This is a genomic window from Ignavibacteria bacterium (genome assembly GCA_016873845.1).
In the GTDB taxonomy this organism is placed as follows: domain Bacteria; phylum Bacteroidota; class Ignavibacteria; order Ch128b; family Ch128b; genus JAHJVF01.
The window spans coordinates 1-57,671 of record VGVX01000002.1 but is presented as its reverse complement, the minus strand read 5'-3'; the positions used below and the strand labels follow the sequence as shown (position 1 = coordinate 57,671).

Annotated in this window: 53 protein-coding genes (1 of these 53 running past the window's edge); 15 read left to right on the top strand and 38 right to left on the bottom strand. The window is 35.8% G+C overall.

All coding sequences use genetic code 11. The annotated features are described in order from the left end of the window. The 12 genes in view from FJ213_00940 to FJ213_00885 are tightly spaced (at most 27 nt apart) and all read left to right on the top strand, a layout consistent with a single transcriptional unit that may run on beyond the window. Positions 1-406, top strand: the 3' portion of a protein-coding gene (locus FJ213_00940; GenBank protein ID MBM4174731.1) for a hypothetical protein. It extends 332 nt beyond the left edge of the window; the window shows 406 of its 738 coding nt (coding positions 333-738); its start codon lies off the left edge, out of view; the stop codon is at positions 404-406. Positions 407-412: 6 nt separating this feature from the next. Next, entirely contained in the window at positions 413-1,063 is a 651-nt protein-coding gene (locus FJ213_00935) for a phosphatidylserine decarboxylase family protein (protein ID MBM4174730.1), read from the top strand. A gap of 4 nt (positions 1,064-1,067) precedes the next feature. Then, positions 1,068-1,829 (top strand): CDP-diacylglycerol--serine O-phosphatidyltransferase, encoded by a 762-nt coding sequence (gene pssA / locus FJ213_00930; GenBank protein ID MBM4174729.1) that lies wholly within the window; start codon positions 1,068-1,070, stop codon positions 1,827-1,829. A 2-nt stretch (positions 1,830-1,831) separates the two neighbouring features. Further along, a complete protein-coding gene (purS, locus tag FJ213_00925) occupies positions 1,832-2,080 on the top strand; it encodes a phosphoribosylformylglycinamidine synthase subunit PurS (GenBank protein ID MBM4174728.1) in 249 nt (82 codons plus the stop codon). Then, positions 2,077-2,763, top strand: a complete 687-nt coding sequence (gene purQ, locus FJ213_00920; GenBank protein ID MBM4174727.1) for a phosphoribosylformylglycinamidine synthase subunit PurQ — start codon at positions 2,077-2,079, stop codon at positions 2,761-2,763. Before purS ends, purQ begins: the two co-directional genes overlap by 4 nt. 11 nt (positions 2,764-2,774) lie before the next feature. Continuing rightward, complete coding sequence (gene tatA / locus FJ213_00915) at positions 2,775-2,975, top strand: twin-arginine translocase TatA/TatE family subunit (protein MBM4174726.1); 201 nt, start codon at positions 2,775-2,777, stop codon at positions 2,973-2,975. A 24-nt stretch (positions 2,976-2,999) separates the two neighbouring features. Continuing rightward, entirely contained in the window at positions 3,000-4,406 is a 1,407-nt protein-coding gene (gatA, locus tag FJ213_00910; protein MBM4174725.1) for an Asp-tRNA(Asn)/Glu-tRNA(Gln) amidotransferase subunit GatA, read from the top strand. Between the two features lie 17 nt (positions 4,407-4,423). Continuing rightward, positions 4,424-5,377 (top strand): succinate--CoA ligase subunit alpha, encoded by a 954-nt coding sequence (gene sucD, locus FJ213_00905; protein MBM4174724.1) that lies wholly within the window; start codon positions 4,424-4,426, stop codon positions 5,375-5,377. A 9-nt stretch (positions 5,378-5,386) separates the two neighbouring features. After that, a complete protein-coding gene (locus FJ213_00900) occupies positions 5,387-5,803 on the top strand; it encodes a nucleoside-diphosphate kinase (protein ID MBM4174723.1) in 417 nt (138 codons plus the stop codon). A gap of 5 nt (positions 5,804-5,808) precedes the next feature. After that, the gene (locus FJ213_00895; protein MBM4174722.1) at positions 5,809-6,351 is read left to right on the top strand and encodes an NUDIX hydrolase; all 543 of its coding nucleotides are present in this window, start codon (positions 5,809-5,811) and stop codon (positions 6,349-6,351) included. Beyond that, on the top strand, positions 6,348-7,571 hold the full coding sequence (locus FJ213_00890) for a DUF1343 domain-containing protein (GenBank protein ID MBM4174721.1): 1,224 nt from the start codon (positions 6,348-6,350) through the stop codon (positions 7,569-7,571). The genes FJ213_00895 and FJ213_00890 overlap by 4 nt, the downstream gene beginning before the upstream one ends. 27 nt (positions 7,572-7,598) lie before the next feature. Further along, entirely contained in the window at positions 7,599-8,633 is a 1,035-nt protein-coding gene (locus FJ213_00885; protein ID MBM4174720.1) for a hypothetical protein, read from the top strand. Positions 8,634-8,763: 130 nt separating this feature from the next. On the opposite strand, the gene FJ213_00880 is transcribed toward FJ213_00885, so the two are convergent. The 20 genes from FJ213_00880 to FJ213_00785 form a co-directional block, all read right to left on the bottom strand. Continuing rightward, on the bottom strand, positions 8,764-10,095 hold the full coding sequence (locus tag FJ213_00880) for a nodulation protein NfeD (protein ID MBM4174719.1): 1,332 nt from the start codon (positions 10,093-10,095) through the stop codon (positions 8,764-8,766). Between the two features lie 35 nt (positions 10,096-10,130). After that, entirely contained in the window at positions 10,131-11,558 is a 1,428-nt protein-coding gene (locus tag FJ213_00875) for an RtcB family protein (GenBank protein MBM4174718.1), read from the bottom strand. Next, positions 11,555-11,980: an archease gene (locus FJ213_00870; protein MBM4174717.1), complete on the bottom strand. Its 426-nt coding sequence runs from the start codon at positions 11,978-11,980 to the stop codon at positions 11,555-11,557. Before FJ213_00870 ends, FJ213_00875 begins: the two co-directional genes overlap by 4 nt. Positions 11,981-12,071: 91 nt before the next feature. Then, complete coding sequence (yajC, locus tag FJ213_00865; protein MBM4174716.1) at positions 12,072-12,308, bottom strand: preprotein translocase subunit YajC; 237 nt, start codon at positions 12,306-12,308, stop codon at positions 12,072-12,074. Positions 12,309-12,398: 90 nt separating this feature from the next. Then, positions 12,399-13,538 carry a tRNA guanosine(34) transglycosylase Tgt gene (gene tgt / locus FJ213_00860; protein MBM4174715.1) on the bottom strand — a complete coding sequence of 380 codons (1,140 nt, stop codon included), beginning with the start codon at positions 13,536-13,538 and terminating at the stop codon, positions 12,399-12,401. After that, positions 13,539-14,765, bottom strand: coding sequence for an HlyC/CorC family transporter (locus FJ213_00855; protein MBM4174714.1), 1,227 nt, complete (start codon positions 14,763-14,765; stop codon positions 13,539-13,541). Positions 14,766-14,767: 2 nt separating this feature from the next. Beyond that, positions 14,768-15,235: a hypothetical protein gene (locus FJ213_00850; protein MBM4174713.1), complete on the bottom strand. Its 468-nt coding sequence runs from the start codon at positions 15,233-15,235 to the stop codon at positions 14,768-14,770. Next, positions 15,232-16,122, bottom strand: coding sequence for a decaprenyl-phosphate phosphoribosyltransferase (locus FJ213_00845; protein MBM4174712.1), 891 nt, complete (start codon positions 16,120-16,122; stop codon positions 15,232-15,234). Before FJ213_00845 ends, FJ213_00850 begins: the two co-directional genes overlap by 4 nt. A gap of 4 nt (positions 16,123-16,126) precedes the next feature. Further along, positions 16,127-17,785, bottom strand: a complete 1,659-nt coding sequence (locus tag FJ213_00840) for a methylmalonyl-CoA mutase (GenBank protein MBM4174711.1) — start codon at positions 17,783-17,785, stop codon at positions 16,127-16,129. A gap of 9 nt (positions 17,786-17,794) precedes the next feature. Further along, positions 17,795-19,612 (bottom strand): DNA mismatch repair endonuclease MutL, encoded by a 1,818-nt coding sequence (mutL, locus tag FJ213_00835; protein MBM4174710.1) that lies wholly within the window; start codon positions 19,610-19,612, stop codon positions 17,795-17,797. An 85-nt stretch (positions 19,613-19,697) separates the two neighbouring features. Further along, complete coding sequence (locus FJ213_00830; protein MBM4174709.1) at positions 19,698-20,825, bottom strand: glycerate kinase; 1,128 nt, start codon at positions 20,823-20,825, stop codon at positions 19,698-19,700. A 29-nt stretch (positions 20,826-20,854) separates the two neighbouring features. Beyond that, entirely contained in the window at positions 20,855-22,984 is a 2,130-nt protein-coding gene (locus FJ213_00825) for a zinc-binding dehydrogenase (GenBank protein ID MBM4174708.1), read from the bottom strand. Then, positions 22,981-24,324, bottom strand: coding sequence for a UDP-glucose/GDP-mannose dehydrogenase family protein (locus FJ213_00820; protein MBM4174707.1), 1,344 nt, complete (start codon positions 24,322-24,324; stop codon positions 22,981-22,983). Before FJ213_00820 ends, FJ213_00825 begins: the two co-directional genes overlap by 4 nt. Then, complete coding sequence (locus FJ213_00815) at positions 24,321-24,824, bottom strand: HIT domain-containing protein (GenBank protein MBM4174706.1); 504 nt, start codon at positions 24,822-24,824, stop codon at positions 24,321-24,323. Before FJ213_00815 ends, FJ213_00820 begins: the two co-directional genes overlap by 4 nt. A 3-nt stretch (positions 24,825-24,827) precedes the next feature. Next, positions 24,828-26,912 carry an elongation factor G gene (fusA, locus tag FJ213_00810; GenBank protein MBM4174705.1) on the bottom strand — a complete coding sequence of 695 codons (2,085 nt, stop codon included), beginning with the start codon at positions 26,910-26,912 and terminating at the stop codon, positions 24,828-24,830. A 35-nt stretch (positions 26,913-26,947) separates the two neighbouring features. Next, a complete protein-coding gene (locus FJ213_00805) occupies positions 26,948-27,340 on the bottom strand; it encodes a DUF948 domain-containing protein (GenBank protein MBM4174704.1) in 393 nt (130 codons plus the stop codon). Between the two features lie 18 nt (positions 27,341-27,358). Continuing rightward, positions 27,359-27,775: a gas vesicle protein gene (locus FJ213_00800; GenBank protein ID MBM4174703.1), complete on the bottom strand. Its 417-nt coding sequence runs from the start codon at positions 27,773-27,775 to the stop codon at positions 27,359-27,361. Positions 27,776-27,898: 123 nt separating this feature from the next. After that, complete coding sequence (locus FJ213_00795) at positions 27,899-28,858, bottom strand: flippase-like domain-containing protein (protein ID MBM4174702.1); 960 nt, start codon at positions 28,856-28,858, stop codon at positions 27,899-27,901. Between the two features lie 9 nt (positions 28,859-28,867). Continuing rightward, a complete protein-coding gene (gene maf / locus FJ213_00790) occupies positions 28,868-29,458 on the bottom strand; it encodes a septum formation protein Maf (protein MBM4174701.1) in 591 nt (196 codons plus the stop codon). A 59-nt stretch (positions 29,459-29,517) separates the two neighbouring features. After that, positions 29,518-29,913 (bottom strand): hypothetical protein, encoded by a 396-nt coding sequence (locus FJ213_00785; protein ID MBM4174700.1) that lies wholly within the window; start codon positions 29,911-29,913, stop codon positions 29,518-29,520. A 147-nt stretch (positions 29,914-30,060) separates the two neighbouring features. On the opposite strand from FJ213_00785, the gene FJ213_00780 reads away from it, so the two are divergent. Next, on the top strand, positions 30,061-31,242 hold the full coding sequence (locus FJ213_00780; GenBank protein MBM4174699.1) for a multidrug efflux MFS transporter: 1,182 nt from the start codon (positions 30,061-30,063) through the stop codon (positions 31,240-31,242). On the opposite strand, the gene FJ213_00775 is transcribed toward FJ213_00780, so the two are convergent. Genes FJ213_00775 through FJ213_00755 form a run of 5 tightly spaced genes read right to left on the bottom strand, consistent with a single transcriptional unit; the run spans position 31,226 to position 37,159 of the window. Beyond that, positions 31,226-32,938, bottom strand: a complete 1,713-nt coding sequence (locus FJ213_00775) for a hypothetical protein (GenBank protein ID MBM4174698.1) — start codon at positions 32,936-32,938, stop codon at positions 31,226-31,228. The two genes, FJ213_00780 and FJ213_00775, sit on opposite strands and share 17 nt — an antisense overlap. Continuing rightward, entirely contained in the window at positions 32,938-33,381 is a 444-nt protein-coding gene (locus FJ213_00770; protein ID MBM4174697.1) for an ATP-binding protein, read from the bottom strand. The genes FJ213_00775 and FJ213_00770 overlap by 1 nt, the downstream gene beginning before the upstream one ends. A 9-nt stretch (positions 33,382-33,390) precedes the next feature. Then, the gene (locus FJ213_00765; protein ID MBM4174696.1) at positions 33,391-33,741 is read right to left on the bottom strand and encodes an STAS domain-containing protein; all 351 of its coding nucleotides are present in this window, start codon (positions 33,739-33,741) and stop codon (positions 33,391-33,393) included. After that, the gene (locus FJ213_00760) at positions 33,738-35,831 is read right to left on the bottom strand and encodes a hypothetical protein (GenBank protein ID MBM4174695.1); all 2,094 of its coding nucleotides are present in this window, start codon (positions 35,829-35,831) and stop codon (positions 33,738-33,740) included. Before FJ213_00760 ends, FJ213_00765 begins: the two co-directional genes overlap by 4 nt. Next, positions 35,810-37,159, bottom strand: coding sequence for an MATE family efflux transporter (locus tag FJ213_00755; GenBank protein MBM4174694.1), 1,350 nt, complete (start codon positions 37,157-37,159; stop codon positions 35,810-35,812). The genes FJ213_00760 and FJ213_00755 overlap by 22 nt, the downstream gene beginning before the upstream one ends. Positions 37,160-37,375: 216 nt before the next feature. On the opposite strand from FJ213_00755, the gene FJ213_00750 reads away from it, so the two are divergent. Both FJ213_00750 and FJ213_00745 read left to right on the top strand, forming a co-directional pair. After that, positions 37,376-38,833, top strand: coding sequence for a T9SS type A sorting domain-containing protein (locus tag FJ213_00750; protein MBM4174693.1), 1,458 nt, complete (start codon positions 37,376-37,378; stop codon positions 38,831-38,833). A 30-nt stretch (positions 38,834-38,863) separates the two neighbouring features. Beyond that, positions 38,864-42,238 (top strand): T9SS type A sorting domain-containing protein, encoded by a 3,375-nt coding sequence (locus FJ213_00745; protein MBM4174692.1) that lies wholly within the window; start codon positions 38,864-38,866, stop codon positions 42,236-42,238. 619 nt (positions 42,239-42,857) lie between these two features. On the opposite strand, the gene FJ213_00740 is transcribed toward FJ213_00745, so the two are convergent. The 13 genes from FJ213_00740 to FJ213_00680 form a co-directional block, all read right to left on the bottom strand. Further along, complete coding sequence (locus tag FJ213_00740; protein MBM4174691.1) at positions 42,858-43,514, bottom strand: energy transducer TonB; 657 nt, start codon at positions 43,512-43,514, stop codon at positions 42,858-42,860. A 109-nt stretch (positions 43,515-43,623) separates the two neighbouring features. Continuing rightward, positions 43,624-45,186 (bottom strand): NAD(P)H-hydrate dehydratase, encoded by a 1,563-nt coding sequence (locus FJ213_00735; GenBank protein MBM4174690.1) that lies wholly within the window; start codon positions 45,184-45,186, stop codon positions 43,624-43,626. Positions 45,187-45,224: 38 nt separating this feature from the next. Next, entirely contained in the window at positions 45,225-46,649 is a 1,425-nt protein-coding gene (locus tag FJ213_00730; protein MBM4174689.1) for an NADH-quinone oxidoreductase subunit N, read from the bottom strand. A gap of 1 nt (position 46,650) precedes the next feature. Next, on the bottom strand, positions 46,651-47,016 hold the full coding sequence (locus tag FJ213_00725) for a hypothetical protein (protein ID MBM4174688.1): 366 nt from the start codon (positions 47,014-47,016) through the stop codon (positions 46,651-46,653). Between the two features lies 1 nt (position 47,017). After that, positions 47,018-48,457: a citrate transporter gene (locus FJ213_00720; GenBank protein MBM4174687.1), complete on the bottom strand. Its 1,440-nt coding sequence runs from the start codon at positions 48,455-48,457 to the stop codon at positions 47,018-47,020. Then, positions 48,457-49,998, bottom strand: a complete 1,542-nt coding sequence (locus FJ213_00715; GenBank protein ID MBM4174686.1) for an NADH-quinone oxidoreductase subunit M — start codon at positions 49,996-49,998, stop codon at positions 48,457-48,459. The genes FJ213_00720 and FJ213_00715 overlap by 1 nt, the downstream gene beginning before the upstream one ends. Position 49,999: 1 nt before the next feature. Beyond that, on the bottom strand, positions 50,000-51,937 hold the full coding sequence (gene nuoL, locus FJ213_00710; protein ID MBM4174685.1) for an NADH-quinone oxidoreductase subunit L: 1,938 nt from the start codon (positions 51,935-51,937) through the stop codon (positions 50,000-50,002). An 8-nt stretch (positions 51,938-51,945) separates the two neighbouring features. Next, positions 51,946-52,248 (bottom strand): NADH-quinone oxidoreductase subunit NuoK, encoded by a 303-nt coding sequence (gene nuoK / locus FJ213_00705; protein ID MBM4174684.1) that lies wholly within the window; start codon positions 52,246-52,248, stop codon positions 51,946-51,948. After that, positions 52,245-52,757 carry an NADH-quinone oxidoreductase subunit J gene (locus tag FJ213_00700; protein MBM4174683.1) on the bottom strand — a complete coding sequence of 171 codons (513 nt, stop codon included), beginning with the start codon at positions 52,755-52,757 and terminating at the stop codon, positions 52,245-52,247. The genes nuoK and FJ213_00700 overlap by 4 nt, the downstream gene beginning before the upstream one ends. A 97-nt stretch (positions 52,758-52,854) precedes the next feature. Further along, the gene (asnS, locus tag FJ213_00695; protein MBM4174682.1) at positions 52,855-54,150 is read right to left on the bottom strand and encodes an asparagine--tRNA ligase; all 1,296 of its coding nucleotides are present in this window, start codon (positions 54,148-54,150) and stop codon (positions 52,855-52,857) included. 350 nt (positions 54,151-54,500) lie between these two features. Then, complete coding sequence (locus FJ213_00690; protein MBM4174681.1) at positions 54,501-54,920, bottom strand: acyl-CoA thioesterase; 420 nt, start codon at positions 54,918-54,920, stop codon at positions 54,501-54,503. Positions 54,921-54,949: 29 nt separating this feature from the next. Continuing rightward, positions 54,950-56,518, bottom strand: coding sequence for a Ppx/GppA family phosphatase (locus FJ213_00685; protein MBM4174680.1), 1,569 nt, complete (start codon positions 56,516-56,518; stop codon positions 54,950-54,952). Then, positions 56,505-57,449, bottom strand: coding sequence for a glycosyltransferase family 9 protein (locus FJ213_00680; GenBank protein MBM4174679.1), 945 nt, complete (start codon positions 57,447-57,449; stop codon positions 56,505-56,507). The genes FJ213_00685 and FJ213_00680 overlap by 14 nt, the downstream gene beginning before the upstream one ends. Between the last annotated feature and the right edge of the window lie 222 nt (positions 57,450-57,671).

The following is a 57,671-nucleotide window of genomic DNA, read 5'->3' as shown; positions in this document are numbered from 1 at the left end:
TTACCCAGATAAGTCAATTGCCAAAACGTTCAAAGTTAAAATTGGAGAAAGTTTAGCTTTCCCTCTTTTCGAAATTTACTACGATGGATCAGCAAAAAACTTAATTAATGAATCACATTTGCTGGCATTCAAAATTGCAACATTAGACGAATCGAAAGTGATGATGAGAATCGCATCTAAAGTAAATGCAATTTTCAAATCATATTTTGAAAGACGCGACTATTCTCTCGCAGAATTTCACTTAGAATTTGGAAAGTTTCAAGATAGAATTTTTCTAACTTCGACATTTGGGTATGAAAATATTAAATTAGTTCCAAAAGGAGATTTTCCTCCATTGGAAGCCAAAACTAACTCTCCACGTAGGATAAAAGAATCTTTTATTAACTTTCAAAAATTGATATATTAGTAACCAATGATAACAAAATATGGTTACACCACAGTAGGAACAATTGCCCTGATTGTTTTCCTGGTAATAGCTCTTGCTTTTTTTATTTCTAATCCATACATAAAGCAAACTTTAATAGTGCTTTCGGTAATTTTTTTCGCCTTTACACTGAATTTCTTCAGAGATCCAGACAGAACTACTCCAGCAGAAAAAAATCTACTAATTTCGCCCGCAGATGGTGAAATAATCCACATTTCCGTAGTTGAGGAAAAAAACTATTTAAATGGTTTAGCGAAAAAGGTATGCATATTCATGTCACCATTAAATGTCCATGTAAATCGAATACCAGTTGATGGAAAAATCGATTATTTAAAATATCACAAAGGTGAATACCTAGTAGCTTTTGACGACAAAAGTTCTGAAAGAAATGAACGAATGGATATCGGAGTGTTGAGCGATTACGGTAAAATCTTATTCACTCAAATTGCCGGATTTATCGCTCGAAGAATCGTTTGCACACTTTCTATTGGACAAGAAGTTCAAGCAGGAGAAAGATTCGGAATGATAAAATTCGGCAGCCGGGTTGATATCTATATGCCAGCATCTGCTGAAGTGCTTGTGGCGATGAAGCAGAAGGTATATGCAGGCGAAACCATAATTGCTCGATTTAACAAATAACTTTATGCAAATTAAACTCACACGATCTTTGATTCCGAACTTATTCACTTTGATGAATATGTTTTGCGGATTTCTCTCAATTATTAATTCATTTGAGGGAAATTTTGTATATGCTTCGGTTTTAATTGTTGTTGCAGCAATATTTGATCTACTGGATGGATTAGCGGCTCGCATCACAAAATCAGCAAGTGAATTTGGTGTAGAATTGGATTCATTATCCGATGTAATTTCCTTCGGAGCGGCACCGGCATTTTTGATATACAACATTCATTTAAAATCCTTTTATGAAGTCGGAGTTTTAATTAGTGCATTCTATTTAATTTGCGTCGCTCTCAGACTTGCAAGGTTCAATGTCCAATTAATAGGATTTGACAAAGCATTTTTCTATGGACTACCAAGTCCATTATCCGCCATAACTGTAGCTTCATATATCATATCATTTTATGAAGTGAATAGATTTGTATCGAATGCTTCCCTCTATTTTTTACCACTGGTAATTCTTGTCAGTATTCTAATGGTGAGTCAAGTTAAATATGATGCTTTCCCGAAATTCAATTTAGCCGAATTCAAGTCGAAACCATTTTATTTTCTTTTCCTTACTGCTGCATTTATAATTGCAATCTTAACAGAAGGCAAATGGATTATTCTTTTAATCGCAGCATTTATATTATATGGAATTGTTCGAGCGATCATTGCATGGATTTTCAAATCGAGTGAAGAAAAATCCTCGGATGATTTAGATGAATTTGCAAATTTTGATATTTAATTATGTTTTTGGCGAAGATATTTATTACAAGAAGACGTTCGATTCTTGACCCACAAGGTAAAGCGGTTGAATTAGGAATTAAATCCATAGGCTTGGAAAATATTTCGGATGTACGAATTGATAAATACATTGAGCTTAAAATCAATGATTCTGTTTATGCCAGTGCTGTACAATCAATCGAAAAAGTTTGCAATGATCTTCTCGCCAATTCCCACCTCGAAGATTTTACCTACGAGCTTATTGAATTATGAAGTTTGGAGTGGTGATTTTTCCAGGATCTAATTGTGATTATGATTCTTTTCATGTATTAAAAAGAATTCTAAAAGCTGAAACTGTCTTTTTATTTCATAAAGAGGATTCCTTGCAGAATTGCGATGCAATAGTTTTGCCCGGTGGATTTTCTTACGGGGATTATTTACGAACTGGTTCGATTGCACGATTCACTCCTATCATGCAAGAAGTTATTGCATTTGCAATAAACGGCGGCATTGTAATTGGAATTTGTAACGGTTTTCAAATTCTGTGTGAAAGTAATCTTTTGCCCGGAGTTTTAATCAAGAATGAGAACTTAAGATTCAAATGCTTTGATACTTTTTTAAGGGTGGAGAATAATAAAACATCTTTCACTAAAAATTTCCATTCTAATGAGGTAGTCAAGTTCCCTATTGCCCATGGTGATGGATGCTACTTCACCGAAGAAGAGACTTTAGTCTCACTTGAAAAGAATGAACAAATTTTGCTAAAATATTGTGACAGACACGGAAATATTACACCAGATTCAAATCCAAATGGTTCTGTAGCAAATATTGCGGGAATTTGCAATGAAAAGAAAAATGTTTTCGGTCTTATGCCCCATCCGGAAAGATGCAGCGAATCGATTCTCGGCAGTACGGATGGAATAAAAATTTTTGAATCAATTTTTAACAATAATTAAAGGATAAAATAATGTTTGGTAACATTGGCGCCCCTGAAATAATTCTTATACTATTAGTAGTCTTAGTTTTATTCGGAGCAAAAAAAATCCCAGAGCTTGCACAAGGGCTTGGAAAAGGAATCCGCGAATTTAAAAAATCAATGAAAGATATTGAAGAAGATATCAGTGCTGAAGATAAAAAGATTTCTTCAGGGGAAAATAAAAAATCTTAACATTACTGTAATAATAGTTTATAAGTGGTCGGATTACATATTCTCGAAACACAGTCTCTGCCAGAGAGAACAAAAACCTATCTCTCAAAAATTAAATCGAATCAGAATCTTAATGCATTTAATAATCTGCTCGAACATGCCGCATTGCATTCTGCTGAGAGAATTCAAAATAAATTTAATTCTGGTCACGAGGTCGGAAAACTTGCCGGCAAAGTCATAGTAGTGAAAGATTTGATTGCAGCTAAAGATTCTGAACTAACTTGCTCTTCAGCCATATTAAAAGGATTTCATTCACTTTATAATTCTACCGTTGTTGAAAAATTGTTAATGGAAGATGCTGTATTAATCGGTATAACCAATTGCGATGAATTCGCTATGGGCTCATCGAATGAAAATTCTGCGTTCGGTGCTGTATCAAATCCAAAAAACTTGATGCATGTTCCAGGTGGTTCGAGCGGAGGTTCGGCTGCAGCAGTTTCAGCGAATTTATGCGATGCTGCACTAGGAACTGATACTGGCGGGTCTATCAGACAACCAGCTGCATTCTGCGGTGTATATGGTTTAAAGCCGACTTATGGAAGAGTTTCGCGCTACGGATTAGTTGCATTCGCATCGTCGTTCGATTGTATTGGACCGATTGCGAACAGCACTTATGATTGTGCTGATATACTTGAGGTAATATCTGGCAAAGACGAAAAAGACGCTACCTCAGATGAGAAGTCGGTTCCTGAATTTTCAAAATTAATATCGGCAGGAGTTAAGGGAATTAAGATTGGAATACCGAAAGAATATTTTCAATCCGGATTAAATGATGAGATCCGTATTGCAATTCAGAATCAAATCGATCTTTTATCGAAAGATGGATGTGAGATATTGGAAGTATCGCTTCCACACACTGAATACTCGATTGCAGCATATTATATTCTAACCACTGCAGAAGCTTCTGCAAATCTCGCTCGCTACGACGGTGCTCGATATGGAAAGCGGTTTGATTCAAAAGATATCCAGCAAATGTATATCGGTTCGCGAACTAAAGGTTTAGGAAAAGAAGTAAAAAGAAGAATTATGCTTGGTACATATGTACTTTCTTCAGGATATTACGATGCATATTATCTTAAAGGACAGAAAGTAAGAAGATTAATCCAAAATGATTTCAATAACGTATTCAAGAAAGTTGAGTGTCTAATTACTCCAACAACGCCAACTGCCGCATTTAAATTAGGTGAGAAAGTAACTGATCCGCTTGAAATGTATCTAAACGATATCTATACAACTTCTGCGAACTTGGCTGGAATTCCTGGAATGAATATCCCAATTGGAATTAATTCGGACAACCTGCCAATCGGAATGCAAGTAATGTCAAATCATTTTAACGAAGAAATTTTATTAAGAATTAGTTATTTCATCGAACAAAAAATTAAAACGAATTAAAATTATAGGAAATTAGAATGAGTATTTTAGTTAATAAAAAATCCCGTGTTGTTGTTCAAGGAATTACCGGCGGTGAAGGTTCATTTCATACTACTCAAATGATCGAGTATGGAACGAAAGTAGTGGCGGGTGTTGTACCTGGAAAAGGAGGACAAAATTTTCAGAATGTTCCAATTTATAATACCGTTAGTGAAGCTGTGAAAAATCAAAAAGCAGACACTGCAGTAATTTTCGTACCTCCAGCTTTCGCCCCAGATGCAATCCTAGAATCAGCTTATGCCGGAATTAAAGTTATTATTTGTATTACTGAAGGTATTCCTGCAAAGGATATGATTGCTGTTTATAATGTGATAAAGAGATTAGGAGTTCATCTTGTTGGGCCAAACTGTCCGGGAGTTATAACACCAGGTGAATGTAAACTTGGAATAATGCCCGGCTTCATTCACAAAAAAGGAAAAGTTGGATTAGTTTCACGAAGCGGAACTTTAACTTACGAAGCTGTGAAACAGCTGACAGAACTCGGAATTGGACAATCTACATGCGTTGGGATTGGCGGCGATCCAATCATTGGCTCATCATTTCTTGACATAATTAAATTATTCAACGAAGATAAGAACACAGAAGCTATCGTGATGATCGGTGAGATTGGAGGTTCTGCGGAAGAGGAAGCTGCAGCTTACATCAAAAAAAATGTTAAGAAACCGGTGGTTGGATTTATTGCCGGAAGAACTGCCCCTCCCGGAAGAAGAATGGGACATGCCGGTGCAATCATCTCAGGTGGAAAGGGAACTGCTGCAGAAAAAATGGCAGCAATGAAAAAAGCAGGAATTCATGTCGTAGAAAGCCCTGCCGAAATTGGCATTACGATGAAAAAAGTCCTATCGAAAACTAAATCAAAACCAAAGAAGAAAAGTGTTATTAGTAAAAAGAAAGTTCAAACGAAGAAAAAAAAGCAAACAAGAAAGAAATAGGAGAATAATTTGGAACGAACTCTTGCAATCCTAAAACCCGATTGTGTTAAGAAAAATCTTATTGGAAAAGTTATCGATAAAATCGTTGATGCGAATTTCAAAATAGTTGGAATGAAAATGATTCAACTCTCTAAAGAAAGTGCTCAAGAATTTTATGTGGTTCATAAAGAAAGACTGTTTTATAAGGATCTTGTTGAATTCATGACTTCCGGATTCTGCGTTCCCATTGCTCTCGAAAAGGAAAATGCTGTAGCCGATTTCCGAGGATTAATTGGAGCAACTGATCCTGCCGAAGCTAAAGAAGGAACAATCCGAAAACTTTTTGCTTCCAGCAAGCAAGAAAATATTGTGCATGGCTCTGACTCTGTGGAAAATGGGAAAGTTGAGATTAGTCACTTTTTTTCAAGAAACGAGCTTCTAGGATAACTTGGATGCTGACTCGCTGGAAAAAAATTTCTTCTATGATGAAGTATGAGAATAAGTATTGGACTTATTTGATTGATCAATTTACTATCGATGGTTCAAAGGAATTTGAATATCATTATGTCCACACTCTTGGATCAACTATGATCGTTCCGCAGCTTGAGAATGGAAAATTCTTACTTGTTGAACAGTACAGATATTTGAATGACATGTTCAGTCTCGAGTTCCCTTGCGGGTCAATAGAGAAAGAGTTTTCAAAAATTGAAAACGCTAAAAAAGAATTGGTCGAAGAGACGGGTTATTCCACCGAAAGTTTGGTCGAAATTGGATTTTTTTCTCCTTACAATGGTGTCGGAGATGAAATCTGCACTGTTTATTTCGCTAATCAACTGAAAAACTTTGGTTCCTTGCCAGATGAAACAGAGAAATTTATTATTCATGAGCTTACTGAAGATGATATAGATAAAAAAGTACTCACCAATGAAATCTGGGATGGGATGACGATCTCAGCGTGGACGTTTTATAAAACTAAAATCAGAGAACGAAAATGAAAACGTATATTTTTTTATTTCTGCTAATCCCGATTTTTTCCTATTCAAAAGTCTTAATTGGAATTGAAAGCCTTATCTCAGATCAATTTCATCTTATCGAAAATAAAAATATTGGTATCATCACAAATCATACGAGTGTAATTCCAAGTGGAAAACATTTTGTAGATCATCTTTTTGAAATGAAAAAAGTGAATATCGTTGCGCTATTTGGACCCGAACATGGGATCCGTGGAGATATTCCTGATGGAAGTATAATTAATAATTCCATTGATGCGCTAACTGGCATAACAATTTATTCTCTTTACGGTGATATACGAAAACCAACTAAAGACATGTTAAAAGGGATCGATGTTTTGATCTTTGATATTCAAGATGTCGGTGCTCGATTCTATACGTACATTAGCACATTAAACAATTGCATCGAAGCAGCGGCAGAAAATAATATTAAGTTCATTGTATGTGATAGACCGAATCCTATTGGTGGAGTAAAAGTCGCAGGGCCGATCCTCAAACCAAATGTAAAATCATTTGTTGGAATTCAACCAATTCCAGTACAACATGGAATGACTGTTGGAGAATTAGCAATGATGTTCAATGATGAGGGGTGGTTTGAAAATAATGTTAAAGCAGATCTAACTGTAATAAAAGTTAGAAACTGGAGTCGTTCACAATTATTTGACCAAACAGGTATGAATTGGATTAATCCTTCACCAAATATGGTCAGTTCAGAAGCTGCACTGATTTATCCAGGCTTGTGCTTAATTGAAGGAACAAATGTTTCCGAAGGGAGAGGAACATTAAAACCATTTTTAACGATCGGTGCCCCCTACATAGACTCTGATAGATTGATTAAAGAGTTGCAGCAAACTGATTTGAAAGGTGTAAAATTTAACTCAATATCATTTACACCTGTAGCAATAAAAAACATGAATGCAAATCCCAAATACAAAGATAAACCGTGTAAAGGCCTTCAAATTCAGGTAACTGATCCGCAGGAAGTTGAAGCTGTTAAATTGGGAATAACTATTATTTATTTAATTAATTCACTTCATAAAAGTGAGTTCAAATTTGATACCACCCGCTTCAATCGATTGATGGGAGATGACTCAATTATCGATAAAATTCTTGCAGGGAAAACACCAGAAGATATTCTTGGTTCTTGGGAAAGTGAGTTAACTAACTTTATCAAAATTAGAGAGAAATATCTTTTCTACAATTAATTTGAAAAAAAAACGAATAGAGGAAAAATGAAATCATTATTAGCAATTGCAGTATCTACTTTTTTGCTTTTTTTTGGATGCGGAAGTGATACCAAACAAGAAGAACCAAGGAGCGAAGATTCTATATCCACAAGTGAAATATCACTTTCGGCACCAGTACAAATCGAGGATGGTGTTCATCTGCTTTATGATATAAAAAAGGGGACAACTCTTAAATACAAGATGCGGAATTATAACAAATCGATTCAATCTATTATTTCAGATACTACAATGTCGCAATCGATGACCCAAGACATCGAATATTACTTCAATGTGAAAGTCAATGACAAGGATGAATCAGGAAATCTATCACTCGATTTTTTCTGTGAACGAATTAAAGCCAAAGGTGAAAGCAGTCTCGGAGAAAAGTTAACTTATGATTCGAAAACGCCACCGACTGATTCTCTCGAGAAACGAAAGTACATGAATTTTGATGTCTTAGCTGGAGTTGATTTTGCTGCAAGAATATCTTCAACCGGTGAGATTCTCGACATTTTTAAAACCGATAAGATTTTAGAAAAGATAGTAAAAGAGGCACCAAAAGAACCTACAGCAGCTGAAAAAGCTCAGTTAAGAAATGACATTCAGCAAGCTGTAATTCGACCATTAGTTCAGCAAATTTTCAAAAACACAACTGATAAAAAAATGAATATCGACTCAAGCTGGACGCTCAATTATCCATCTCAAATTTCCGTTTTTGAAATGGAAAATGTCGCTCAATACAAGTTGAAAAACTTTTATGAAAAAGATAATTCAAAACTGGCCGAGGTTGATGCACAACTGACCGTCAAATCCAAAGGTAAAAGTGAATTCAGCGAACAAGGCGTGAATTATAATTTCGAAAAACCAAAAACATCCGGCTCAGGAAAATTGTATTTCGATCTTGATCGAAAATGCATTAAGCGTGCGGTATCCGATGTTTCCTTCGAAATGACACTTAAAATGAAAGAAGTGAAAACAGGAAAAGAAGCCAAACGAATCGACAAAATTGAAACAAGAAATTTGACTGAACTTCTAAATTAAAGCTAAATAAATTACGCAGTGACCTGAAGCAAGATTTAACAAACTTGAACTCGATCAATTTTGAATAGACCTTTGCAGAGCTTAATATGCAATTTGTTTCATTAGGACATTATTGTTTGAATAGATTCGATTAGACTTTACTCTCTCTGACTATTACTTTTGAACCTTCGACTTTCATAACAGAGATTTCAGAATTAGCAGCGATAAATTCCCCTTCTGTTACGACGTCAATTCTTTTATTTTCAATCAGTGCAATTCCAGCAGGTCTCAATTGAGTAACAGCTTTTCCCATTTTCCCTAACAAGAAACTGAGGTCAGGATTTGAGGAGAATCCTTCCTGAATTTTTTCTTCCTGAGATAGTATCAAACGATTCCATACAGTTGTCTTCGGTAAGAACTTTGATAAAATTACTATTGAAATAATTCCAAGTACAATTGAAAATGCTAATTGAATTATTGCAGCAGATATATCATCTCCGGTTACAATTGGAAAATCGCTGAGCAGCCCGAAAAAGATTGATCCAATCATCATTAAAATGCCTATGACACCTACAAAGCCGAATCCTGGTATATAAAATATTTCAATAAGCAGAAGTGCAAGTCCAATAATGAAAATTAAAATCTCCCAAATATTAGCCAACTGAAGAATGTAATTTGTTCCAAAAAATAAAACGAGGGCGATAATTCCAGCTGTACCAGGCAATCCCCATCCGGGTGTTTTAACTTCAGTGAAAAGACCGACAATTCCAATCATTATTAAAATTCCGCTGATAATTGGATTGCTTAAAAACCTGACAACCTCTTCAGCCCAATTAGTTGAGGAGTAAATCAACTCAGGATCTTCTATCCCAAAATGTTCAAGCACTTCAACAACATCAGACGAAATAAAATCACAATATCCATATTTATGAGCTTCTTCAGTTGTGAGTGTTAGGAGTTTTGTAGAGTCATCCAATTCTGGTAAATCCTTTAGCACTACTTTTTGATCTACCATTGCTTCAGCAATATCTGGTCTGCGTTTATTCCGTTCGGCAGTCGACCGCATCTCTGATCTCATATAAGATTGATATTTCTCAGAAGCGTATTGCCCGCTTTGATCCACCACAGTTGTTGCACCCATTGAGGAGCCTGGCGCCATAGCAATTTTTTGTGCTGAGATAGTGATCAAAGCTCCCGCTGAGATTGCTCGATTGTTAACAAAAGCAATCGTTAGAACATTCGACTTTAGCAGAGCATCCTTGATCCTAGTTGCGGCATCAACTCTTCCGCCAAAAGTGTTGACTTTCAGTAGGATCGCTTGGAATCCTTCTTCTTCTGCATCATTGATAACTCTTTCTACATAAGGAGCCAATCCGAGATCAATTTCTCCGGAGATTTCTATCACATAAACTTTTTTCGCAGTTTGACTGAAACTTACCGTGTAAAGAGAACTAAACAGTAAAATGAAAATTATTTTTTTCATATAAAATTGAATCATAGTTTATTTTAAAATTTTTGTTAACCTTTTATAACACCAATCGGTTTAAGTTTAGCTACTTTTAATGAGATACCTGCTCTGTGAACGACATCAACCACTGAAGAAATATTTTTATATGCTTCAGGAATTTCCTCGGTTATTCCGCTCCGAGTTGATGCATGAATAGTGATTCCTTTTTCATTCAACTTTTTAACCGCTTCGTCTGCAGTCATGAGCTGTTTAGCTTTATTGCGGGAAAGCGCCCTTCCAGCTCCATGACAAGTTGAACCAAATGTTTCTTCCATAGCTGTCTCGGTTCCAACAAGTACATACGAATAAGTCCCCATGCTACCGGGTATTAGCACAGGCTGCCCATATTCTTTATAAGCTGCCGGTATATCCTTATGCTTTTTGGGGAAAGCTCTCGTTGCACCTTTTCTATGGACAAGAACTTTCTTCTTTTCGGAGTTGACGTTGTGTTCTTCAATTTTGGCGATGTTATGACAAACATCATAAACAATTTTTACTTGTTCGGTTTTAAATAGTCTTTTAAAAACTTCTCTTACATTAAATGTAATCAATTGTCGATTGTTGAATGCAAAGTTTGCCGCAGAAGCCATAGCTGCTAAATAATTTTTTCCTTCTTTAGAATCGATTGGCACACATGCTAATTCTCTATCAGGCATAGAAATACCATACGATTTCATAGCAGCATCCATTTCGCGTAAATAATCAGTGCAGACCTGATGACCCAAACCTCGTGAACCTGTATGAACCAGAATTACGATCTGTTCCTTATGGAGATTAAATGCCTTTGCTGTCTCATCATCAAATATTTCTTGTACAACTTGCACTTCGACAAAATGATTTCCTGAACCAAGTGTCCCCAATTGATCTCTTCCTCTATCTTTTGCACGATTGGAAACCATTTCCGGATTTGCATTTGGAATGCATCCATGTTCTTCTATAAAATCTCGATCGGAGTTAAATGCATATTTACTTTTAATCGACCAGTCGACCCCCAATTTCATAACATCATTCAATTCAGAATGGCTTAGTTTTAATCTTCCACTTTTTCCGGTTCCGGATGGAATTTCTTGGAATAGATTTTTTACTAATTCCGAGATTTTGGCTTTTACCTGATTGAACTGCAAATCAGTCGCTAGTAATCGAACTCCGCAATTAATATCGTAGCCGATTCCTCCAGGCGAAATTACTCCCTCCTTGAAATCAACTGCAGCGACTCCGCCAATACAAAATCCATATCCCTGATGGGCGTCAGGCATCCCAAGCGACGAATTTATAATTCCCGGCAGCGAAGCTGTATTAGCAACTTGCTCGATCGTCTTATCATTTTTAATTGCTTCAATTAAAATATCATCAGCATAAATTAATCCATCCACCCTCATGAATGGGTAATTCGATTTTGGGATGCGGTATTTTACTTCAGAGATTTTTTGAATGTTCATATATCAACAAAATATTCGATGATAGCATTTTCCTCAGCATTAATAATTTTTAACTGATGATAAGTCACTGCTTTTACATACAAATTAATTGGATGATTTTCAAGTTCAAAGTATTTCTTACAATACTTGAAATTCAGCCTCTCTGAATTCAAGAACTTAACTTTTATGTCATTTGGATAGATATTTTCTGAATCTATCAAATAAAGAATTTCATTTAAAAAGTTAACAAGAAGTGAGGGGGAATCAATCCCACTAATCTTAATTTCCGAAACATCCCCCTGCAGATTATCGTTGAGGTCATTCACATTTCCGAAAATAAGTTCAAGCAATGCTGCTGCCGATTCCTCAAAAGCATTTTCCAATTTCGATGCAATTACACGCACACCGATGTCAGAAGTATGTTCTAAGAATTCAATGCTCATAATTATTTGCTGTCACCGACCGGGTGACAGCAGCAATGCAATTATTTTAAAAACATGATTCGTTTTTATACCCCTATTATTTTTTTGAAAATCAGTCGGATAGAATAGTGGCTACAGCGCTACGCTCAAATTTCAATTTGACATTATCACTAACTTGAATGAGAACTGTTTTCTCTTCAATCCCGATAATTGTACCATGAATGCCGCTTCCGGTGATGACTTTATCTCCTTTTTTCAATTCGCCCAGCAATTTATCTCTTTCCTTTTGTCGCTTTTGTTGTGGACGGATTATCAGGAAATAAAAAATTAGAAATATTGCTGCGAACATTATCAATGTTCCAAACAAACCGGATCCTCCTCCACCATCACCAGGCGGCGGAGCGAATAATAAAAAATATTGTATCAAGTAAGTTCTCCTTTAATTATAGTTACTAATTCTTTTAGTTATTTGTTTTACTTTTTGTTTTTTCCACTCTTCGAAAGAATCATCAAGAATCATTTCACGAGCTTCTGAAATCAAATTTAAATAAAATCTTAAATTGTGGATAGTGGCAAGCTGAAGAGCTAAAATCTCCTTCGCATTAAAAAGATGCCGTAAATAAGCACGACTAAAATTCTGGCAGAGATAACAATCACAAGATCCATCAACAGGTTCTGGGTCAGTTTTGTACTGATTATTTCTGATAGATATTACACCTGAATTACTGAATAAATATGCATTCCTGCCGTTGCGAGTGGGCATGACACAATCAAACATATCAATACCGCGATAGATGGCTTCCAGTATATTTTCGGGTCTGCCAACTCCCATCAAATAACGTGGTTTATTTTTGGGCATAAAGTCAGTGGTAAAATCTGTGAAAGAGTACATTTCTTCAGTTGTTTCACCTACAGCAAGACCGCCGATTGCAAATCCATCAAAATCAATATTTGTAATTTCACGAGCCGAGATTTCCCTCAAATCCTGAAAGGTGCCGCCTTGAATTATACCAAAAGTGTACTGTTCATGGTCGTAGTACTTTGGAATTCTCTCAATCGATTCTCTTGCAGCTAAAGCCCATGTTGTTGTTAACTCGATGGATTTCTTTACATAATCGTATTGAGCTGGAAGAGAAACGCATTCATCTAAAATCATCATTATATCAGAACCGATTGCTCTTTGAATTTCTATAACTTTTTCTGGAGTAAATAAGTGAGAAGAACCATCTAAGTGCGATCGGAATTCAACTCCGTCCGATTTAATCTTTCTTAATTCGGATAGACTGTAAATTTGAAATCCGCCGCTGTCAGTCAGAATTGACTTATCCCAATTCATGAAATTATGTAATCCACCAAGTTCCTCTAACACTTCTATTCCAGGCCTCAAATAAAGATGATATGTATTCCCAAGAATTATTTGCGTCCCAATTTCTTGGAGTTCTCTTTGTTCAATCGCTTTTACGCTTCCTTGCGTTCCAACTGGCATGTAAATCGGAGTATTAATTTTTCCATGAGAAGTTTGAATTACTCCTGCACGTGCTTTCGAATTTTTCGAAGTGTGTTCAAGCCGGAAGAACAATCAACCCTCAGGTGTTTTTAATTCAATCATTCGAACTAAGTCAATCCGGTTAGGAGTTGATTTAATAATTGAGATTTTAAACTGATCAATATTAAATTCTTCCCCCTCAGCAGGAATTTTCCCCAGCTTAAGAATAATGTAACCAGCAATTGTTTCATAATTGCCTTCCGGAATTTCGATTTTCAATGTTTCGGTTACATTTTCAATTTCAGATCGGCCGCTTATTAAATAAGTATTCTCACCAACCTTTCGACAGATGTTTTCTTCAACATCGTACTCATCTTTAATTTCGCCAAGTAACTCTTCGAATAAATCTTCTGAAGTGACAATTCCTGCAGTACCGCCGTATTCATCAACTATCACGCCAATCGAGATATCTTCATCAATAAACTCGCGGAGAAGTTCAATACTCAATTTCGTCTCCGGATAAAAATTGATGGGCTTTATTATCTCCTTAATTTCCGAAAATTTTGTGAACATATCTTGCGTGAAGACAACACCGATAATGTTATCGATTGAATTTTCATAAACTGGAATTTTCGAATATCCAGATTCGATAAATATTGCATTCAATTCTTGTGGACTCGTATTAATGCTGCACGCCACAATTTCCGTCCTCGGACGCATTGCACCGTAAACTTTTTGATCACCAAGTTTGATCACTCTATTGATTATTGCGTGATCTTCTCTATCAACCGTGCCAACACTTTCTCCTTCACGTAAAAGGATTTTTATATCCTCCTTCTCAAATATTTGGGGTATTGTGCTTTTCACTTTTATTAGATTGAGTAAAAGATTTGTTACGGAGTTTAAGATTTTTATCAGAGGGAGAAGTACAACTTTAATTATTTTATAAGGATAAGAAAAATAAAGAATTGAAATATCAGCCATTTCTCGTGTTAAAGCTTTTGGGATAATCTCACCAAAAATTAATAAGATAAAAGTTGTGGCAAGCAAAGTTTCTAGTTCATTCAAATTTAGTGAAGACGTTAGATACAACCCGCTAACTGTTGCGAAAGTGATATTCGCAATGTTGTTAGCGATTAAAAGTGTTGTAAACACTTCTTGTGGATTTTTAATAATCTTTCTTGCTGCAACTGCTCCAAAGATTTCTCGTTTAGCTCTCACTTCAATTTTAATCTTATTAGCAACAACAAATGCAATCTCATTCGCAGAAAAATATGCAGAAGCCAAAAGTGAAATTACTATGATTGATAATTCTGTCATTTCTAATAAACTTTTTCTATTCGGATCCTCGGTGAAACATAATTGAACACTAAATTATTTTTATTCCGAATATCAAAAGAAATATGGAATCGTTCATTGTTAATCAAGAATTTGGATGTATGCGGATTAGCTTCACTTCTGATCTGAAATTTTTTATTCTCATTCGGTCCGAAAGTTAAATTCTGAAGTAAACTGGTATTTGGAAGATAAAGAGGCAATGACAGACTCTTTTGTTCATTCAAAATTTTGAAATTTTCTAATGCGACACCGGTTATATCGAAGTCGAATAAATTTGTCAGGTCAAGATCAAAGTCAGCATAAATTTTTGATTCATGCAATACAGTCGGCATCAAGTCCTGCCAAAGATTTTGAATTTGAAATCCAATTTTTAACGGATTTGAGGTTTCATGCTTTGTCGCTGTGCAACCAAAAAATGTGATAACACTGAAAAGAATAAAAACTTTTTTCATAGGTTTACATCAAAACTCGTTTTATAAATAATTAGAATTGCTGACAAGAGCCAGAGAAAAAGATTAATTATCATTGGCAGATCGGTGGTAACAACGGCTGTCGGATTTTCTCCGAGATTTTTTTTATGCACTAAATACAAATACCGAAAAATTCCGAACACTACAAACGGAGTAGTGAAAATTAAGGATTCAGTATTGAATGTCTCCCTTGTTCTTTCAGATACAGTATACAAAGCATAAGAAATCACAGCTCCGGATGCCACAATTGTTGCCATCTGGTCTGCAAATGCAACTGAATAATCCGAAAGAACTTTTCTCGTGTCATTCAGATTTTGTTCTTCAACAAGAGTAATTTCGCTTCTTCTTTTTGTGATTGCAAGGAATAAAGAGAGAAAAAGAGTACAGAGTATTAACCAACTCGAAACTTCGATGTTAACTACCCAAGCTCCTGCGATAATCCGCACCATAAATCCAAAAGCAATGGAAAAAATATCAAGCAGTACAACATTTTTAAATTTATAAGTATAGGCGATGTTAACACCCAAATATGAAAAGAGAGCTAAGTTGAATTTATAATTCTGATTGACTGCTGAGACTACAACAAGAAAAATTAACAAAACCGCGAGTAATAGTGCGATCGGTATTTTTATCTCACCTGATGCAATGGGGCGATATTTCTTTATGGGATGTCTGCGATCACTATCTGCATCAGCAATATCGTTCAAAATATAGACCGCACTTGACAGAAAGCAAAATGTTATAAATCCAATTAATACTTTAGCGAAGTAATCACTTTCAAAAAGATGCTGAGAGAATACGAGCGGAGCAAAAAGAAATAGATTCTTTATCCACTGCTTAACCCGTATTAATCTAATTACACTGCTCATATTACTAAAATACAACACTTTCTTCGTAAACACCGAAGACTTCTTTTAGTTCATCACACATTTCGCCAAGAGTAACATAGTTTCTGGCACAATCTAAAATATAAGGCATAAGATTTTTATCATTCTTGGCTGTATAATTCAGATTCTCGAGTTTTGCTGTAACTGTTTCATGACTTCTGTTTTGCTTTATATCTGCTAATTCCATTTTTTGTTTTTTCTCGACTTCAGGGGAGATGTAGAGAATCGGGATATCGATTTTCTCTTTTTCCTCAACAAAATCATTTATACCAACAATAATTCGCTTCTTCGCTTCAATTTCCTTTTGATATCGATATGCAGCATTGGCAATCTCTTTTTGGAAGAAACCAATTTCAATTGCGGGGATCACACCTCCTAATGAATCGATTTGCTCAAAATAGTTATTTGCTTCTTCTTCAAGTCTGTTTGTCAACGCTTCAATATAATAACTTCCTCCAAGAGGATCGATTGTATTTATAACACCTGTTTCATAAGCAATGATTTGTTGAGTTCGAAGAGCAATCTTTACAGCTTTTTCACTTGGAAGAGCCAGCGTTTCATCCATTGAGTTTGTGTGAAGCGATTGTGTACCTCCCAAGACTCCGGCTAATGCTTCATACGCAGTGCGAATGATATTATTTTCAGGTTGCTGAGCAGTTAAGGAACAGCCAGCAGTTTGGGTATGAAATCTAAGCCACCATGAGCGTGGATTTTTAGCACCGTACTTTTCTTTCATCCTCCTAGCATAAATTCTTCTCGCAGCACGATATTTTGCAATTTCCTCAAAAAAATCAAGATGTGCATTGAAGAAATACGACAGACGTGGTGCAAAATTATCAACGTCCATTCCTCTTTCCATGCAGGCTTCAATGTATGCAAATCCGTCTGCAAGGGTGAAAGCAAGTTCCTGGGCAGCTGTCGAACCAGCTTCACGAATATGATAGCCGCTGATAGACACCGGATTCCACTGCGGAACTTCTTTTGCACAGAATTCAATCATATCAACGATTATCCTCATCGAAGGATTAGGAGGAAAGATATATTCTTTTTGTGCGATGTATTCTTTTAAAATATCATTTTGAAGTGTACCGCGTAATTTTGAAAATTTCACTCCTTGTTTTTCAGCAACGGCCAGATAAAATGCGAATATCATTGCTGCAGGAGAATTAATCGTCATTGAAGTCGAAACTTCTCCCAATGGAATTTGATTAAACAACTTTTCCATATCCTTTAGTGAAGAAATTGCGACGCCGCAAATACCGACTTCACCCTGAGCTAATTCAGCATCTGCGTCCCAACCCATAAGAGTTGGTAAATCAAACGCAACTGAGAGTCCAGTTTGACCGTGAGCTAATAAATATTTGAACCTATTGTTCGTATCTTCTGGTGAACCGAAGCCAGCAAATTGACGCATCGTCCAAAGCTTACCGCGGTACATATTTTTGTGGATGCCGCGAGTGTAGGGATATTCACCTGGTAAATTTAGATCCTTTTCATAATCCATGTGCCGAATATCTTCAGGTGAATAGAGCAATTCATTTTTATTTCCGCTGATAGAATCAAAAGTTATATCAATCGTCTTCATTTTTTCAGCTTCATCTTTCCATTTCATCTTTTGCTGATTATGCTTTTCATTATTTTTCATGTTAATCCTCTATTTAACTGTTCTTCCGAATCTTCGGTCAAGTTCGTCAATCGACAATTTAATAAAAACAGGTCTTCCATGCGGGCAGACGTAGGGAACTTTTGTCAGAAATAGATTATCAATTAAAGACAGCATTTCCTTTTCTGATAATATTTCCCCTGCTTTAATTGCGCTTTTGCATGCAAATGATTTTGCTATTTTGTCTTTCTCGTTGGTAAGTCCAGCACGTTCATACTCGCGATATAATTCAAGTATCTCGAGCAAAATTTCTTTCTCCTTTCCGCTTTTAATATCATGAGGAATTCCCTGAATGATTATCGCGGATTTGCCGAATTCTTTAATTTCAAATCCAATTCTTTGGAGAAGGTCTTTCAGTTCAGTGACTAGTTCAAAATCCGGCCGAGCCAATTCTATAGTCTGCGGAAATAACAATTGCTGCGAGAATGGAAGATTGCTTTCAATACTTTCAAGTGCTTTCTCGTACAATACTCGTTCATGAGCAACATGCTGATCAATCAACATTAATCCGTTTTTGATTGGAGTTAAAATGTATTTATTGTGCAGCTGCCAAACCACTCTCGAAGGAAGTTTTGCCTCTTCAAATTTAGATTCGTCGTCAATAGAGAAGGCAGTTATCAATGTATTTGTCTCATCAATTATATCTACCTTGGATTTTGATCTAGAAGAAAATCCAACATCGTGTTCTTGTGTTTTTTTGTAATTCTCTTTAAAGGAATAAATTTCTTTCGCTATGAAACTGTTTTTATCCAATGAAGGTTTTGTAAATCGAGTTTTCTCACTCAATGAGTTATCTATTGAGAATTCGAGATTAGGTGAAATATCTTTAGAAGTTAATGCTTCTTTTACTGCTACAAGGATCGAACTGTAAATTAATTGTTCATTATCGAATTTAACTTCTAGTTTGGATGGATGTACATTAACGTCAATTTTTTTTGGATCAAGTTTTAAGAAAAGAATAAAGAAAGGAAATTCACCTTTCTCTAAAATATTTTCATACCCTCTATAAACCGCATGTGCAATTGAACGGTTTGAAATATACCTCTCGTTTAAAAAAATAAACTGCTCACCCTTGTTTCGCTTTGCAAAATGCGGAGCTCCAATATAACCGCTGACTTCAATCGTATCTGAAGTAAAACTAACAGGCAGTATTGAATCCAATTGAGATTCACCAAAATAAAATTGTATCCGTTTCTCAAGTGATGAGGGCTGCATATCATAAACGAGTTTTTCGTCATCAATAAAACTAAACCTCTTCTCACAGAAACTTAGTGAAATCCGTTGGAAAGTGTCATGAATATGTTTGAACTCTGTAGCATTCGTTTTCAGAAAATTTCTTCTTGCCGGCACACTGAAAAAAAGATTTTTTACACTTATGGATGTTCCCCGCTCGCAGTTAACGATGGACTCTTCGATTAATTCCCCTCCTTCGAATATGAGCTGAGTCCCTAACTCTTGGGTTTCTGTTCTTGTTTTCATTTCGATCCGTGATACAGCTGCGATTGAATAAAGAGCTTCACCTCTAAAACCAAGTGTCAGAATATTATCGAGGTCTGAAAGTTCTTTTATCTTACTCGTTGAATGTCTATAGAAAGCAAGCTTTGCATCCTCTTTTGACATTCCAACGCCATTGTCGATGACCTGAATTAAAGACTTGCCAGCATCTTTAATAATCAATGTGATATTGTCTGCTCCAGAATCAATCGAGTTTTCAATGAGTTCTTTCACTACAGACTCAGGCCGCTGAACCACTTCTCCAGCAGCAATCTTCGAAGCAATATTTTCTGGCAATACTAAAATTTTATTCATGAAATCTCAGGAAATCAATTAAATATATTCATATATGGCATATTTTACAAACAACTCTTTGCTCTGCTCATTTATTAGAGGTGAATTACTTGATAGTTTTATTTATTTCCATTGCAGCTAATTTCAATCCTAACGTAGCATTTCTGATCGATTCATTCTCATTTTTGAAATAATCTTGGATTGAAACTACTTTATAAATATTTCGCATGCGCATCGGAGTCAACGATTTTCTGTCAACTGAACCGCAAATCAATATAAGTTTTGCATTTATCTTTTTACTCAATTTGAAAATTTCGCCAACACCCTTTCCGTTGAATGATTGTGAATCGATTTTTCCTTCACCTGTGATAATGTACTCATATCTTTTTTTCTCAAGTATCTTAATTTCGAAAAACTCATTCCAAGAAATCACGTGTGCATTAAGAAACACATTCAAACCTGCAGCTAATCCTCCGCCAGCGCCATACATTTTCTTCCGTGTTAAATTTTCTCCATAATACCTTTTTGCAATCTTCCCAAAGTTTATCATCCCCATTTCCAGGGTTTGAATATCCTTCCTTCTTGCACCTTTTTGTTTTGCATAAATTTTAGTGGAACCATTAGCTCCGGTCAGCGGATTTTGTACATCAGCAACGGCAAAAATATTTAGGTTACCATACTTATATTTCATGTTTTCGAAATTCGGAATTTTCTCAAGTGAACGTAAATTTCTTCCACCAAGCTTTAGCGGTTTCCCATTTTTATTCTGCAGTTTATATCCGAGCGCCTGAGCCATCCCGCATCCAGCATCATTTGTTGAGGTACCGCCAATTCCAATGATCACACTCTTACCTCTTAGAGTCCTATCGTGAATTACTTTGCGAAGTAATTCACCAAATCCATAGGAACTTGTTTTAAGCGGATTGCGATTCTTTTTGGAAATTAGCTTCAATCCAAGAGCATTTGCAGACTCAATGTAAACATTTTTATCATCGTAGATTATCTCAACTTTGATTTTTTTATTCAAAAGTGGAGACGAAATAAAATAATATTTAGAATTACATTTTTTTTGGAATTGGATTACTTGTAAGAATCCATCACCACCATCCGAAAGAGGAGACAAATCAATCCTTTTTGAAGTAAGATTTTTTGCAATGATTTTGTTTATACCAACCGAGTTGAGTGACTCTTTAAACGAATTGATACAAAGCAAAATGTCGGAACTACCAGCCATTACACTTCTTCTAACTAAGCGAACTTCGATTAAATGATGATCTCAACTAGTTTATTCGATCGCATTGATTCGATTATTGCAAAAGTTGTCTTTGTAGTATAGTAAATTGATTCAGGAGAAATTGGTGATGGTTCACCATTCTTAATTGCAGAGATAAAACTGTGAACCTCTTCTTTGTGCCCTTTGCCTGAATAATTTTTCGTGTATTTCTTACCAGCCTGATAGAAATCAACTTTCTCGAAATTATACATGATTGCCGATTTCTGTCCAGATGATACTTCGAGATACTCTTTACTAACGGAGTTGTCCCCATTAGCCTGATAAATGATTGTTCCAATCGAACCATCTCTGAACTTGATAACACAAGACATTGTATCTTCCTCTTTCTCATTTCCAAGATTCAATGAAATAGAAAATGCGAAAACACTTGCAGGAAGTGAACTACTAATAAAGCTCAATGTATCAATGAAGTGACAAACCTCGCCTATAATCCTTCCCCCCTGGTCAGGCCTTTGAGCCCAATGTGTTAATGGAATTTTACCAGCGTTTACTCGATACAATAAATTAAATGGAGAAGATTTAAAATAGTTTTTTATATCGACGATGCACGGCGCAAAACGTCGATTAAAACCAACCAAAAGAATTTTTTTTCCAGAATCCAATCCCATAATTTCACTAAGCTGTGCCTCATTTAGAGCTAATGGCTTCTCGACAAAGACGTTTTTCCCTCTCTTAAGTGCTTGAAAGACAAATTCAGCGTGTGAATCGTGTCGAGTTACCACGAAAACAGTATCTATTTCCTGATTGTCTAATATTTCTTTGGGATCAGTAGTGAAATTATTAAAGCCAAATTTTTGGGCAACATTTTTTGCTTGAACACCTTCCACTGTGCATACATTGTGAAGTGTTACATCCATTTTTTTCAAGTGGGGAAGTAAGCTTGCAGTTGCAAAATTTCCAGCTCCTATAAATCCAATTGTGATTATGTCGGATTTTTGAAGTGAAGTCCCATGAGGAAATGATCTTTTTTCTTCTCTGAAATTTTGATCGTATTCGAATAATATTCCGCGGTACATCTCTTTTTTCTTGCCAAGAATTAAATCGTATGCAGCTTGGAAATCTTCAATTTTGAACTTGTGCGTCAAAAGAGGCTTGATGTTGATTCTGTTTGATGTAATCAAATCAAGAAAAGCCTGCATGTTTCTGTTTTCAGTCCAGCGAACGTAACCGAAGGGATAATCTGTCCCTTCTTCTTCGTATGATACATCGTATCTTCCAGGTCCATAGGATCGAGACATAATTATTTCTAATTCTTTCATGTAGTATGGACCACGCGGCATATCAACTTTAACAGCTCCAACAATTACAACTTTTCCACGTTCTCGACAAATCTCCCCTGCTAGTTCGATTGGTTCGTTACTTTCAGTCCCAGCTGTTAGGATAACTTTATCAACTCCATATCCATTAGTGAGAGCGAGTATTTCTTCTTTTGAGCTTTTTGAACTTTTAAGGACGAAGTCTGTCCCAAAATCCTCCGCAAATTTTAATGCGTCCTGGGAGATATCTAATCCAATAACTTTACATCCATTTGCCTGCAGTAACTGAACTGTCAATAAACCGAGTAATCCTAATCCAACGACTGCAATAGTTTCGCCAAGAGTAACATCTGCCTGCCTTACGCCTTGCAATGCAATTGCACCGAGTGTAGTAAATGCAGCCTCTTCAATTAAAACATTGTCTGGAATTTTTACACAAAGATTTTCCGGTATAAAAACTTTTTCAGAATGATTAGCGAAGCCTGCACCCGCACATGCAACTCTATCTCCTGGCTTAAATTTTTCACTGTTTGATTCAAGAACTACACCTGCACTGCTGTAACCTAAAGCTCTAAAATCATTGAGCGATCCCATGACACGTTCTGCTGTTTGAAGGATTCCATCACGTTTGACAATTTGTAAAACTGCCTGAACCATATCTGGATTTTTATATGCCTTTACGAATAAATTATCTTTGCCTTTTTCTACTGAGGTTCTCTCAGTTCCGGCACTAATAAGTGAAAAATAGTTTTGAACTAACACACCCTTTTTCATCAATGCAGGGGATGGCAGATCAGCAACGAGCATCTCTCCATCTTTTATTCTTTGAAGGAGTTGTTTCATGATTCTAAGATTTCTTTAGTTACATTTTCCCTTCCAATGGAATAATAGATAAATCCATATCTTTTCGCCTTTTCGCGATCGTAAACATTTCTTCCATCGAAAATCACGAACTCTTTCATCATTTTTTTCATCTCAGCAAAATCAGGATTTCGAAATTCATTCCACTCAGTTGCTATAATAAGTGCATCAGCATCTTTAACTGCATCTAAACTATCGTTTACAAAATCGATTTTGTCATTATAAATGCTTCTTGTATTCTCCATTGCTTCAGGATCGTATGCCGTAATTTTGCCTTTCTCTTGAAGAATCAGATCGATTAACTTGAATGCAGGTGCTTCACGCACATCGTCTGTATCAGGTTTGAAAGCTAAGCCCCAAAGTGCGAACTTCTTACCCGAAATCTTTCCGCTAAAATGTTTGTTGACTTTTTGAAATAAAATTTCTTTTTGAGCTTCATTGGTCTTTACAATAGCATCAAGAATATTTGATTTAACTTTAGCTTCATTAAATGAATTCTGAAATGCTTTCACATCTTTTGGGAAACAAGATCCGCCATAACCGATTCCGGGAAATAAAAATCTTTTTCCTATCCGATTATCACTTCCAATTGCAAGGCGGACAAAATCCACATTTGCACCAACCTTTTCGCAGTAATTTGCAACTTCATTCATGAAAGATATTTTTGCAGCCAAGAAAGTATTTGCTGCATATTTTGTAACTTCAGCACTTTTCTCATCCATGAAATAAATAGCATTCCCTGAACGAACAAACGGTTCGTAGAGATTTTTCATAATCTCCTCGGCATCTTTCGAAGAAGTTCCAATAACTATTCTTTCAGGTTTTAAGAAGTCTTCTACAGCGACACCTTCTCTCAAAAATTCTGGATTTGAAACAACATCGAAAGGATACTCCCCATGTGATGTGATTTTTGCAAAGACTTTTTCTGCAGTTCCAACGGGTACAGTACTTTTATTTACAATAACTTTGTATTTTTTCTCCTTATAAGTCTGAAATATCTTTCCAATCTCATCGGCAACTTCGAGAACATAGCGCAAATCTGCTGCACCATCTTCCCCTTGAGGTGTCGGTAGACAGAAAAAAATGACACTGCTTTTTTCAACAGCGTATTTCAAGTTGTCTGTGAACTCGAGGCGATTTTTCTCCATATTGTTTTGCATGATAGCTTTTAATCCACGTTCATGGATCACAGGCTCACCTTGCCTCAACCTGCTGAGCTTGTCAAGATTATTATCAACGCAAATCACGTGATTACCTGTCTCAGCTAAACAGACTCCAGAGACTAATCCAACATAGCCAGTTCCAATAACAGCGATATTCATTTTTTAAAACCTTCGAAAAACGAAATCAATTTAGTTTTTGTTTTAAGAATTTCTTCTGAAATTAATTTCACATCGTTCAGCACGGGCATAAAATTCGTATCTCCATTCCATCTTGGTACAACATGAAAATGGAGGTGATCTTCGATCCCGGCACCGGCAGCCTTACCAAGATTCATTCCAATATTGTGCCCTTGAGAATTTAGTGCTCCATCAAGTGCTTGAACAGATACCTCAAGCAGATAAAATATTTCTGTCTTCTCGGCATCGTTAAGTTCATTTAATTTTGCGACATGACGGTATGGAAGAATTAATAGATGTCCGTTATTATATGGATATCTATTCATGATAATAAATACGGTTTTTCCCTTATAGACTACCAAAGAATTTACATCAACTGGATTTTCATTAACGGCATTACAGAAGACACAAGTTTTGTCACCGTTTTCTTTATGAAACGATTCGATGTATTCAGACCGCCAAGGTGAGAAAAGCCTTTCCATAGATCAGGCTTCTTCTTTCTCCTTCTCGGCAGCGGCAATTATTTTTGCTTCTATCTCTTTAGGAACTTCTTCGTAATGAGAAAGAGACATTTCATATAATCCTCTACCTTGAGTCATACTTCGCAATTGAGTAGAGTATTTAAATAACTCTCCAAGCGGTACTAAAGCACGGATAATCTGATATTTCCCACCTGTATCCATTCCTAGAATTTTTCCTCGTCGACTTGAAATATCCCCCATTACGTCTCCCATGTATTCTTCAGGAATAGTAATTTTTACTTCTTCAATCGGTTCGAGCAGACACGGCTTTGCGTCTAAAAATCCTTTTTTGAATGCTTGTGCCGCAGCAATCTTAAATGAAATTTCATCTGAATCGACTGTATGGTAAGTACCATCGAATAAGGTCACTTTTACATCAACTACTTTATATCCAGCCAAAACACCTTTTTCCAAAATATCATTCAGACCTTTTTCGACAGCGGGTATAAATCGTCCTGGAACAACACCGCCAACAATTGCATCCTCAAATTCGAATCCTTCGCCCCTCTTGCGCGGTTCAAGCTTTAAATGAACATGACCATATTGTCCTCTTCCACCGGATTGTTTTTTGTGCTTATACTCTGAATCAGAACACTTGCCCTTAATTGTTTCGCGGTAGGGTATTTTAGGTTCGATCAAGTCAACTTCAACTCCAAATTTATCTTTTAATTTTTTTGCAGCTAAATTAAGGTGCAGTTCCCCCTGTCCACTGATTATTGTCTGAGATAATTCCGGATCAAAATGCATTTTAAATGTCGGATCTTCCTCATGTAAAGTATGAAATCCATTTGCAATTTTATCTTCATCACCTTGAGCTCTTGGTTTTACAGCAAACTGAATTATTGGATTTGGGAAGGCAATCTCTTTAAACTTGATACCTAAAGATTTTGATACAAGAGTATTATTAGTATGTGTGTCTTTCAGCCTCACAACAGCACCAAGATCGCCTGCAAAAAGATGAGGGACTTCTTTTCTATGTTTCCCGTTAAGAATGTATATCTGGCTGGTTCGCTCAAATTTATTTGTGTTAGGATTAGATAAATCTAAACCGTGCTGAATAGTGCCGCTGTAAACTTTAAAGAAAGAAAGTTCGCCAATAGCAGATTCAGAAAGAGTCTTGAAGACAAACATTGCGGGTTCTTTTTCTTCATTAATTGGTAAATCTAATTCACTGCCATTCTTCAGAGCTTTAATTACATTTCTCTCTGCAGGCGAAGGAAGGTATTCTACCGCAAAGTCCATAAATCCAGCCAAATTTACATTGGCTGTTGCACCTATTGGAACGACTGGTACTAAATTACCATTCAAGATTCCTTTTTGAATACCTTGTTTAATTTCTTCATCAGTAAGACTTCCGTTCTCAAAATATTTATTCATGAGATCTTCGTTTGTCTCAGCCACTTTTTCTACAAGTTCATTTCGGAGGTTATCAGCCTCTGCCTTCTGATCACTAGGAATATCTTCCAATTTATACTTGCCATTTCCATTCCGCTCATAAACAAGCATTTTCATTTTGAGCAGATCGATAACTGAATTAAAATTAATTCCTTGGTTTACTGGAATTTGAACAGCGACAGCGTCATGAGTTAAATCGTTCTTAATTTGATTGAAAACTTCAGAAAAATTTGCCCTTTCGTTGTCGCATTTATTGATAATACAACACTTTGGGATCGATTCATCATTTGCGAATTTCCAAACGATCTCACTCCCAACTTCAATTCCTTCTACAGCTTTTAAAACTAACACTGCTGTGTCTGCCACACTCAAACCACACTTTACTTCACCGATAAAATCTGCATAACCTGGTGTATCAATAATGTTGATTTTAGTATTCTGCCAGTCGCAATGCATCATTGCAGCACTTATTGAAATTTGTCTTTCAACTTCGTCGGGTCTAAAATCTGAGGTAGTATTTCCATCTTCGACTTTGCCTAATCGGGTGATTTCTCCAGAAGTGAAAAGAATTGATTCTGTTATCGATGTTTTGCCTGAGCCACCGTGACCAATGAGCGTAATATTCCTAATGTTTTTAGATTTGTACTCTTTCAAAAATATCCTCCGTTAAATAAATTGGATGTGAGACTTTATTTTCTATCAATGAGTGTTTGCCAAAAAACCTTGATACCTTTTGTAATTGCACTTCTCGTGGAGATGAATTCATCAATCGGATCTTCAATCGCTGACCTTACTTTGTTCTTGATTCTTTCAACATCATCAAATGTTTCTTTTACTAAGCCAACAGCATCTTTCACAGTATTAACCTGCTCTTCAATCGTGCCTGAAATATTGTTGAACCTTGAAGTTAACCCTTCAAGATTCTCCAAGACAGGCGACGCTTTCTGAGAAATTTTATCAACGTCTGATTCAATTGCTTTTACCGAACTTACAACTTGGCGAAGTAGATAAGTGAGATAAATTATAAAGAAAATCAGCGCTACAAAAAGTACAGCTTGCAAAATAGAAAGTAGTAATTCCACACTAACTAAATTTTTTAATTATGATTCTTTTTCTGATTTATAGGCATCAACACCAGCTTGAAAAGCCGTCTTGATACGTGATCCTTCTTTGCTGGCAGACGTTTTTGCTTGATCAATCCTATCGGAAGCTTTGGTTTTTGCATCGGCTAAAACTTTTTCTGCCTCACTCAATAAATTATGAGCTTTTTCTTTTGCATCATGAATTAAAGTTTCTGATCTTTTCTTTCCATCATTATAAAGCTGAGAGACTTTCTCTTTCGCTTCGGTGTAATACTCATCAAGGTCGTCTTTTATATCGTCAGCCTTAGATTTGATGTCTTGACGCAATTCTTTACCACTTTTTGGAGCAAATAGAAGCGCAATAATTCCACCGACAACACTTCCAGCCAAAAAGCCAACTATTAATCCTTTTGCTATTCCTTTATCAGAAGCCATGATTTACTCCTTTTTTGTTTCAAATTAGTAAAAAATGAGCTTATTTTCAAGGTAATCAGAATCAGCTGGAAAAATGTAGTTCGAATTGATTTTAGCCCTTCACCTTTAATGGTAAAATACATTTTATTGATCGTCGATTTCAAAAACTTTTTTGTGTACAACTTTTCTTTGGAAGTAAATCAGACCAAAAATACCAATGAAAACTGCAAACCACAAAGTTGCAATTCTAATTAAAAAAGTCGAAACGAAAGCAATATTTAAAGGAATTTCAGTTCGGACGAGCAGAATTGTAAGACTTCCCTCTGTCGGTCCAATCCCGCCCGGAAGCAGTGAGAGTCCCCCTACTATTGACGAAAATGAATAGATGAAAGTAGACCAGAAAAAAGTTGCCGGCGTATTAAAAGCATGAAGTATAATATAAAGCCCAAATGCTTCCAACATCCAAGCAATGGAGGCAAGAATCAGCATCGATAATAATGGGAACGGCCTTAATAGTTTATAAGAATGATCATATGCAACAATAATTTTTTCGCTTATTGAATGAAGAATTTTTACTTTTCCAATTGAATGTAGTATCGGCAAAGCAGCTTTCGGCCAACTTAGGAGTACTAATATTGCCCCAAATACGATCAGAGTGATTAACACAATTGCTCTTCCGAAATCAAAATACCAAGCACCAATCATTGCAACAATCAGCAATGCAACAAAATCACTAAGACGTTCAACTAAAATGATAGGACCAGATTTATGGATGTTAGTTCCATTGTACTCTTTTATTAAATAAGATTTCAGCAACTCTCCCATCTTACCTGGGGTAATTGACATGACAAGACCTCCGATAAAAATCGCAAAACTTATTTTTCGCGGCAGTTCAATTTTCAAAATATTCAAATAATAATGCCAGCGTTCAAAACGGAGATAATAATTTGCAAACGAGAGTAGAAGAATGAGAGGAAACCAAAGAAAATTGAACATCCCAAAGGCTTCAATTAGATTATCAAAATCCACATAGAGAGAAAAAGCAAGGTAAACAACTGCAGCGATTACAATTCCGATTATTATTTTCTTCTGCAAATTTTTCAAATTATTTTATCACTTTATTGTTTCTTGAAGCATTTGATAAGTTTTTGTTAATGGAAGTCCCATTATATTGTAGTAACAACCGTTCACATTTTCAACAAAGACTGCACCAAAATCTTCTTGAATTCCATACGAACCTGCTTTATCCATACAGGTTCCTCCTTCAACATATTCCTCGATTTCAGATAGCTGCAATTTTCGAAATGTAACTTTTGTTATTTCATGATCTCTGAGTATTTTTTTCTTGATTTGATTGTTGAGGGTAATTGCCGTAATAACCTTATGTGTTTTCCCGCTCAATGACTTCAACATTTTAGAAGCTTCTACTTTATCTTTCGGCTTATTCAAGATTTTATTCCCAAGCACGACAATTGTATCCGCAGAGAGAATTATTTTATTTGTGAATTTTGAACTCACAATTTCATTTTTTTCTTTAGCGATACGTTGGGCAAACTTTAATGGAGTTTCATTCTTTATAGGAGTTTCATCAACATCCGGAGAGACGGATTCAAATTTCAAACCGATGACTGATAAAAGATGTTTTCTTCTTGGTGAATTTGATGCAAGTACGAGTGGTAATTTTGAAAGTTCTAATAAACTCATTTTAAAATTAATGGTGCAAAATTACGGATTGAAGGATTATTAAAAAAGAGAAAAGAATTTTATCTAAACATTGCCTTAATGCTTCCCCAAGTTCTCTTAACACTTGACACACTATGAATGATTGTAATTTCATTCGAATATGCATAAGAGCCGTCTGTATCAAGTATTTTTATTCTGTAATAATAAACAGATGAGGAGCTTTTAAAGGCAGTTTCATCAGTGAATGTATAAAGTGAATTGCTTCCTTTAGGTGAAATAGTTCCTATTGTAATATAATCCCCGACTGCAGATTTTCGTTCGACTGTGAATTCTTTGAGTGAAGCCTCTTCTCGAGTTTTCCATTCAAGAACTACACGTTCACTTTCGCTCTTTCCTCGAAAATATTCGAGGAAAGTTCCGGCAAAGAGAACAGAGATGAACGATATGAATATCGTAATGTATAGAAACCGTTTCATACTTAGCAAATATAAAGGCAATTCAAGTTAATGTCAATATTCTGGAAAAAAAAGTTACATTCTGCCAATCATTGAATAAATTATTGGTATTATTGTAAAGAAAATTGAAGAATAATGAATCAATCGTTAATGAAAGCTGAATGATTAGTGTCCTGGCGTCGTAATCTATTTGTAATGTGGATATGTCAATTTATCGCTATGCTTGGAATGAGCTTAGTAATACCATTTCTTCCGCTTTTCGTCCGCGAACTTGGTATCACTGATGTGAATGAGACTGCTAAATGGAGCGGTTTTGTTTTCTCGGGACCATTTGTACTTTCATTTTTTCTTGTTCCTTTTTGGGGATATTTAGGTGATAAGTACGGCAGAAAACTGATGGTTATCCGGGCAATTTTTGGATTAGCGTTAGCTCAACTGTTCATTGGATTTTCTCAAAATGTCTATCAATTATTAGCAGCAAGACTCGTTCAAGGTGCAATAAGTGGATTCCTACCGGCATCATTAGCTTTGATTTCGACAACCACACCAAAAGAGAAAACCGGTTATGCCCTCGGAATTTTACAGACTGCAACTTCCGCAGGCACTGTTCTTGGACCTTTCTTCGGTGGGACACTTGCAGATACAATTGGTATCCGACCGATATTTTATCTCGTCGCAGGAATTTGTTCCCTAAGCGGTTTACTTGTCATTTCCCTTGTCCGTGAAAACAAAATTCAAGAGGACACACAGAAAAAATTTTCTGTCAGGCACAATCTAAATTATATTTTTCAATTCAAACAATTGAAAATACTTTTACTCTTAATTGTTATCGCTCAGACAGGAGTCGGATTTATTCAGCCACTGTTTGCTCTATATGTTGAAACACTTAATATTGACAAAAATTATCTCGCTACGACTGCAGGAGTTTTATATGGAATTATGGGAATTTTTACAGTAATAGCGGCTCCATTTTGGGGTAAACTAAGTGAGAAGTTCCAACCAAGAAAACTTCTCATGACAGCAGCGATTATTGGTTCAATTTGTTATGCATCACACTTTTTTCTTCACAATCCAATTCCAGTAATAATTGTCAGAGCATTTCTTGGTTTTGCACTCGGAGGAATATTACCAATCATTTACACACTTGTAAGTCACAACACACCCCTTGATCGGCGTGGTGGAATTTTGGGATTCGCAAGCAGTTCACAAATTCTTGGAAATCTATTGGGACCAACATTGAGTGGACTGTTTGCACTTCAATATGGTGTTCGGCTTGGATTTATAATTTCCGGTGGAATATTTTTTTTGGTAGGATTGATAAGCTTGAGAAATGTTAAAGAAGAGTCTTAACAATAAGAAGAGTTATATCATCACTCTGTTCGACGTTTGAGGAAAACTTACTTATATCATTCGTAATTTTATCAATTACGGTCTTCGCATTAGATTTAGCATTTTTAATAATCTTTGCTCTAAGTCTTTCATCAGAATATTCTTCCTCCGAAGAATTTTTTGCCTCAGTTACTCCATCTGTGAACAGGCAAACTAAATCATCTGTTTCAAGCTGAATAATTTCACAGTTGTAATCTTTGATTGATTTCATTACTCCGAGTATCATTCCGCCTTTATCGAGCTCTATGATCTTTCTATCCCTAATTAATAACGGCGGATTATGCCCTGCATTCACATATTTGAATGTTCTCAATTCTTCATTCAATATTCCCCAGAAAAAAGTTATAAATTTTCCAGGTGTAAGATTTTCCACAAGCAGATCATTTACTTGGGAAGTTAAACTACAAAGGTCAAATTCGATTTTGGTTAGCGATTTCACAAACGCCTGTAAGTTAGCCATTAGAAGCGAAGCTCCGACCCCTTTACCCGATACATCAGCGATGAGAATCAGAATCTCTTTTTCACTTAATCGAAATACATCGTAGTAATCTCCTCCTACCTGTCTTGAGGAAATATTTATCGCAGAAATATCAAAAACATTCGATTGAGGTAAAATTCTTGGAAAAAGGTTTTGCTGAATTTCTTTTCCGATCGCAAGGTCTTCCTCCATTTTTTGTTTTTCGATTGCTTTCTTAAAGAGTCGTGCATTCTCAAGCGAAACCATTGCAACACTTCCTAGCGACTCAAGGAACTCCATGTCATTCTCTGAATAGTCTTCCCGGGATGATTTTCGTCCTAGTAATATTAAACCTATCGTCTCGTTTTTTATTTGCATTGGAACAACCAGCTCAAGCTCCAGTTTTGTCAAAGAATTGGAAATCTCATCTCTAAATTCGCTGGTTTTAGTTGAAGTTATAATATTGTATTTGTCCAAGCTTAGACTTAAATCCCTCAAATCATCTTTTGGAAAATTAGAATCCAATAATCGCATTTCTTCATGTTCTTTGTAAAGAAACGCAAAACGTTTAACCACCAAGTTTCCCATGATTGTATAACTCAGCAGCTTGCATACACTTTTTACGTCGAGCAGTAGACTGAATTCTTTACTCATCTCGAACAATGCTCTGATCTGAGTAATTTTTGAATTTAATTCTTGATTAACAATTTTCAGTTCAGATATAAACTTTGAATTTTCAATTGCAGGCGCGGAGATATTCAATATTGCTCTTAGTAGGATTACATCTTCATCAGTAAACTTACCATTGTTTAATTTCTTCCCCAAAAAAAGTATCCCCAATTCTTGCTTGGATGAATGAATCAGTTCAATAATCTCAAATGAATATTTCGATTTAAAGTTCGAAACCTCTTTCAGGAGGGAAATATTTGATTTATCAATTTTTTGAGGAATAATTATTTCAAGATCATTTTTATCAATTATACATCCCTTCGATGCTTTCAGTACAAGCTGATTTTTAGAAAACAAAAAAATAGCAGCTTTACTAACTAAGAATTTGGCAAGACAAGTAAATAAAATATTATTTAAAACGAATTCCGGAATTCGGCTTGAATTTATTTGTGAACCAAATTCGAGAATTGTTGATAGGTTGGCTGAAGTAGTACGAAAGTCGTATTGGTTTTCAGATTTTTGCGAATCCATTAACAGCACGAAGTTTTTGAGAGTACTTTAACCAATGTAACTTCGTTCTGAACACCTGGAATTATCTTAAAATCCACCTCATCCATTAAGGATCTTATTAAGTGTAACCCTAATCCCCCCACCTTGTGTTTTTTATAAAATTCTTTAATATCAGGAATTGGAACCTTTGAAGGATCGAAGGACTGTCCGTAGTCAATTATTTTAATATTTAGTTCGGAGTCATAAAAATTCACTTGAATCTTAATGTCGTTATCTGGAGAGAGTTTGTACGCATGTTTAATTATATTCGTGCAAGCTTCATCTACTGCGAGTATTATTTTATCCCTTTCTTCCTCGGATATTTCGCATTGTAGCAGAATATTAGTTATAAAGCTTCGGATTTTACCTAAATTATTTGTAGTACTTTTAAACTTTGCTTCTCTATGTAGTTTTTCTGTTTTCAATTTGGTGAATTACTGATTTTCGTATTTCTTGATGGCATCAGTTTCATTTGAATAAATTTCATAAAGCAATGGAAAACCAAGCAGATCAAAGATGTTGAAAATTTTCTTTGACATTGAGGTTAATTTAATATCTCCTGAATTGGATCTTACCTGATCAATGAAAGCCATGAAGACTCCCAATCCTGCACTGCTGATATAATCAAGAGTTGAAAAATTAACAATAATTTTGTACTTGCCCTCATTAATTAAACCAGCGAATGCTTCTTCGAGCACCGGAGCTGTATGTGCATCGAGATAGCCGGTAATGTCTAAGACATTTACATTCGAGATTTCTCTCGAATTTATTTTGAACTCGGTCATTTCGTCTCTCCCTTGTTTCCGACGTACTTAATTATCACCAATGTTATATCATCGTGCTGATGATTGTTTTTTGAGAAAACGGTTATCTCCTTCATTACACGTCTCGAGATTTCATCAGCATTGCAATCAGTACTCTCCCTCAGAATCTTTTCAAAACGTGTATAACCGAACTCTTCCTGATACTCATTTCTCGCTTCAGTTATACCATCAGTGAATAGTACTAATATATCATTTTCTTGTAAATAAATTTCTGTCTCAGATAAATTTTGCGAAAATATTTCTGTAGCATTCAATCCCAATCCGATACCAGTTGGGCGTATGTATTGAACTTGTCTCTCTCTCATTAATATAATGGGACAATGCCCGCCACGTGCCAACATTACTTTCGATTTTTCCAAGTCGAATAAACAATATGCAGAGCTGACAAAAGTCTTGGAATCTAAACTCCGTTCTAAAACTTCATTTGCTTTAAGTAAAATCTCTTTCGGACTTATAAGAATTTTCGAAAGTGATTCAAAAATTCCTTTCACTTCCGCCATATAAAAGGCAGCTGATACACCTTTGCCGCTAACGTCAGCAATCACAACTCCCAATTTATTTTTATCGACTTCAAAAAAGTCAAAATAATCGCCGCCGACTTCAAATGCTGGAATGAACACAGATGAAATATCTAGATTTCTGATCATAGGTGTTTTATGAGGCAAAATCCTATTTTGGACTTCTCTTGCCAGATCAAGCTCTTTTTCAAGTCTCTCCTTTTCAATGGACTCGATCAGCAAACGGGAGTTTTCAATTGCGATTGCAGAATATTCTGCAAATGATTTGATTGCATTTATATCATCCTCATCGAAATCAATCTGACCGCTTTTACCAGCAAATAAATATCCATTTACTTCGCCATGAATTTTTAGTGGTGCATAAGCAACGACGAGATTCCCCAAGTCCGAAACTTCACTCATTGAATCATCTTTTAATTCACTCACTCGGAGGTACCCAAATTGATTTCCACCACTGGAATTCAATTCTTGTGCAATCGAATTAGTTATGTTATTTGCGCTAATGTGTTTTATATTTTTCACTGATACAGCAGAAAATTTCTTTTCGTTTTTGTTAAATATGCTCAACCAGGCAGAATCTGAGTTACAAACTTTGATGGTTGTTGTCGTAACAGTTTCCGCTAATTCTGAAAAATCAAAAACCTGGGTAAGTAATTTAGTTAAGTCTTGGAGTGAGGTAACTTCCTGGGCTTTTCTCTCGAATGCTTCCGAGGTCGGAAGATGAAATAGTGAAGTAAAAAGAAGCACAGTGCTGTATATTATTAAATATATAAAAATTATTGAAATCCCTTTTGCAAGCGTCGGTGAGAAAATGAAAATAATTCTCCCAATTGTGTAATTGAGTTGAAACTGCTCGGTATTAAATCCAAAAAGAATAAGCACTCCAATGGAAAGAAGCATGATTATAAACTTTTCCTTCTTGGTTATAAATGCAATCCAAGATATTCGTATTGAGTTCCATCCGATAAATATGTATGCTACGGAAGAAAATGTGTAATTGATAAACTTGATCTCATTCATATCGTGAAATACATTCGAAAATGCAGCAAGAGCAATGAATATCATCATAGTTCGATGATACAACCGTAGATTTTTTTTCTGTTTCAAAAAGAAAAGATAAGTTAAAATAGAAATTAAATAAGCAGAGCCGATGAGAACAATGATCGAATAAAAAGAAGAAAGTATCAGAACAAATACATTTCCCTCCCTTAAAACATCTCGAATACTTGAAAAAATGTTTTCAAAGAGACTAAACGATAATGCCGATAAAAAAAGTAGGACGGCTCCGACAACGATTATGTTTATTATTAAACTTAATGGTTGTGTTTTCTTATTGCGAAGCAAATCGTAAAAGTATGAGGTTAACAGGAAGAAAAAGGATATCAACACCAAGTCAAACACAATCACAAAGATTAACGATTCGTTTGAGTTAAGAATAATTTTAAACAGAATCAGTATTGCCGCTAAAATGGCTAGTGAGTTAATTTTTGAAAGCCGAGTTAAGAAAAAATTCATACTTTTTTTAACATCCATTTACCTGAAGCATATTTAATAAGCAGAAGCAGCAAATAAGAAATGATATAAATGGGAAGACTGAACCATGTTGCAACAAAACCAAAATCAAAGACAACTCCAAATAAATATACAAGCGGGATGAAAATTATCCAATTGGTTATCACTTCAGATAACATTACATAAAGCGTTAATCCAGCAGTTTGGATTATATTCGCTAACACAATCGCAGCACCGTAAAATATCTGAGCAAATCCAGCAATTCTTAAAGGTGTAATAGCTGCCTGCACAATTGTTTCATCGGTGGTTATTATTCTCAGAATAAATTCTGGAAACACAATGAAAATAAATGCAATGAATAAAGTAAAAATCGTTACTAGTTTTAAAGTTTCATTCCCAAGTTTTTTGGCATTCTCGAATTCTTTCAAGCCAAGTTTATTACCCACTAGAGTCTGAGCTGCAATTCCAAATCCGAAACAAGGCAGAAGCGAAATAAATATTGATGAAATAACGGTCTGAGTTGCAGCTTGTTCGAGTGTCCCAATCAAACCGATTATTGCAATGAAACTTAAAAATCCAACTAGAATAAAAATATTCTGGAAAGAAACCGGCAGAGATAATTTTATTATTTGAGTCATTGCTTTTAAATCGAAATTAAAGGAACCAGGATTTTTGTATTTTTTTCGATAATAATGCAAAAATGTTACATACAAATAAAAAAAGAAGTCGACAACTGTTGCAATTGCTGAAGCAAGAGCTGCGCCCGTTAAACCAAGTTTAGGCGCACCCAAATTTCCATAAATAAAAACCCAATTAAAGAAAATGTTTACAATATTTAGAATGATTCCAGAAATCATAAAAATTTTCGTATGTCCGATCCCAAAAAAGAATCCACGATATGATACGATCATTAAAAAAAATGGTAGGGAAAGAAATCTGATCGATATGTACTCGCCAGAAAGTTTTTCAACAATTGGATCAGCAGAAATTAAAAATGTAAATGACGAAGCACCGAAGAAAATTATTGTTCCAAATACAACTCCAATAAGGAAAGAAAGTATTAGTGAAGTATTTAAAATCTTTCGGCACTCGAGAAAATCCCCTTCCCCTTCACGCCTCGCAACTAAAACATGAGTGCCCGTACTCAGACTTGAAAAAAAACTTGTAACTGCCCAGGTAGCTAGTACTCCAATACCCATAGCAGCAAGACTGTATTTTGCGTTTTCGAGTCTGCCAACCATTGCAGTATCAACTATCGCAACGATTATGTGGCTCGACAATCCCGCAATTGCCGGCAATGCAATGGAAAGGACTTGCCGAGAGTAATTTTTGATCAACAGAATTGTCATTTAATCAGTTGTCAAGTTATGCATTCAATAAAAAAAATACAATAACGATTGGTTGAGCTTTTTTCGGGCTAAACTGAATCTTTAATTCTCTAAAACATTTGTCGATTAATATTGATTTTTAACGCCAAAAGTTTAACTTTAGGTTTAGAAATGGATAAATATCCGACCGGTACATAATGCAAATAAATATAAAATAAAAACTAACTCAGGAGAGCTATGAAGAAAATTACGTTTTTTTTAATTCTTTTTTTGGGGATCGTTAACTTCACTAATGCACAAATGATAGATTCACTCTGGTACTGTGCTTATGCAACTTGGGACGATCAACCAAATTCAACGGGATATAACACTCCCAGCGTCGGAGTTTTTTCCGAAAATAATTTCGTTGCACTTGTAAATAGACCAACTAATAACACCGCCTACCTGGTTGCATATAAAAATGCAGATTCAGCAAATGGACGCATTGGAAGGTACCCTTATGGTACAAGTGGTGTAGGCGGGTATAGACAGCAATGGATCAGTGGATTCGACGTTGTTGATATGCTAAAACCTTGGGATATCGCTGTTGGAAGTGATAGTCTTGTTTACGTGGCGAACAATGATACCGTTGATAGAAATATTTTGGTATTTGCCGTTCGGACTGACAGCGTATACTCAACCGAGTGGAGAATGTCCACTGGGGATAACAAACCAATATTTGGAATCGATGTCGATCAAGCTGGCTTAGTTTATGTCACAAAAGAAGGGGATTCCACAAATGCTGGAAAGGTTCTGGTTTACAACTCTATTAATAATGACGTCAATTGGGGATTCTTGCATTCATCAACTCCACTTCAGACAATAACATTGCCTGAACCAGGTTATATTAGAGGTGTAGCAGTGAATAAAGCGGGAACGTTGATTTATGTTTCAAATTACACTACAAGAAAAATTTATTGTTATACTGGAAGCCCTGCCACTGGGTATACAAAATATACTGGATTTAATTTCACTTATAATGATACTGTACCTAATTCTCCAACTTCAAGACCTGGTCCAATGGGTATGAAGATAATGCCAACAAAGAATTTACTATTTGTCGCGTGTGATGTCCTTCTTGGTGGAAGTGCAGCTTATTCATACGGCAGAGCTTATGTATTAAATCCTAATACTGGAGAAAGACTTGGAATGATCGATATGGCTGATTGGAATTACAAGAAAACAGGCTCTTACAGTAATCGAGGTGATGGTGGTAAACAAGGCGACGTTTCTGGTTATACTTCAGTTTATAATGTAGATGTTGATAATTCATTTAACCTGTATTCTGTTTCTCATTATGGGTGGACAGTTGACAAATGGAAATACAATGGTACTTTACCCACAGTTCCAATCGTAATTCTTAGCGTTGAAAAAACTGATAAAATTCCAACTTCATTTGAATTGCATCAGAACTATCCTAATCCATTCAACCCGCAGACTACAATTGAATTCTCTGTGATCGAAAAATCTAATGTTAGCTTGATAGTTTACAATTCTCTTGGAGAACTCGTTACTGAACTTATCGGCGGTGCCGAATTTGAGAAAGGAAATTATAAAGTAACGTTTGATGCATCTAAATTAGCATCAGGAACTTATATCTATTCGCTAAAAAATGCAAAACAAACTTTGAACAAAAAAATGTCTCTAATTAAATAACTAAATCATAAATCAATTAAAGGAGTACTTATGAAAAAAATATATTTTGTATTTCTCACACTCCTCCTATTCGGGATAGGAATTGCGAACACTTATGCCCAAGTGGAGAGATTTGTGAGACAAACAACAATTGCCCCTCCAACAATTGAGACCGCAGGATTTGGCAACATTGTCTCAGGTGTCGACCTCGACAACGATGGTAAAGTTGAAATTTACGCTGTAAATAGTAACTATACCGATGCTGGCCCAGGAGAATTAATTCCACGAATTTATAAATTCGAATTCGATGGTACAAAATGGGATACTGTTTGGAGAGCCACTTTAAATATTCCCAAACAAAATACATATCCAGCGCTTACCGTTGGTGATTTAGACAAAGATGGCAAGAAAGAGGTAATATGGGGACCAGTAAATTTTCTTGAAACTGGAAATCTAAATCCTCCTCGTGTCGTCGTATTTGAAGTTAAAGGGGATGGCAGTGACATTCTGGGTGTACCAGATGGCACTAATTTCAAACCTAACGCTCAATGGAATATGGGTGTTGCAGACAATACTAACTTACGACCAATTAGGTGGTTCATCAATGATATTGATAATGACACTACACCAGAATTAATTTTTGTAAGCCGAGTTTCAGGCCATAGATTCGGAGTTATTTCGGTAAATAACATCCCTGATAATGGAGATGGATCTGAAATCTGGACAATGGAATATTCTGCTCTTGGTGTTACGGGAGTATCGACTTCAACTTTATATGATTTAGCTATTCTTGGAAGTACTGTATATCTCTTCCACGCTAATGGGGATGTTACACCTTTTACTTACAGTTCGGGAGCTTGGTCGAAAGGAACTTCTCAGGTCGGATTAGTCACTGGCGGACCATGGAAAAGTGCTTGTGTAGTAGACCTTAACAATGATAATACTAAAGAGATTGTCATCGGAGGAGGGTTTACAGCTGGTGATCCGAAAGTTGTTTTGTTACTCCAAGAAACAGCCCCTGGCGTTCTTACGGCTACTCAGATTGCCGATTTTAGTACTCTGATTGGAGCTGCAGGTCGTTTAGTTGGATCGGATTATGGAGATATTGATAGAGACGGCAAACTCGATTTTGTATTTGGAACATTCAATGCAACAAATGTTGGCAGTATAGTTCGAATGAAATATCTTGGTGGTTCAATTACAAGTCCCAGCAGCTATGAAACTTCCCTAATCGATAAAGGTATTGCTTCAGATGGAAGATTTGGGGTAATCAACATTGCAAATGTTGATGGAGATGCTAAACTTGAAGTTATCTATACTAATGAGTGGGACGGAACAGGCTTACGTGTTCCTTTGGTTATCCTCGACCATATAAAATACTATACTCTCGCGCAAGCAAGAGTTGATGCCAACAATGACGGCATACCTGATTTAAAAGTTACCGGTGATACAATGACGGTTACTGGTGTAATTACATCGCCAAATTACGTCGGAACGGCAACATCATATTATATTCAAGATCATACTGCAGGAATGAATTTATATAAATCCGGTACAGTAATGCCATTTGATCTTGGAGATTCGGTTTTAGTTACAGGTACATTAGACCATTATCGTGGTTTGACTGAAATCGTACCTTTTACGGCAAATAATCAAAATATTCGCGTCTTAAAGAAAAATGCATTTGTCCCTGCCCCAGAGGTTGTAACAGTAGCAAATTTCAATAATAACGGTGAGACATACGAAGGTAAATTGATCAGGATCAATGGACTTTCAAAACGTGCTGGTTCGCCAGCTTGGCCTGCAACTGGTTCAAATGCAAATATGCTAATGAGCTCAACAGGAACTGATACAGTTATCATGAGAATAGATGCAGACACTGATATAGATGGTCAAACAGAAGTATCGTATCCAGTCTCAGTAATAGGCGTTGCTACACAATTCACTCCATCTGCATCTGTTTATTTTGGCGGATATCAAATCCAGCCAAGATATTATGCAACAGACTTTGTTGCATACTTAGCACCAGTGGTCACTTTTAAAGTTAACATGAAAGTGAAAATTCTTGAAGGCGCATTTAATCCAGCGGAGGATTTACTGTATGTTAGAGGTTCATTTAATGGATGGGGAACTACCAATCAACTGTCCGATGGTGATGGTGATTCAATCTACACAGTAACGATTGCGAACATCGGAACTGCTGGAACTGTTTTACAATTTAAATTCATGTATGTAGATGTAAGCGCATCACAAGATAGATGGGAAAGCGATCCGAATAGAGAATACACACTCGTTGACGGTGCGCAAATCGTTGATGGTGGGTATTTTGACAGAGATGACAAAGTATCCAAAAACGTAAGTATGTATTTCTCTGTTAATATGGAACTCGAAAGACTATCAGGCAGATTCAATCCAGCAGTTGATACGGTTTCTGTTAATGGTTCATTCCAAGGATGGACACCGAAAGCTAATCGTTTAATTCCAAATCCTTTAAATCCAGATATCTACGAAGGTACATTCACAATTCTTGGGGCTGAAGGTGAAAATATAGAATTCAAATTCTGGTACACTCCAAATAATTGGGAAAGCGTAGAAAATAGAATTTATACTTTCACTGCCGCTGATATTTCATCTGGTATGGCAACTTACAGCGGTAGCTTTAATAATGGTACATTGGCTACGGTATTAAATCAGCCAGCAACATTGTTATTTACTGTTTATGTCCCGCCAACAGCGGTGAGTGTTATCAATGGTCAGCCATTCCCAGCTATGAATACTATACATGTTGCTGGGAGTGCAAGCCCATTGCAATGGCCGGGTGGCGGTTGGCCTGATACAGATCTGTCAAAAATGATTAGACTCTATGATGACGGTACACATGGCGATGTTACACCTGGTGACAGAAAATTCTCCGGTATAATAAACTTCCCACCATATACGGTATTAACCGTTAAATACAAATATGGAGCTAACTTTGGCGATGCCGCAAACAATGGCGGTGGAAACGACAATGAAGGTGGATTTGGTGCCGATCATACTCTCAAAATGCATCGCTATCTAAGTTCAGCAGTAGTAGTTGATACATTTGCTGTTTTACCCGACTCGTCACATCTTAAAGATGTAGTTTTAGTTGGAGTAGAAACTGAGTTCGAAATCCCGAAAGAATACTCTCTGTATCAAAATTATCCGAATCCATTCAATCCAAATACTACGATACGATTTGGATTGCCGAAAGAGAGTGCTGTGTCATTGATGATTTACAATGTGCTTGGTGAACTCGTTGCAACATTGATAAAGAATGAAACAATGAACGCTGGTGAGTATAACTATGAATTCAATGCATCGAGACTTGCAAGCGGTACCTACATTTATAGATTGACTGCAGGTGAATTCAGTCAAACTAAAAAGATGGTGTTAATCAAGTAACGCCCGGTAATTCATATTGCATACAAAGCCCGCAGATATGCGGGCTTTTTTTTGTACAAGTATGAATTCTTTTATTTCAGCGGCAGTTGTCTAATAACTATTCGACTGAATGGATTTATTGTTTCTGTAAATCATTAAAGCTCAATTTACTTAATAAAAAGTCATTTTAACTGCTGGAGATAATGTGACACTTTGGTCTTTACAGTTTATGGCTTTATCAAATTAAAAATGATTGGGGATGAAATTTCAACGGATTTATTGTTCCATCTGAAAAGAAAAGAATATACCTGTATTCTTAGTTTAGAAGAAAAAAAATAAATAAGCCGTTTAAATGTTGGATTTATGAATGGGGCACAAAATCCGTTGAGACTTCATTAAATGCAGAGCTGTATTAATGGTTGTTTCGAGATGTTTTTATAATCTGCTTCTAGCTTCAAGCAGAATTAAAATTGATTCATGCTGCTGTACTCAGACTGATTTAGTAAGTGAACGAGAGCCATCCAATTTATTTGGTTCAATGCTTGCCTTCCGAAGGCAATTATTTTTCATCCAGATGGCAGAAAAATGATTGTGAAAACTCAACTTTAACAAGAGCAGCTTAATAAGTTATAATGAAAGCTTATTTCAATGTGAACACAATTGGAACAGCAACTTTAACTTTGACTGGTTTTCCCCTCTGCTTGCCTGGTTTGAATTTAGTATCCCTCACAGCTTTTTCTGCTGCTTCATCACATCCAGCACCTATTCCTCGTAAAACTTCTGTCTTAGTGACTTCACCTTGTTCATTGACATAAGCTAAGATATAAACTTTTCCTTCGACTCCCGCTCTCTTTGCAATTTCCGGGTAAGTAATTTTGGATTGAATCGCTTGAATACCGCCAATTGGTTCAGGCATATCTTCAACGACTTCAAAATATGTCACTTCCTCTTCGATCACTTTAGTCTCTTTTGGGGGTGGAGGTGGAGCTTCAAATGTTTGTGATAGGTCTATTTCCGTGCTTCCAATTTCAATATCTTCAAGTACATCATCAGATGGTGCTTCAATTGGAATCGGAGGTTTTGGCGGGGGCGGTGGTTTGTTTTCTTGCTTCGTTTTAACGATATCTTCAACGTTAACTAATTCTTGCACTGCCTGCATTTCAGCGCCAGAACCTTCGAAAGTTGGGAAAAACTTAAATGCGATAATTAAAACCGTTAAAGCCATGATCAATGATATTTCGAAGACTCTCTGATATTTCCGTTTTAAGTCTGCTTTGGGTGTCTTTAATACTGGCATCGTTCTCGTCCTTTATCTTAAAATTTGATTGTAAGTTAAACCAACTGCATAAAACTTTCAACCACAAATTTGTAACTAATTGATTTTTTTTATGTTCCAGATATCATCATCAGCCTGAAATAATAAGGCTGAATGCTCTCGAGATATTTTGCTGAACATCCGAAGAGATCAAGCTAAATTCGTTCTTTCTTCTCTTTGCTATATCTCCAGAAAGTCCGTGAATGAATACACCGCAGATCGCAGCTTCAATCGCGGATATTCCTTGGGAGTAAAGTCCGGAAATGATACCGGTCAATACATCTCCCATTCCAACTGTTGCCATTCCCGGATTTCCAGTAGAATTGATATAACTATTTCCTTTTTCATCGAAGATGATAGTTGGAGCTCCCTTCAGAACTAAAATGCACCTATTATTCTTGGCAAACTTGCTGCCTGCTTGCAGTAAATTTCGCTTGATGAACTCAACATCTTTTCGAATTAATCTCGAGAATTCACCGAGATGAGGGGTTAAAATAGAATTCGAGAGGTCTAAGTTCTTCGAAATAATTTGATCCGCTAATAAATTTAATCCATCAGCATCTAAAACTTTTTTCTTTTTGGGAAACTTAGTAAAGATTTCCCATAGCAATTCTGCGGTTTCGTTTTTTCTACCAAGCCCAGGTCCAATCATCAGAATATCCGCCCATTCAATTTTTGGTTTTATCTTTTTAAAATCAGAAGTAGCAAGGAAATAATTTTCACTTTCAACAGAAAATGTCATTACCTCTTTTAACTTTTTGGAAAAAACATTTTGCAGCTTATTCGTGGTTAATTGAAGTACTCCGCCGCATCCGGCAAGAAGTGCAGATTCAGATGACATGATTGCTGCGCCAGTCAATCCTTTTGAACCAGAAATTCCGAGTACTTTACCGACTGAATATTTATGTGAGTCTAAGTTTCTTTTGGGGAGAAATGATTTTACATCAGAGATTTCTATCAAGGAGGACTTAATTTCTGATTTGCTGGACAATGAATTTGGATAAGATATGTCAACAATCTCTAATTGTCCGGAATTTTTAGGCCCCTCATTTATTAGTGTACCGATTTTTGGAAGGCCCATGGTTAAAGTATAGTCAGCTTCGAAGCAATAATTCGGAACAAATCCATCATCACTCGATAAGCCAGTGGGGTGATCAACTGCGAGTTTGATTGCATCAACTTTATTTATCCAATTTACAATTTTATTATAAGGTTTTCGGAGAGCAGAGTTTAATCCTGTACCAAGCATTGCGTCGATCACTAAATTTGTATCAGCAGCATTCCTGAGTGAAATCGGTTTCCGAGTTAATATGATCTTTAAATTGGATTCATATTTTTCGAACTTCTTAAGAATTTCAAAATTCGTTTTTGCATCTTTCGATAGTTTTTTTTGTTCACCAACAAATTGGACGGTAACATCAAATCCACGAATAACTAGATGCCGTGCGATTGCGAAACCATCACCTCCATTATTGCCGTGTCCGCAAAGAATTAAAATACGATCTATCTGGTTTGTTTTACATAAATATTCTGTTATGAAATCCACAACACCGATGGCAGCGTTTTCCATTAGAATAATTGATGGAATTTTATAGTACGAAGAGGCGAGTTGATCTAATTTTTTAATCTCTGACGATGTTACAACTTTAATCATGCAATTTTATTATTAAGCTCGATTAAAATTAAATTACGTTATAAATATCTAGTGATCAAATCGAGCACTGTCGAAGGGAAAATTCCCATGTGCAGCACAATCAAAATACTTACGACTAATACAAAATTTTCAGTAAATGAATAGTTTGCGGAGATATAAACTTGAGTCTCTCTAAAATACATGTATATGATTACACGCAAATAAAAATAGACAGCGATAACACTAGATAAAACACCGATCACAGCCAGCCACGTCATGCCTGCATCGATCGCAGAAACGAAGACATAATACTTACCAAAGAAACCACCAAATGGAGGAAGCCCTGATAAAGCAAACATGAACATCGCCATAAAAGCTGCAATCAATGGTTTTTGATTGACCAATCCGGCTAAATCGTCGAGCTGAATTCTCTTATCTGTAGAATCTTCAAATAGTGAAATAATTAAAAACGCTCCAATGTTCATAAAAGCATAAACGATCAAATAATAAATAACTCCGCTCAATCCGAGCTTGTTTGCGGCTGCAATTCCAATCAGCAAATAACCTGCATGCGCAATACTTGAATAAGCAAGCATTCGTTTTAAATTAGTTTGTGCCAGAGCAACAATACTTCCAAAAAGCATACTCAAAACTGAAAGTATAGCGAGTATGTTTCCTAAATCTGAAAACATTTGAGGTTGTATTGTAGAACCATATAGCGAAACAATTATAGCAGCAAAGGCTGCCATTTTTCCCGCAGTAGACATGAACGCAGTAACTGTTGTTGGACTACCTTCATAAACATCCGGCACCCACATGTGAAACGGAAATGCTGCGATTTTGAAAGATAAACCAATTAAAAAAAGAATTAATCCAAGTGTAAAGACTACATTAGAAAGGAGTGATGGAAAAGAACCAACGATTGTCGAAATGCTTGTTGTTTTTGCCGATCCATAAATAAGAGCAATTCCATACAGTAAAAAACCAGTTGCAAATGCACCAAGTAAAAAATACTTTAATGAAGCTTCGTTATTTAAAAGTTTTTTTCGATTGAATCCCGCAAGAACATAAAAACTTACCGACATCAATTCTAATCCAAGGAAAGTGAGCATCAGATCTCGGGATGAAGCCATTACCATCATTCCTAATGCGGCAAGCATGAGAAGTAAGTAATATTCTCCATGATGAAACTGAATTTTTGTCATGTAATTCTTTGAAACTAAAGCTATCATTCCAGTAGTTACTAAAAACGCAAAATAAAAAACATGCGTGATTCCCCCAGAATGTATCATACCTGAAAAATTCAGATATTGCTCATGAATGCTAAGGAGAGAATAAGCTGCAATACCGAACGTTCCAATCACTGTCAGCCAATGAAGAATCGATTCACTTTTCTTAATAAATGCTTCAATTAATATTGCGACTAAAGCCAAAAGAGTTATTAGAAGAATCGGTAAAATATTTATAAATGAATTTATATCCATATTAATCTATAAAGACTTGATCGTCGGTTGGTGTTTCAATTATAATTCTATGGTCGTCATTCAGTGTAAGTATGAGTTTAACATGATTTGAGAAATCAAAGATATCACTCCCCTTCTCGGCGGTAACTATTTTAATATTTTCATACTTCGAAATATCATCTTTCAGATATTTGTGTCTCTTCATGTAAATGTCAGTAAAATTTTCACCTTCAGATACTATCACTTCGCTGCTGCAGTGTGAGAAATCATAAATGATTTCTGATTGATAGATCAGCTTAAGCAAAGTGCAGTTAAATGGTAAAATAATTCTATTGCCATAGTAAAGACCATTTTTCTTTTCTTCTAAAGCTTTTTTTATCGTGTTCATATTAACCTCTGCCATAAAAGAATACTAACCAAATAATTGTAAAGATCGGAATTAAAATTGGAATTGCATATTTAACAAGATATCCGATAAAGCTCGGCACTTCAATGCCAGCACGCTCAGAAATTGATTTTACCATGAAGTTTGGACCATTACCTATGTAAGTCATTGCACCGAAAAATACAGCAGCCACAGAAATAGCCATTAAATAAATCGGATCCTGTTCTTGAAAATGATGTACATCTTGGTAAAGATCAATATTTAATCCAAACTTGCCCATTGCTGCACTCAAAAAGTTTAGATATGTGGGTGCATTATCAAGAAATGCCGAGAGTATTCCAGTCCCCCAATAAAAAATATCTGCAGTCAATTGAGCACCATAAACTTTTGTCTCATATGCAATTAATTGAAGTGCAGGGATCATTGTTGCAAAAATTCCTATAAATAAAAATGCAACTTCTTTGATAGGATCAAAGTCAAATTCATTCCCTTTAAGCGCCTCTTTATTCGCAAACTTATACGAGAAAAAGGCAACGGAGAACATTATGATTTCTCGAATTCCAAATGGGAGTGGATGGAGACTCGGAACCCAGCTCAAAACTTTTGGATCGAGAAAAACTGAGATAATGACAATTAACAAGTATATAAAATTCTTTGCGCCGCGAAGTTCAATTTTTCCGGTGTACTCAGTAACAGATTCTCCTTTACCACTGTTTCTTTTATCAATGAAATAAAATACAATTAAAATACTCAATACACCAATTAACCAGATGTGCCAAACATGTGTTGCGACCCAAAAGAAATCAACTCCTCTCAAAAAACCAAGAAACAACGGAGGATCCCCAATAGGTGTCAAACCGCCTCCCATGTTGCTCACTATAAAAATGAAGAACACTACATGATACGTATTAATTCTATCACGATTCATCCTAAGAAATGGACGGATCAATAGCATTGAGGCTCCGGTTGTTCCAATGAGATTAGAGATCAATGCGCCGAATAACAAAAAAATAACATTTGCAAATGGCGTTGACTTTCGATCGATCTTAATTAATATCCCGCCTGAAGCAACAAAAAGAGAAGTCAGCAAAGCTATAAATGAAAGATACTCCTCCAGCGTGTGAATTAAACTGTGAGAGTCTTTTAATACAACCAAATAATAAGTAACAGTAATCATCCCAAGAAAAATTGCAACCTTAGGATAGTGATGTTCCCAAAAATGTTTGTAAAATAATGGACCAGTCGCGATCATCAGCAATAAAACCACAAATGGAATTACCATAAATGCGGATGGCAAAGTTTTTTCAGCATGTGAAGAAGCTGCAGTTGAGAGTGTCTGGGATGTTGTATCGCTCACGCTTGCTAATGAAGAATTCGCTAATCCGAATTCGGTATGCGTAAGTAATAAAAATAAAAGTGCAAATAAGAATATTATTTTTTTCATCAATTTATCTTAGGATTTATAACTACTAACTCTTTTTTAATTTGATCAACGTCCCTTAAAATATTTTTTACAGATTCTTCTGATTTATTAAGAAAGGTTGAAGGATAAATACCAATCCAAACAATAAATATTAAAATTGGAATTAATAATCCAATTTCCCTCTTGTTTAGATCATTCAGTTTTTCATTTTGTGGATTTTCCATCTTTCCAAAAACAATTCGTTGATACATCCACAATAGATAAATAGCAGCGAAAATGACTCCGGTTGCAGCGAGTGCAGCAAACCACCACCTTGCTAATACAGCAGATTTAAAAGTACCAATTAAAATTAAAAACTCACCAATGAATCCATTTAATAAAGGTAATCCAATCGAACTAAGTGAAACAATTAAAAGGATCGTCGAAAAAATTGGAACTTGTTTTGCGATCCCGCCATATTCCGAAATCAATCTTGTATGACGTCTGTCATATATCATTCCAACCATCAAAAAGAGAGCCCCAGTAGATAAGCCGTGATTTATCATCTGGATTACAGCTCCTTGCAAGCTTTCAATGTTCATTGCAAAAATTCCAAGTACAACAAATCCCAAATGGCTTACTGAACTATATGCGATCAATTTTTTCATATCAGGCTGCACCATAGCAACTAAGGCACCGTAAATGATTCCAACGATTGCCAATGCACTTATATAAGGAGCCAAATCAATTGAAACTTGCGGGAACATAGGAAGACAAAAACGAACTAATCCATAGGTACCCATTTTCAATAAAACTCCAGCAAGAATGACACTGCCGGCTGTTGGTGCTTCAACGTGGGCATCGGGTAACCACGTGTGAAATGGGAAAAGTGGAACCTTAATAGCGAAGCTTAATGCAAAACCTAAAAACATTAATAGCTGAACCGATTGCGTTAATTGTGGAGCTACATTTTTGAGAATCAGAAAATCAGTTGTAAAATATCCAATACTGTTCATTCCATAAATTCCGAGAGCAATAATTGCAACGAGCATTAGCAAACTGCCGAACATTGTATAAATGAAAAATTTTACAGCAGCGTAAATTTTTCTTTCACCGCCCCATATTCCAATAATGAAGTACATTGGAATGAGCATTGATTCCCAAAAGATGTAGAAAAGGAATAAATCAAGCGAGGCAAACACACCGATCATTCCTGTTTCCAGCACAAGGAAAAAGAATAAGAATTCTTTCACTTTTTTCTGAATGCTCTCCCAGGATGAAATTAAAGTAATCGGTGTGATAAAAGTCGTGAGCAGAATTAGAAGTAATGAAATTCCATCAATCCCGATGTGATAGCTTGCATTCAGACTTTTAATCCATTCTATTTTTGTAAGGAATTGAAACTCTGATTTTAATGAGTCAAAACCAAAATAAAGAAATAAAGAAACAATGAATGTGACTAAAGAAAAGCTCAATGCAGTATATTTTAACAGATTACTTTTCTCGGAATTAATAAAAAGAAGTACCACCGCACCAATCAGCGGTATAAAAATTGTCGCAGTTAAAATGTAATTTTCCAGCATATTAAAAAATGAAAAGTATAAAAAGTATTATAGCGATTCCAAAAACCATTACGAGAGCGTAAAACTGTGCAACTCCATTTTGGATCTTTCGAATGAACTTGCTTCCTGAATCAAAAAATGCCGCAGTCCCATTCAAGAATCCATCAATGATCTTAACGTCATTAACTTTCCACAGAAATTTTTCAGATGCAGTTTTTATAGGATTAACAACGAGAAGATCGTAGACTTCATCAATCCAATATTTGTTGAGCAGAAGTTTATACAGTTTTGTAAAATTATTTACAAGTGAAGTAATCGGTCTAATATTTTGAAGATAGAATTTTCTTGCAAGATAAATTGAAACCACAGCAATCCCTGCTGATAAAATCATTAGTAGAAATTCTGTCGTATGAGAATGTTCTCCATAATGAGTTATTTTACTTAGAGCAGGCTGAAATACTGGAGCCAGCCATGATGCAAACAGATTTCCATTTTCGCCGACAAAGAGTGCGGGCATCCCTATCAAGCCGCCAATGACTGATAGAACTCCGAGAATAATCAAAGGCACTGTCATCACTGAAGGAGATTCATGCAGATGTAGTTGCTCAGACCATCTTCTCTTTCCTTCAAATGTCAAGAAGAATAATCTAAAAATATAAAATGCAGTCATCATTGCAGTTGTAATGGCAATCACATAAAGTATGCTCGATCCATCCGCAAATGATTTCCAAAGTATTTCATCTTTCGAGAAAAATCCTGATAGGGGTGGGATACCAGAAATTGCAAGTGCTGCAGCTAAAAACGTCCAATAAGTTTTCGGCATGATCGATTTTAATCCACCCATTTTTCGAATGTCTTGTTCATCATGCATTGCATGAATTACTGAACCCGCACCAAGAAATAATAAAGCTTTGAAAAAAGCATGAGTCATTAAGTGAAAAATTCCAGCAGTGAAGGCGCCAACTCCAAGTGCGAGGAACATAAATCCGAGTTGACTGACTGTAGAGTACGCTAAAACTTTTTTAATATCGTTCTGCACTAAGCCAATTGTTGCTGCAATGAAAGCTGTTGCAAGCCCAATCACTGCAATGATCATCATTGTAGTTTCTGCTTGAATGAATAAAATAGAACACCTTGATACCATATATACACCTGCAGTCACCATAGTTGCAGCATGAATGAGTGCAGAAACAGGTGTTGGACCCGCCATCGCATCCGGAAGCCATACAAATAAGGGAATCTGTGCTGATTTTCCTGTTGCTCCAATAAATAAAAACAAAGTTATTAAAGTTAATGTAATCTCAGGAACTGGAATTTTATCTGCAAATAAAAATACCTCTGAAAATTTCAAGCTGCCGTAGGTCATATAAATTAAGAACATTCCGAGTAAAAATCCGAAGTCGCCAATTCGATTCACTATAAAAGCTTTTTTTGCAGCATCAGCAGTAGTGCTCTTTTCGAATTTTCTATCATACCAAAATCCAATTAATAGATATGAACAAAGCCCGACTCCTTCCCATCCTAAAAATAGCAGAACAAAATTATCCGCTAAAATCAAATTCATCATCATGAAGATGAATAAATTTAAATAAGCAAAGAATCTCGCAAATCCCTTATCTCCATGCATATATCCAATTGAGTAAACATGAATTAAAAGTCCAACACCAGTGACAATCAGACTCATCACCAGCGAAAGCGGGTCAACTTGGTAGCCAAATGAAATATCAAGGTTTGCCACTTTCATCCACTGGAAGAGGGTTACTATAATAGTTCGTTCATCGACTGGAAGAGCTAATACTTCAAAAAATGAAAAAGCGGAAATCAAAAATGCTAAACCGACAGCACCACTTCCGATAATTCCAACAACTTTTTCACTTTTGATTTTTCTCCCAAGAAATGAATTTAAAATGAATCCAATCAGAGGAAAAAAAACTGCGAGGTAAATTAAATTTGTAAACATCAATCAGATTACCACTTGAGAATATTAATTTCGTCTAAGTTAACAGTTAATTTATTTCTGAAGATTGCGATTATTATTGCAAGACCAACAGCAGCTTCTGCTGCAGCGACAGTCATGACAAAGAATACAAAAATTTGTCCTGCACTATCTCCAAGAAAAGATGAAAATGTAACAAATGTTAGATTCACAGAATTCAACATCAACTCAATAGACATAAAAACGATAATCGCATTTCGACGGGTGATCACACCGACGACACCTATACAAAACATTAATGCACTTACTATTAAATAAAATTCAATTCCGATCATTCGAATTTCCTTTTTGCTAATACAATAGCCCCAATCATCGCTGCAATCAAAAGCATAGAAGTGATTTCAAATGGGATCAAATAAGTAGTAAATAATTGCATCCCGATACTTTCGATCTTTCCGGCTGTCACAGAATTATTCGATTGCGGATAGTTTATTGCAGAATTCCCTTTAAAAAGAATTACATACGCAATTTGAATGAAAATCACTACACCGACAGATATCGCCGCTATTCTCTTAATGTTGAATCTATCTGTCAAAGCTTCTTCATCATCAAGATTTAGAAGCATGATCACAAAAACGAAAAGTACCATTATAGCACCGGCATAAACTAAAATCTGAAGCGCCGCTATAAACTGAGCATTAAGAACAAGATACAATCCTGCAAGTGCGAAAAAATTGATTATCAAAAAAATTGCCGAGATAACCGGATTAGCCCGTGTAATCATAATGACTGCAGATGTGACAGCAGTCAATGCAAAGAATATAAAGAGAATAATTTCAAACATTTAGTTATTAGAATTTATAAAATTTTGAATTTTTCTTTTCACAAAAATTGAGTGTAAAATCAAATTCCGCATTCCCAAATCCTCATTCTACATTTACTTAAGGAGTGTTTCTATAAATCATTCTGGGAAATGGAATCGTTTCACGAAGGTGATCAAGCTTACAGATCCAAGCGACAGTTCTTTCAACACCTAATCCAAAACCGGCATGAGGAACACTGCCAAATCTTCTAAGATCGAGATACCAATCGAATGCTTCCTGAGGCAGATAATGTTCTTTGATCCGATGGAGAAGTAAGTCATAGTTATCTTCTCTTTGACTTCCGCCAATTATTTCACCATATCCTTCCGGAGCTAACATATCAACAGCAAGCGCATATCGAGAATCATTCGGGTCGCGTTTCATATAAAATGCTTTAACTTGAGCAGGATAATGATGAATCATAACAGGTTTATCAAATTTTTCTGCTAAAACCGTTTCATCAGTTCCGCCGAGATCATTCCCCCACTCAAAATTAATTCCGTCTTTCTTTAAGATTTCAATTGCTTCTTCATAGTGCAATCGAGGAAATGGCCTTTTCACATTTTCCAGTTTAGAAATATCCCTTTCAAGCAGTTTTAATTCTTGTGATCTGTTTTTTAAAACAGTCTGAACTATATATTCAACGAATTCCTCAGCGAGATCCATGTCATCATTCAAATCAAAAAAAGCGACCTCAGGCTCTACCATCCAAAATTCGGTCAAATGCCGGCGCGTTTTTGATTTTTCTGCACGAAATGTGGGACCAAATGTGTATACTTTCCCAAGGGCTAAAGCAGAAGCTTCAGCATACAGTTGACCTGATTGAGACAAGAATGCCTTACCTAAATCAAAGTAATTAGTTTCAAATAGTGTAGATGTCCCCTCGCAAGCTGCAGGAGTTAAAATTGGTGAATCAACAAGTGTAAATCCCTTGTTATCAAAAAAGTTACGAATAGCTTTTATAATTTCATGACGAACTCTAAGTATAGCATGCTGCCTGCTTGAACGCAGCCACAAATGTCGTCTGTCCATCAAAAATTCTATTCCATGATCCTTTGGTGTAATTGGATATTCTTCGGCAATTGATATAATTTCAAGCTCTTTTAATTCGATCTCGAATCCCCCGGGCGACCGGTTTTCTTTTCTAACTTTACCTACAATCCTAACCGCGGATTCTTGTGTTAATTTATCAAAAAGATTGAAAGTCTCCTCAGATAGATTTGATTTTACAAGAACGCACTGGCAAATTCCTGTGCCGTCGCGTAAAACAATAAAACGAATCTTTCCGCTTGATCTTTTATTATAAATCCAACCTTTAAGCTCAACTTCGGAGTTAACATGGCGGGCTAAATCTTCAATATATACTTTAGACATACAGTATCAGATTGTACAAAAAATTTTTACAAAATTAAAAAATGCACGCCCCAAATGCAAAGAGTGATTTCTGTTTAATTTGATTAGATAGTAATAAAGTTTATAAAGCTTACACTGAACGAAGTTAATGTGCAATTATAGTGAAAAGTTCGTAAAGTAAATCAATTTGAAAATTAAGTTCTGCAGAACGGTCATTCTAACTCATCAGATTCGTCTAAAAATTCAGACAAGTTTGAATTTACCTGCGGCAAGCAGACAAAGTGTCTGAAGAACCCCTTCAGGGAAGAACCTAATATTACCCTTTAGATTCAATAGATGCTTCGTCTGACGAAGCGAAATCAGTAGTCGGATTAAAATGAATAATGATCAATTATTGATTGAGGGATTTTTTGGATCTTGCCGGATGCAATGCTTATCAAAGTGAATTCGAAATTTCCATCTGCACAAAGTTTTCTGGTTTCTTTTTTAATAATTTCAAATGCAACTTTTGCACTGGAAGCGTTAATGCTCTCAATTCCTGTTTTTACGATGAAATGATCGCTAATAAATAAAGGACGTTTGTACACTATAAAACAATTCTTCACGACCCAATTATATCCCATTGCATGAAAATCCTCCATCGACATTTTATAGCATCGTTTCAATTGATCATGACGTGCGGCGAGAACATAATCGAGATATTTTGAGAAATGAACATGATTGTTCATATCAATATCATCTGGGCGGACAGACAGTTCAGTTTCAAATTTTGAATAGTTAAAATTTTCCATTAATCAATCCCGTGACAACTTTGAAAAACTTAATACCGAATTTTTTCCAACTCGATTTTTAATTTAATTTTGAAAACATCTTCCAAAACCTGTTTTCTTTTTTCAGCAGCCCACAATTCTGTTTCAGGAGGAGTAGTTAGATATCGCAAAGTCATCAAAAACTCATTCCCCAATGGTTTGATTTTAATATCTTTAATTAATGCCGCGTGGGTTTTTTCCAAACCGTCTGCTAAACGAAGCAAGCTGGAAAGTTTTTCAACCAGTGCTCGATCCTCTTTATCTAAAGGTATAAGATTTTCATGATTCTCTTTTGGAAGCGCTTTCCGGTGATATCTGGCAATGTTTGCTATAATTTCAATTTCACGCTGGTTGAATCCGAGCATTTCGGAATTCTTTATTAAATAGTAGGAATGTTTGTGATGCTTTGCAATCGAGATATGGTATCCAATATCATGAAGCAATGCGGCATATTCGAGTAGTTCTCTTGCTTCAGCAGAAAACTTGTGAAATCTACGGATCTCATCAAATAATATTAGCACAATCTTTTTTACTTGAGCAGAATGCGGAAAATCAAAATTGTAACTCTTTCCCAGTTGAACGACACTGTCATTCCTAAGCTGCATTAATTTACTTCTTTCCTCTCCACTCGTACTAAATTTTTCAATCGCATCTATAATAATTCCTTCACGCATCGCATAGCCGCTTATCGTAAGTTTCTTGATCTTCAGCTTACGAACAATCTCATCAAATATTATTGTGCCTGCGGTGATGATATCTACACGCCCGGAATCAATTCCATTTATTTCTAATAATTTTTCTTTCGTTTGTGCTTTAAATATCTGCTCAGCAACCTTTTTATACTCAGCTTGTGTAAAAGAAAAATTATGGAGGGGAACATAATTATTCTGCTTATTATTGAATTCAGCACGGAGAATATGACCAATTGCCTGAATAGTTCCTGCAGTCCCAATTACATTCGTATAGCCAAGACGTCTAACCTGCCTCAATATTGGATTTAATTCCGCTGAAATATGTTTCCTGCAAGACTCAATCTTTGATTTAGTAAATTTCTCATTTTTATTAAAATATTTTGACGTTAATCTGACTGCGCCCAGTTTTACACTTGCTGCGTATTCGATTTTCCCTTTTTTCCCGATTAATAGTTCCGTACTTCCACCGCCGATATCAATCAGTAAAACTTTTTTGTTGTAAATATTCATTCCCTGCAGAACACCTAAATAAATCAATCTGGCTTCTTCAAATCCTGAGACAACATTTATATCGATTCCCAACTTTTCTTTAACAATATTAAGGAATTGCTTTTGATTTGGAGCTTCCCTAATTGCACTTGTAGCCACCGCATAGATTTCAGCATTATGTTTATCGGCGATCTCTTTAAATATTTGGAGCACTTGCATTGCTCTTTTAATTCCAGCCGATGAGAGTGATTTCATATCTGCTGAGCTTCTCATTGCGATTCGAACAACTTCTCTTTGTTTGTGAATGATCTCGAAATGCCCGCCCTGTTCAAGTCTAACTACAACAAGATGAAATGAATTAGTACCGAGATCGATCGCTGCAATATTAGTATGTTTCATTCAAAATTCTTTCTGCAAATTCGAGTACATCGTCTACTTGAATTGAATTTATATCATTTTCTTTTTTTATAAAATATTTATTTTCACCGATAGGTGACCACATTTTCGGGTTTGTCGGTCCAAATAAAGAGATCATTGGACAATTTGTGACTCCCGCAACATGCATTATTCCTGTATCGTTTGAGATGAACAAGTCGGATTTTTCGATAACGGCCGCAATTTGGGGTATAGTTTGAGTTCTCATTGGTATCAAATCAAAATTAATCATTTTATGTAACTGATTATATAATTCTTCATCCATTTGCCCTACTGTTAAAAAGAAAAACGGATTATATTTTGAATTAAGTTTATTCATCAACTCAGCAAAATTATCCACACTCCATCGGTTTTGAATTTTACCTGCGCCAATGTGAAGACCAATTTTCGGTTTATCTACTCCATTGAAAAACTTGTCCGCATAGACTCGATCTGTTTCAGTTATTAAAATGTGGCTCCTTAAATTTTTTGTCGAAATCTTAATTGGTTCGAGTATTTTCAAAATTCTTTTTGATATATGAACATCTGTATTTTCACGCCAATCAAAATCTACTGCAGAGTTGAACAAGAATCTACCAGAAAACAATTTTCCGTCTAATGAGCTGGGACCAATAAGATATTTGCATTTTGCCAATCTCACAAGAATACCGCTTGTGAACGAGATGGAAACTGTCACTGGAACTAAGCCAAGTTCAAACTTTTTTCCCCTTAGCTGTGTTGCTAAATATTTAATATATCTTACTGAAAATAATTTTTTCTTATCGAACAGAATAATGTTAGATAACATTTCATTCTGTCTAACAGCTTTGATGTTATCGGGGCTTGCGATTAAAGTAATTCTGCAGTCGGGAATATTTTCAATTAATGCACGGAATAAAGGAACGGAGGTAAGCATATCTCCAAATTGATTGTGCTGCCGAATTATCAGAATATTTTTAATTTCATCGGGCCTGGGTAGATTTGATTTCGGAGCTTTAAAAAATATTTTAAGAAAATTTATAAATATTTTTCTCAATGAAATAAGTTTTAAATTGAAATTGAATAATTACTGTTTGCCCTTGTCATTTTCATCAACTTCTTCATAATCAATATCGATTATATCTCGCTTGTTCTTTTT

Excerpts from the sequence above, each read along its gene's own strand:
- nuoL (MBM4174685.1), bottom strand. The coding sequence starts at position 51,937 with ATGTTTACAAATTTAATTTACCTCGCAGTTTTTTTTCCTCTGATTGGA.
- FJ213_00785 (MBM4174700.1), bottom strand. The coding sequence starts at position 29,913 with ATGAAACGGTTTCTATACATTACGATATTCATATCGTTCATCTCTGTT.
- pssA (MBM4174729.1), top strand. The coding sequence starts at position 1,068 with ATGCAAATTAAACTCACACGATCTTTGATTCCGAACTTATTCACTTTG.
- FJ213_00680 (MBM4174679.1), bottom strand. The coding sequence starts at position 57,449 with ATGCTTACCTCCGTTCCTTTATTCCGTGCATTAATTGAAAATATTCCC.
- FJ213_00775 (MBM4174698.1), bottom strand. The coding sequence starts at position 32,938 with ATGGATTCGCAAAAATCTGAAAACCAATACGACTTTCGTACTACTTCA.
- FJ213_00720 (MBM4174687.1), bottom strand. The coding sequence starts at position 48,457 with ATGAAAAAAATAATATTCTTATTTGCACTTTTATTTTTATTACTTACG.
- FJ213_00800 (MBM4174703.1), bottom strand. The coding sequence starts at position 27,775 with ATGGCTTCTGATAAAGGAATAGCAAAAGGATTAATAGTTGGCTTTTTG.
- FJ213_00725 (MBM4174688.1), bottom strand. The coding sequence starts at position 47,016 with ATGAACACGATAAAAAAAGCTTTAGAAGAAAAGAAAAATGGTCTTTAC.
- FJ213_00885 (MBM4174720.1), top strand. The coding sequence starts at position 7,599 with ATGAAATCATTATTAGCAATTGCAGTATCTACTTTTTTGCTTTTTTTT.
- FJ213_00820 (MBM4174707.1), bottom strand. The coding sequence starts at position 24,324 with ATGAATATCGCTGTTATTGGAACTGGCTATGTTGGATTAGTCTCTGGA.
- FJ213_00700 (MBM4174683.1), bottom strand. The coding sequence starts at position 52,757 with ATGTTTGAAATTATTCTCTTTATATTCTTTGCATTGACTGCTGTCACA.
- purQ (MBM4174727.1), top strand. The coding sequence starts at position 2,077 with ATGAAGTTTGGAGTGGTGATTTTTCCAGGATCTAATTGTGATTATGAT.
- FJ213_00850 (MBM4174713.1), bottom strand. The coding sequence starts at position 15,235 with ATGAAAAAAGTTTTTATTCTTTTCAGTGTTATCACATTTTTTGGTTGC.
- FJ213_00830 (MBM4174709.1), bottom strand. The coding sequence starts at position 20,825 with ATGGCTGGTAGTTCCGACATTTTGCTTTGTATCAATTCGTTTAAAGAG.
- FJ213_00870 (MBM4174717.1), bottom strand. The coding sequence starts at position 11,980 with ATGAGCATTGAATTCTTAGAACATACTTCTGACATCGGTGTGCGTGTA.
- FJ213_00735 (MBM4174690.1), bottom strand. The coding sequence starts at position 45,186 with ATGATTAAAGTTGTAACATCGTCAGAGATTAAAAAATTAGATCAACTC.
- sucD (MBM4174724.1), top strand. The coding sequence starts at position 4,424 with ATGAGTATTTTAGTTAATAAAAAATCCCGTGTTGTTGTTCAAGGAATT.
- FJ213_00690 (MBM4174681.1), bottom strand. The coding sequence starts at position 54,920 with ATGGAAAATTTTAACTATTCAAAATTTGAAACTGAACTGTCTGTCCGC.
- FJ213_00760 (MBM4174695.1), bottom strand. The coding sequence starts at position 35,831 with ATGGATGTTAAAAAAAGTATGAATTTTTTCTTAACTCGGCTTTCAAAA.
- nuoK (MBM4174684.1), bottom strand. The coding sequence starts at position 52,248 with ATGATCGGAATTGAATTTTATTTAATAGTAAGTGCATTAATGTTTTGT.
- FJ213_00880 (MBM4174719.1), bottom strand. The coding sequence starts at position 10,095 with ATGAAAAAAATAATTTTCATTTTACTGTTTAGTTCTCTTTACACGGTA.
- FJ213_00825 (MBM4174708.1), bottom strand. The coding sequence starts at position 22,984 with ATGAAACAACTCCTTCAAAGAATAAAAGATGGAGAGATGCTCGTTGCT.
- FJ213_00845 (MBM4174712.1), bottom strand. The coding sequence starts at position 16,122 with ATGAGCAGTGTAATTAGATTAATACGGGTTAAGCAGTGGATAAAGAAT.
- FJ213_00840 (MBM4174711.1), bottom strand. The coding sequence starts at position 17,785 with ATGAAAAATAATGAAAAGCATAATCAGCAAAAGATGAAATGGAAAGAT.
- maf (MBM4174701.1), bottom strand. The coding sequence starts at position 29,458 with ATGAGTTTATTAGAACTTTCAAAATTACCACTCGTACTTGCATCAAAT.
- asnS (MBM4174682.1), bottom strand. The coding sequence starts at position 54,150 with ATGTCTAAAGTATATATTGAAGATTTAGCCCGCCATGTTAACTCCGAA.
- FJ213_00890 (MBM4174721.1), top strand. The coding sequence starts at position 6,348 with ATGAAAACGTATATTTTTTTATTTCTGCTAATCCCGATTTTTTCCTAT.
- FJ213_00815 (MBM4174706.1), bottom strand. The coding sequence starts at position 24,824 with ATGGAAAGGCTTTTCTCACCTTGGCGGTCTGAATACATCGAATCGTTT.
- FJ213_00740 (MBM4174691.1), bottom strand. The coding sequence starts at position 43,514 with ATGCCAGTATTAAAGACACCCAAAGCAGACTTAAAACGGAAATATCAG.
- FJ213_00715 (MBM4174686.1), bottom strand. The coding sequence starts at position 49,998 with ATGCTGGAAAATTACATTTTAACTGCGACAATTTTTATACCGCTGATT.
- yajC (MBM4174716.1), bottom strand. The coding sequence starts at position 12,308 with ATGTTCGCAGCAATATTTCTAATTTTTTATTTCCTGATAATCCGTCCA.
- FJ213_00750 (MBM4174693.1), top strand. The coding sequence starts at position 37,376 with ATGAAGAAAATTACGTTTTTTTTAATTCTTTTTTTGGGGATCGTTAAC.
- FJ213_00855 (MBM4174714.1), bottom strand. The coding sequence starts at position 14,765 with ATGACAGAATTATCAATCATAGTAATTTCACTTTTGGCTTCTGCATAT.
- FJ213_00765 (MBM4174696.1), bottom strand. The coding sequence starts at position 33,741 with ATGACCGAGTTCAAAATAAATTCGAGAGAAATCTCGAATGTAAATGTC.
- FJ213_00755 (MBM4174694.1), bottom strand. The coding sequence starts at position 37,159 with ATGACAATTCTGTTGATCAAAAATTACTCTCGGCAAGTCCTTTCCATT.
- FJ213_00895 (MBM4174722.1), top strand. The coding sequence starts at position 5,809 with ATGCTGACTCGCTGGAAAAAAATTTCTTCTATGATGAAGTATGAGAAT.
- tatA (MBM4174726.1), top strand. The coding sequence starts at position 2,775 with ATGTTTGGTAACATTGGCGCCCCTGAAATAATTCTTATACTATTAGTA.
- FJ213_00730 (MBM4174689.1), bottom strand. The coding sequence starts at position 46,649 with ATGGATATAAATTCATTTATAAATATTTTACCGATTCTTCTAATAACT.
- FJ213_00875 (MBM4174718.1), bottom strand. The coding sequence starts at position 11,558 with ATGAACATTCAAAAAATCTCTGAAGTAAAATACCGCATCCCAAAATCG.
- purS (MBM4174728.1), top strand. The coding sequence starts at position 1,832 with ATGTTTTTGGCGAAGATATTTATTACAAGAAGACGTTCGATTCTTGAC.
- FJ213_00745 (MBM4174692.1), top strand. The coding sequence starts at position 38,864 with ATGAAAAAAATATATTTTGTATTTCTCACACTCCTCCTATTCGGGATA.
- mutL (MBM4174710.1), bottom strand. The coding sequence starts at position 19,612 with ATGAATAAAATTTTAGTATTGCCAGAAAATATTGCTTCGAAGATTGCT.
- FJ213_00935 (MBM4174730.1), top strand. The coding sequence starts at position 413 with ATGATAACAAAATATGGTTACACCACAGTAGGAACAATTGCCCTGATT.
- FJ213_00685 (MBM4174680.1), bottom strand. The coding sequence starts at position 56,518 with ATGAAACATACTAATATTGCAGCGATCGATCTCGGTACTAATTCATTT.